The 52,911-nt window shown below is 38.1% G+C and carries 88 protein-coding genes (1 of these 88 only partly in view); 36 read left to right on the forward strand and 52 right to left on the reverse strand.

Annotated features, from left to right (window positions below; all coding sequences use genetic code 11):
- The first annotated feature begins 637 nt into the window (after window positions 1-637).
- From JFU56_RS12375 to JFU56_RS12510, 28 genes are all read left to right on the forward strand, one after another.
- Complete coding sequence (locus JFU56_RS12375; protein WP_198437604.1) at window positions 638-1,081, forward strand: hypothetical protein; 444 nt, start codon at window positions 638-640, stop codon at window positions 1,079-1,081.
- A complete protein-coding gene (locus tag JFU56_RS12380; RefSeq protein WP_198437605.1) occupies window positions 1,078-2,046 on the forward strand; it encodes a hypothetical protein in 969 nt (322 codons plus the stop codon). Before JFU56_RS12375 ends, JFU56_RS12380 begins: the two co-directional genes overlap by 4 nt.
- Before the next feature lie 216 nt (window positions 2,047-2,262).
- Window positions 2,263-3,168, forward strand: coding sequence for a hypothetical protein (locus JFU56_RS12385; RefSeq protein WP_198437606.1), 906 nt, complete (start codon window positions 2,263-2,265; stop codon window positions 3,166-3,168).
- A complete protein-coding gene (locus JFU56_RS12390) occupies window positions 3,125-3,706 on the forward strand; it encodes a transglycosylase SLT domain-containing protein (protein WP_198437607.1) in 582 nt (193 codons plus the stop codon). The genes JFU56_RS12385 and JFU56_RS12390 overlap by 44 nt, the downstream gene beginning before the upstream one ends.
- Before the next feature lie 4 nt (window positions 3,707-3,710).
- Window positions 3,711-4,436 carry a PFL_4695 family integrating conjugative element protein gene (locus JFU56_RS12395; RefSeq protein WP_198437608.1) on the forward strand — a complete coding sequence of 242 codons (726 nt, stop codon included), beginning with the start codon at window positions 3,711-3,713 and terminating at the stop codon, window positions 4,434-4,436.
- Between the two features lie 60 nt (window positions 4,437-4,496).
- Window positions 4,497-6,725, forward strand: coding sequence for a type IV conjugative transfer system coupling protein TraD (gene traD, locus JFU56_RS12400; RefSeq protein WP_242065954.1), 2,229 nt, complete (start codon window positions 4,497-4,499; stop codon window positions 6,723-6,725).
- Window positions 6,726-6,784: 59 nt separating this feature from the next.
- Window positions 6,785-7,309 carry a hypothetical protein gene (locus JFU56_RS12405; protein ID WP_198437610.1) on the forward strand — a complete coding sequence of 175 codons (525 nt, stop codon included), beginning with the start codon at window positions 6,785-6,787 and terminating at the stop codon, window positions 7,307-7,309.
- A 1-nt stretch (window position 7,310) separates the two neighbouring features.
- Complete coding sequence (locus tag JFU56_RS12410; protein WP_198437611.1) at window positions 7,311-8,024, forward strand: TIGR03747 family integrating conjugative element membrane protein; 714 nt, start codon at window positions 7,311-7,313, stop codon at window positions 8,022-8,024.
- 208 nt (window positions 8,025-8,232) lie between these two features.
- Window positions 8,233-8,550, forward strand: coding sequence for a hypothetical protein (locus JFU56_RS12415; RefSeq protein ID WP_198437612.1), 318 nt, complete (start codon window positions 8,233-8,235; stop codon window positions 8,548-8,550).
- A gap of 594 nt (window positions 8,551-9,144) precedes the next feature.
- Entirely contained in the window at window positions 9,145-9,645 is a 501-nt protein-coding gene (locus JFU56_RS12420) for a hypothetical protein (protein ID WP_198437613.1), read from the forward strand.
- Window positions 9,646-9,909: 264 nt separating this feature from the next.
- Entirely contained in the window at window positions 9,910-10,704 is a 795-nt protein-coding gene (locus JFU56_RS12425) for a hypothetical protein (protein WP_198437614.1), read from the forward strand.
- Window positions 10,705-11,343: 639 nt separating this feature from the next.
- Window positions 11,344-11,850, forward strand: coding sequence for a hypothetical protein (locus JFU56_RS12430; protein WP_198437615.1), 507 nt, complete (start codon window positions 11,344-11,346; stop codon window positions 11,848-11,850).
- Window positions 11,851-11,971: 121 nt separating this feature from the next.
- A complete protein-coding gene (locus JFU56_RS12435; RefSeq protein WP_198437616.1) occupies window positions 11,972-12,373 on the forward strand; it encodes a hypothetical protein in 402 nt (133 codons plus the stop codon).
- A 169-nt stretch (window positions 12,374-12,542) separates the two neighbouring features.
- Window positions 12,543-12,854, forward strand: a complete 312-nt coding sequence (locus tag JFU56_RS12440) for a hypothetical protein (protein ID WP_198437617.1) — start codon at window positions 12,543-12,545, stop codon at window positions 12,852-12,854.
- 127 nt (window positions 12,855-12,981) lie between these two features.
- A complete protein-coding gene (locus JFU56_RS12445) occupies window positions 12,982-13,818 on the forward strand; it encodes a hypothetical protein (protein ID WP_198437618.1) in 837 nt (278 codons plus the stop codon).
- Between the two features lie 133 nt (window positions 13,819-13,951).
- Window positions 13,952-14,266, forward strand: coding sequence for a hypothetical protein (locus JFU56_RS12450; protein WP_198437619.1), 315 nt, complete (start codon window positions 13,952-13,954; stop codon window positions 14,264-14,266).
- A gap of 590 nt (window positions 14,267-14,856) precedes the next feature.
- The gene (locus JFU56_RS12455) at window positions 14,857-15,681 is read left to right on the forward strand and encodes a hypothetical protein (RefSeq protein WP_198437620.1); all 825 of its coding nucleotides are present in this window, start codon (window positions 14,857-14,859) and stop codon (window positions 15,679-15,681) included.
- A gap of 130 nt (window positions 15,682-15,811) precedes the next feature.
- The gene (locus JFU56_RS12460) at window positions 15,812-16,330 is read left to right on the forward strand and encodes a hypothetical protein (RefSeq protein WP_198437621.1); all 519 of its coding nucleotides are present in this window, start codon (window positions 15,812-15,814) and stop codon (window positions 16,328-16,330) included.
- A gap of 430 nt (window positions 16,331-16,760) precedes the next feature.
- On the forward strand, window positions 16,761-17,273 hold the full coding sequence (locus JFU56_RS12465) for a hypothetical protein (RefSeq protein WP_198437622.1): 513 nt from the start codon (window positions 16,761-16,763) through the stop codon (window positions 17,271-17,273).
- A gap of 54 nt (window positions 17,274-17,327) precedes the next feature.
- Entirely contained in the window at window positions 17,328-17,495 is a 168-nt protein-coding gene (locus tag JFU56_RS12470) for a hypothetical protein (RefSeq protein ID WP_198437623.1), read from the forward strand.
- A 553-nt stretch (window positions 17,496-18,048) separates the two neighbouring features.
- Entirely contained in the window at window positions 18,049-18,678 is a 630-nt protein-coding gene (locus tag JFU56_RS12475; protein WP_198437624.1) for a hypothetical protein, read from the forward strand.
- A gap of 107 nt (window positions 18,679-18,785) precedes the next feature.
- A complete protein-coding gene (locus JFU56_RS12480) occupies window positions 18,786-19,061 on the forward strand; it encodes a hypothetical protein (protein ID WP_198437625.1) in 276 nt (91 codons plus the stop codon).
- Window positions 19,062-19,160: 99 nt separating this feature from the next.
- Complete coding sequence (locus JFU56_RS12485) at window positions 19,161-19,397, forward strand: hypothetical protein (protein WP_198437626.1); 237 nt, start codon at window positions 19,161-19,163, stop codon at window positions 19,395-19,397.
- A gap of 14 nt (window positions 19,398-19,411) precedes the next feature.
- The gene (locus JFU56_RS12490; RefSeq protein ID WP_198437627.1) at window positions 19,412-19,885 is read left to right on the forward strand and encodes a hypothetical protein; all 474 of its coding nucleotides are present in this window, start codon (window positions 19,412-19,414) and stop codon (window positions 19,883-19,885) included.
- Between the two features lie 205 nt (window positions 19,886-20,090).
- Window positions 20,091-20,321 carry a hypothetical protein gene (locus JFU56_RS12495; protein ID WP_198437628.1) on the forward strand — a complete coding sequence of 77 codons (231 nt, stop codon included), beginning with the start codon at window positions 20,091-20,093 and terminating at the stop codon, window positions 20,319-20,321.
- Between the two features lie 36 nt (window positions 20,322-20,357).
- The gene (locus tag JFU56_RS12500; RefSeq protein ID WP_198437629.1) at window positions 20,358-20,570 is read left to right on the forward strand and encodes a hypothetical protein; all 213 of its coding nucleotides are present in this window, start codon (window positions 20,358-20,360) and stop codon (window positions 20,568-20,570) included.
- Window positions 20,571-20,668: 98 nt separating this feature from the next.
- Window positions 20,669-21,037, forward strand: coding sequence for a hypothetical protein (locus JFU56_RS12505; protein WP_198437630.1), 369 nt, complete (start codon window positions 20,669-20,671; stop codon window positions 21,035-21,037).
- Between the two features lie 132 nt (window positions 21,038-21,169).
- Window positions 21,170-21,451: a hypothetical protein gene (locus tag JFU56_RS12510; RefSeq protein ID WP_198437631.1), complete on the forward strand. Its 282-nt coding sequence runs from the start codon at window positions 21,170-21,172 to the stop codon at window positions 21,449-21,451.
- Between the two features lie 104 nt (window positions 21,452-21,555).
- On the opposite strand, the gene JFU56_RS12515 is transcribed toward JFU56_RS12510, so the two are convergent.
- Window positions 21,556-22,821 (reverse strand): hypothetical protein, encoded by a 1,266-nt coding sequence (locus tag JFU56_RS12515; RefSeq protein WP_198437632.1) that lies wholly within the window; start codon window positions 22,819-22,821, stop codon window positions 21,556-21,558.
- Entirely contained in the window at window positions 22,812-23,510 is a 699-nt protein-coding gene (locus JFU56_RS12520) for a S24 family peptidase (protein ID WP_198437633.1), read from the reverse strand. The genes JFU56_RS12515 and JFU56_RS12520 overlap by 10 nt, the downstream gene beginning before the upstream one ends.
- Window positions 23,511-24,365: 855 nt before the next feature.
- Between JFU56_RS12520 and JFU56_RS12525 the strand changes: the two genes are divergently transcribed.
- From JFU56_RS12525 to JFU56_RS12545, 5 genes are all read left to right on the forward strand, one after another.
- Window positions 24,366-25,352, forward strand: a complete 987-nt coding sequence (locus tag JFU56_RS12525) for a hypothetical protein (protein WP_198437634.1) — start codon at window positions 24,366-24,368, stop codon at window positions 25,350-25,352.
- Window positions 25,353-25,521: 169 nt separating this feature from the next.
- Window positions 25,522-25,923 carry a DUF2787 family protein gene (locus tag JFU56_RS12530; RefSeq protein WP_198437635.1) on the forward strand — a complete coding sequence of 134 codons (402 nt, stop codon included), beginning with the start codon at window positions 25,522-25,524 and terminating at the stop codon, window positions 25,921-25,923.
- Window positions 25,924-26,398: 475 nt separating this feature from the next.
- Entirely contained in the window at window positions 26,399-27,625 is a 1,227-nt protein-coding gene (locus JFU56_RS12535) for a DNA cytosine methyltransferase (protein ID WP_198437636.1), read from the forward strand.
- Window positions 27,626-27,742: 117 nt separating this feature from the next.
- Window positions 27,743-28,030: a hypothetical protein gene (locus JFU56_RS12540; protein ID WP_198437637.1), complete on the forward strand. Its 288-nt coding sequence runs from the start codon at window positions 27,743-27,745 to the stop codon at window positions 28,028-28,030.
- Window positions 28,031-28,584: 554 nt separating this feature from the next.
- Window positions 28,585-29,049 carry a hypothetical protein gene (locus tag JFU56_RS12545; protein WP_198437638.1) on the forward strand — a complete coding sequence of 155 codons (465 nt, stop codon included), beginning with the start codon at window positions 28,585-28,587 and terminating at the stop codon, window positions 29,047-29,049.
- A 151-nt stretch (window positions 29,050-29,200) separates the two neighbouring features.
- On the opposite strand, the gene JFU56_RS12550 is transcribed toward JFU56_RS12545, so the two are convergent.
- The 7 genes from JFU56_RS12550 to JFU56_RS12580 form a co-directional block, all read right to left on the reverse strand.
- Window positions 29,201-29,668, reverse strand: a complete 468-nt coding sequence (locus JFU56_RS12550; protein ID WP_198437639.1) for a hypothetical protein — start codon at window positions 29,666-29,668, stop codon at window positions 29,201-29,203.
- A 134-nt stretch (window positions 29,669-29,802) separates the two neighbouring features.
- Window positions 29,803-30,072, reverse strand: a complete 270-nt coding sequence (locus JFU56_RS12555; RefSeq protein ID WP_198437640.1) for a hypothetical protein — start codon at window positions 30,070-30,072, stop codon at window positions 29,803-29,805.
- Window positions 30,062-30,352 (reverse strand): hypothetical protein, encoded by a 291-nt coding sequence (locus JFU56_RS12560; protein WP_198437641.1) that lies wholly within the window; start codon window positions 30,350-30,352, stop codon window positions 30,062-30,064. Before JFU56_RS12560 ends, JFU56_RS12555 begins: the two co-directional genes overlap by 11 nt.
- Window positions 30,353-30,469: 117 nt before the next feature.
- Window positions 30,470-30,769 carry a hypothetical protein gene (locus JFU56_RS12565; protein WP_198437642.1) on the reverse strand — a complete coding sequence of 100 codons (300 nt, stop codon included), beginning with the start codon at window positions 30,767-30,769 and terminating at the stop codon, window positions 30,470-30,472.
- Window positions 30,770-31,167: 398 nt separating this feature from the next.
- Window positions 31,168-31,488: a hypothetical protein gene (locus JFU56_RS12570; protein ID WP_198437643.1), complete on the reverse strand. Its 321-nt coding sequence runs from the start codon at window positions 31,486-31,488 to the stop codon at window positions 31,168-31,170.
- Window positions 31,489-31,603: 115 nt separating this feature from the next.
- Window positions 31,604-31,885 (reverse strand): hypothetical protein, encoded by a 282-nt coding sequence (locus tag JFU56_RS12575; protein ID WP_198437644.1) that lies wholly within the window; start codon window positions 31,883-31,885, stop codon window positions 31,604-31,606.
- Between the two features lie 56 nt (window positions 31,886-31,941).
- Window positions 31,942-32,220, reverse strand: coding sequence for a hypothetical protein (locus JFU56_RS12580; protein WP_198437645.1), 279 nt, complete (start codon window positions 32,218-32,220; stop codon window positions 31,942-31,944).
- Window positions 32,221-32,624: 404 nt separating this feature from the next.
- Here JFU56_RS12580 and JFU56_RS12585 point away from each other — a divergent pair, with 404 nt between their 5' ends.
- Window positions 32,625-32,996 (forward strand): hypothetical protein, encoded by a 372-nt coding sequence (locus JFU56_RS12585; protein ID WP_198437646.1) that lies wholly within the window; start codon window positions 32,625-32,627, stop codon window positions 32,994-32,996.
- Window positions 32,993-33,367, forward strand: a complete 375-nt coding sequence (locus tag JFU56_RS12590; protein WP_198437647.1) for a hypothetical protein — start codon at window positions 32,993-32,995, stop codon at window positions 33,365-33,367. The genes JFU56_RS12585 and JFU56_RS12590 overlap by 4 nt, the downstream gene beginning before the upstream one ends.
- A 168-nt stretch (window positions 33,368-33,535) precedes the next feature.
- Here JFU56_RS12590 and JFU56_RS12595 read toward each other — a convergent pair whose 3' ends face one another.
- From JFU56_RS12595 to JFU56_RS12655, 13 genes are all read right to left on the reverse strand, one after another.
- Window positions 33,536-33,925 carry a hypothetical protein gene (locus tag JFU56_RS12595; RefSeq protein WP_198437648.1) on the reverse strand — a complete coding sequence of 130 codons (390 nt, stop codon included), beginning with the start codon at window positions 33,923-33,925 and terminating at the stop codon, window positions 33,536-33,538.
- 57 nt (window positions 33,926-33,982) lie between these two features.
- Entirely contained in the window at window positions 33,983-34,792 is an 810-nt protein-coding gene (locus JFU56_RS12600) for a hypothetical protein (protein ID WP_198437649.1), read from the reverse strand.
- A gap of 156 nt (window positions 34,793-34,948) precedes the next feature.
- Window positions 34,949-35,917 carry a hypothetical protein gene (locus JFU56_RS12605; RefSeq protein WP_198437650.1) on the reverse strand — a complete coding sequence of 323 codons (969 nt, stop codon included), beginning with the start codon at window positions 35,915-35,917 and terminating at the stop codon, window positions 34,949-34,951.
- A 531-nt stretch (window positions 35,918-36,448) separates the two neighbouring features.
- The gene (locus tag JFU56_RS12610; protein ID WP_198437651.1) at window positions 36,449-36,832 is read right to left on the reverse strand and encodes a hypothetical protein; all 384 of its coding nucleotides are present in this window, start codon (window positions 36,830-36,832) and stop codon (window positions 36,449-36,451) included.
- A 42-nt stretch (window positions 36,833-36,874) separates the two neighbouring features.
- Window positions 36,875-37,063, reverse strand: a complete 189-nt coding sequence (locus JFU56_RS12615) for a hypothetical protein (protein WP_198437652.1) — start codon at window positions 37,061-37,063, stop codon at window positions 36,875-36,877.
- A 72-nt stretch (window positions 37,064-37,135) separates the two neighbouring features.
- A complete protein-coding gene (locus JFU56_RS12620; protein WP_198437653.1) occupies window positions 37,136-37,414 on the reverse strand; it encodes a hypothetical protein in 279 nt (92 codons plus the stop codon).
- Window positions 37,383-37,787: a hypothetical protein gene (locus JFU56_RS12625; RefSeq protein WP_198437654.1), complete on the reverse strand. Its 405-nt coding sequence runs from the start codon at window positions 37,785-37,787 to the stop codon at window positions 37,383-37,385. The genes JFU56_RS12620 and JFU56_RS12625 overlap by 32 nt, the downstream gene beginning before the upstream one ends.
- A 70-nt stretch (window positions 37,788-37,857) precedes the next feature.
- A complete protein-coding gene (locus tag JFU56_RS12630) occupies window positions 37,858-38,334 on the reverse strand; it encodes a hypothetical protein (protein ID WP_198437655.1) in 477 nt (158 codons plus the stop codon).
- 64 nt (window positions 38,335-38,398) lie between these two features.
- Window positions 38,399-39,118, reverse strand: coding sequence for a hypothetical protein (locus tag JFU56_RS12635; RefSeq protein ID WP_198437656.1), 720 nt, complete (start codon window positions 39,116-39,118; stop codon window positions 38,399-38,401).
- A 28-nt stretch (window positions 39,119-39,146) separates the two neighbouring features.
- Entirely contained in the window at window positions 39,147-39,452 is a 306-nt protein-coding gene (locus JFU56_RS12640) for a hypothetical protein (RefSeq protein ID WP_198437657.1), read from the reverse strand.
- A gap of 242 nt (window positions 39,453-39,694) precedes the next feature.
- Entirely contained in the window at window positions 39,695-40,045 is a 351-nt protein-coding gene (locus tag JFU56_RS12645; protein WP_198437658.1) for a hypothetical protein, read from the reverse strand.
- A gap of 28 nt (window positions 40,046-40,073) precedes the next feature.
- Window positions 40,074-40,346, reverse strand: a complete 273-nt coding sequence (locus JFU56_RS12650) for a hypothetical protein (RefSeq protein WP_198437659.1) — start codon at window positions 40,344-40,346, stop codon at window positions 40,074-40,076.
- A gap of 99 nt (window positions 40,347-40,445) precedes the next feature.
- Complete coding sequence (locus JFU56_RS12655; protein ID WP_198437660.1) at window positions 40,446-40,694, reverse strand: hypothetical protein; 249 nt, start codon at window positions 40,692-40,694, stop codon at window positions 40,446-40,448.
- A gap of 301 nt (window positions 40,695-40,995) precedes the next feature.
- Between JFU56_RS12655 and JFU56_RS12660 the strand changes: the two genes are divergently transcribed.
- Window positions 40,996-41,238: a hypothetical protein gene (locus tag JFU56_RS12660; RefSeq protein WP_198437661.1), complete on the forward strand. Its 243-nt coding sequence runs from the start codon at window positions 40,996-40,998 to the stop codon at window positions 41,236-41,238.
- Here the strand turns inward: JFU56_RS12660 and JFU56_RS12665 are convergent.
- The 30 genes from JFU56_RS12665 to JFU56_RS12810 form a co-directional block, all read right to left on the reverse strand.
- A complete protein-coding gene (locus JFU56_RS12665; RefSeq protein WP_198437662.1) occupies window positions 41,218-41,601 on the reverse strand; it encodes a hypothetical protein in 384 nt (127 codons plus the stop codon). The two genes, JFU56_RS12660 and JFU56_RS12665, sit on opposite strands and share 21 nt — an antisense overlap.
- 78 nt (window positions 41,602-41,679) lie before the next feature.
- Window positions 41,680-41,940, reverse strand: coding sequence for a hypothetical protein (locus JFU56_RS12670; protein ID WP_198437663.1), 261 nt, complete (start codon window positions 41,938-41,940; stop codon window positions 41,680-41,682).
- 25 nt (window positions 41,941-41,965) lie between these two features.
- A complete protein-coding gene (locus JFU56_RS12675; protein WP_198437664.1) occupies window positions 41,966-42,298 on the reverse strand; it encodes a hypothetical protein in 333 nt (110 codons plus the stop codon).
- A 642-nt stretch (window positions 42,299-42,940) separates the two neighbouring features.
- Window positions 42,941-43,369, reverse strand: coding sequence for a hypothetical protein (locus tag JFU56_RS12680; protein WP_198437665.1), 429 nt, complete (start codon window positions 43,367-43,369; stop codon window positions 42,941-42,943).
- A gap of 38 nt (window positions 43,370-43,407) precedes the next feature.
- Entirely contained in the window at window positions 43,408-43,761 is a 354-nt protein-coding gene (locus tag JFU56_RS12685) for a hypothetical protein (RefSeq protein WP_198437666.1), read from the reverse strand.
- Window positions 43,762-43,821: 60 nt separating this feature from the next.
- A complete protein-coding gene (locus JFU56_RS12690; protein ID WP_198437667.1) occupies window positions 43,822-44,133 on the reverse strand; it encodes a hypothetical protein in 312 nt (103 codons plus the stop codon).
- Between the two features lie 122 nt (window positions 44,134-44,255).
- Window positions 44,256-44,519 carry a hypothetical protein gene (locus tag JFU56_RS12695; protein ID WP_198437668.1) on the reverse strand — a complete coding sequence of 88 codons (264 nt, stop codon included), beginning with the start codon at window positions 44,517-44,519 and terminating at the stop codon, window positions 44,256-44,258.
- 20 nt (window positions 44,520-44,539) lie between these two features.
- The gene (locus JFU56_RS12700) at window positions 44,540-44,905 is read right to left on the reverse strand and encodes a hypothetical protein (RefSeq protein WP_198437669.1); all 366 of its coding nucleotides are present in this window, start codon (window positions 44,903-44,905) and stop codon (window positions 44,540-44,542) included.
- A gap of 14 nt (window positions 44,906-44,919) precedes the next feature.
- The gene (locus tag JFU56_RS12705) at window positions 44,920-45,105 is read right to left on the reverse strand and encodes a hypothetical protein (RefSeq protein WP_198437670.1); all 186 of its coding nucleotides are present in this window, start codon (window positions 45,103-45,105) and stop codon (window positions 44,920-44,922) included.
- A 33-nt stretch (window positions 45,106-45,138) separates the two neighbouring features.
- Entirely contained in the window at window positions 45,139-45,402 is a 264-nt protein-coding gene (locus JFU56_RS12710; protein ID WP_198437671.1) for a hypothetical protein, read from the reverse strand.
- 75 nt (window positions 45,403-45,477) lie between these two features.
- Window positions 45,478-45,864, reverse strand: coding sequence for a hypothetical protein (locus JFU56_RS12715; RefSeq protein WP_198437672.1), 387 nt, complete (start codon window positions 45,862-45,864; stop codon window positions 45,478-45,480).
- A 53-nt stretch (window positions 45,865-45,917) separates the two neighbouring features.
- Window positions 45,918-46,115: a hypothetical protein gene (locus JFU56_RS12720; RefSeq protein ID WP_198437673.1), complete on the reverse strand. Its 198-nt coding sequence runs from the start codon at window positions 46,113-46,115 to the stop codon at window positions 45,918-45,920.
- Window positions 46,116-46,138: 23 nt separating this feature from the next.
- Window positions 46,139-46,489 (reverse strand): hypothetical protein, encoded by a 351-nt coding sequence (locus tag JFU56_RS12725; RefSeq protein WP_198437674.1) that lies wholly within the window; start codon window positions 46,487-46,489, stop codon window positions 46,139-46,141.
- A gap of 35 nt (window positions 46,490-46,524) precedes the next feature.
- Complete coding sequence (locus JFU56_RS12730; protein ID WP_198437675.1) at window positions 46,525-46,845, reverse strand: hypothetical protein; 321 nt, start codon at window positions 46,843-46,845, stop codon at window positions 46,525-46,527.
- Between the two features lie 22 nt (window positions 46,846-46,867).
- A complete protein-coding gene (locus tag JFU56_RS12735; RefSeq protein WP_198437676.1) occupies window positions 46,868-47,215 on the reverse strand; it encodes a hypothetical protein in 348 nt (115 codons plus the stop codon).
- Window positions 47,216-47,231: 16 nt separating this feature from the next.
- The gene (locus JFU56_RS12740) at window positions 47,232-47,612 is read right to left on the reverse strand and encodes a hypothetical protein (RefSeq protein ID WP_198437677.1); all 381 of its coding nucleotides are present in this window, start codon (window positions 47,610-47,612) and stop codon (window positions 47,232-47,234) included.
- Window positions 47,613-47,671: 59 nt separating this feature from the next.
- Complete coding sequence (locus tag JFU56_RS12745) at window positions 47,672-47,878, reverse strand: hypothetical protein (RefSeq protein WP_198437678.1); 207 nt, start codon at window positions 47,876-47,878, stop codon at window positions 47,672-47,674.
- A 34-nt stretch (window positions 47,879-47,912) separates the two neighbouring features.
- Window positions 47,913-48,344 (reverse strand): hypothetical protein, encoded by a 432-nt coding sequence (locus JFU56_RS12750; protein ID WP_198437679.1) that lies wholly within the window; start codon window positions 48,342-48,344, stop codon window positions 47,913-47,915.
- A 28-nt stretch (window positions 48,345-48,372) separates the two neighbouring features.
- Window positions 48,373-48,708, reverse strand: coding sequence for a hypothetical protein (locus JFU56_RS12755; protein WP_198437680.1), 336 nt, complete (start codon window positions 48,706-48,708; stop codon window positions 48,373-48,375).
- A gap of 43 nt (window positions 48,709-48,751) precedes the next feature.
- Window positions 48,752-48,994, reverse strand: coding sequence for an OST5 family protein (locus JFU56_RS12760; RefSeq protein ID WP_198437681.1), 243 nt, complete (start codon window positions 48,992-48,994; stop codon window positions 48,752-48,754).
- Window positions 48,995-49,039: 45 nt separating this feature from the next.
- Window positions 49,040-49,327, reverse strand: coding sequence for a hypothetical protein (locus tag JFU56_RS12765; RefSeq protein WP_198437682.1), 288 nt, complete (start codon window positions 49,325-49,327; stop codon window positions 49,040-49,042).
- A 28-nt stretch (window positions 49,328-49,355) separates the two neighbouring features.
- The gene (locus JFU56_RS12770) at window positions 49,356-49,580 is read right to left on the reverse strand and encodes a hypothetical protein (RefSeq protein ID WP_198437683.1); all 225 of its coding nucleotides are present in this window, start codon (window positions 49,578-49,580) and stop codon (window positions 49,356-49,358) included.
- 53 nt (window positions 49,581-49,633) lie between these two features.
- Window positions 49,634-49,864 carry a hypothetical protein gene (locus JFU56_RS12775; RefSeq protein ID WP_198437684.1) on the reverse strand — a complete coding sequence of 77 codons (231 nt, stop codon included), beginning with the start codon at window positions 49,862-49,864 and terminating at the stop codon, window positions 49,634-49,636.
- Window positions 49,865-49,889: 25 nt separating this feature from the next.
- Complete coding sequence (locus JFU56_RS12780; protein WP_198437685.1) at window positions 49,890-50,300, reverse strand: hypothetical protein; 411 nt, start codon at window positions 50,298-50,300, stop codon at window positions 49,890-49,892.
- A gap of 84 nt (window positions 50,301-50,384) precedes the next feature.
- Window positions 50,385-50,627 carry an OST5 family protein gene (locus JFU56_RS12785; RefSeq protein WP_198437681.1) on the reverse strand — a complete coding sequence of 81 codons (243 nt, stop codon included), beginning with the start codon at window positions 50,625-50,627 and terminating at the stop codon, window positions 50,385-50,387.
- A 46-nt stretch (window positions 50,628-50,673) separates the two neighbouring features.
- On the reverse strand, window positions 50,674-50,826 hold the full coding sequence (locus tag JFU56_RS12790) for a hypothetical protein (protein WP_198437686.1): 153 nt from the start codon (window positions 50,824-50,826) through the stop codon (window positions 50,674-50,676).
- A gap of 123 nt (window positions 50,827-50,949) precedes the next feature.
- Entirely contained in the window at window positions 50,950-51,132 is a 183-nt protein-coding gene (locus tag JFU56_RS12795) for a hypothetical protein (protein WP_198437687.1), read from the reverse strand.
- Window positions 51,133-51,163: 31 nt separating this feature from the next.
- The gene (locus JFU56_RS12800) at window positions 51,164-51,793 is read right to left on the reverse strand and encodes a hypothetical protein (protein ID WP_198437688.1); all 630 of its coding nucleotides are present in this window, start codon (window positions 51,791-51,793) and stop codon (window positions 51,164-51,166) included.
- 16 nt (window positions 51,794-51,809) lie between these two features.
- Window positions 51,810-52,373, reverse strand: a complete 564-nt coding sequence (locus JFU56_RS12805) for a helix-turn-helix domain-containing protein (RefSeq protein ID WP_198437689.1) — start codon at window positions 52,371-52,373, stop codon at window positions 51,810-51,812.
- Window positions 52,373-52,911, reverse strand: the 3' portion of a protein-coding gene (locus JFU56_RS12810; protein ID WP_198437690.1) for a hypothetical protein. The gene runs 103 nt beyond the window's last position; the window shows 539 of its 642 coding nt (coding positions 104-642); the start codon falls outside the window, past its right edge — the gene reads right to left on this strand; it ends in the stop codon at window positions 52,373-52,375. Before JFU56_RS12810 ends, JFU56_RS12805 begins: the two co-directional genes overlap by 1 nt.

Genomic DNA, 52,911 nt, shown 5'->3' on the forward strand with positions numbered 1-52,911 from the left:
AGTAAAATGTCCGGAACCAAAATGGCAGGTGCTTTAAAATATGTGCTCTGGCATTCGGAGTAAAATGTCCGGAACCAAAAAGGCAGGTGCTTTAAAATTTGTGCTCTGGCATTCGGAGTAAACCTTGGATCGGCTGTGGATCTGTAATGATCTGGAATGGATCGTTGTACGATCGTGATATAATTTAGTAACTATCTCGACTGCAGTGTTTTTCTTTAAAGGTAATTGTTAAGTTATTAATTATTTATCATTATTTCGTTTAATTATATAAATATGACTACACACTAAAAATACTAGGATCTTTATATGACCATATTAAAGATTCACGCTATCGCACACTGTTAAAAAAATTATGATATATTAATTTAGTCATCGATTAAGATGATTCAAACTGGTCCTTATAGTGGTGACCGAAACCACTTGGCTTTTGTGGGTATATTATCCGCGCTGCGCGTCGCAGAGAAACGGCGACTAATAAACATCTCGACTTTCAAAAAATACAAGACATCAATATTACAAACCCTCTACTACGCTGGCCTAGAAATAGGCCGGTAAATCTCGAAATTCAGCATATCCACAAATCACCCTCAGACTATTGTAAGATCCCTTCAATCAACATAACGTAGGGTCGTCAACAATGCGCAAACAAAAGCTAGCAATACCACTGCTTTCTCTGTTCTTACTATCTACTCACTTGTCAGCGGCTTCTAACTCAGAGGTTTTGACTCTATCCCGTTATACCGCGATAGAAGTCAATAGTGAGTTAACTCAACAAAACCCTTTGAAAATGGTTGTCGCAGTTAAATTCCCACCAATGGTGAAGACAACTGGTGCAGCAATCCATTATGTACTAGATGGTTCAGGTTATAAGTTAATTAGTATAAAAAATACTAGCCGCCACACACGCACTATGTATGAGACGGGGCTAGCGGAAGTCCATCGACAATTTGAATATGTGACTCTTGAAAATATCTTAAAGACGTTAGCTGGAGACGCTTTCATCCTCCTTAACGACCCTGTCTCACGACGTCTATCTCTTGAATCGATAATCCCCGCCAATTTAGAAGGAGCAACGCAATGAACGAACCTAGTTTGACCGAAAAATTGGAAGCATCAAAAATTGATATGCCAAAAAATCATAATTTGAACGATGAACTGGGGAGTCAAGATTTCGATAATACAACAGTAGAGACAGTATCACCTCCAAATGATTCAGGGATAGACGAGGTACCAGCTTCAGTATTCGAAATGAATGATCAAGATGATTTTCATAATCAAATAAATAACAAGGATATTAACGAGCCCAAAGTTAAACCAAAGAAATCCGCAAATCCTAATATTAAAAAACACGTAATCAAAGCGGCGAAAATGATCGGGCTGGTAGGTACGATTGTTGCCCTAAGCTATGGTGGTTGGAGCTATTGGGAAAATAGACAAAAACTAACCGTTCAAGAAGATACTCTTAGTAGTGGTCAAATTAATCTTGAAATGAAGTTTAACGAACTAGAGGTTAAATTCTTTGACAGCCAGGCTCTAGCTGATGCCGAATTAGCTAAGCTAAAAACAAAATTAGTACAAAATGATAGAAGACTAAACCAAGAATTTGCTGAAATTACCGACCGTGTTGACGGCTTAGTAAAAGAAATCGAAGATGTTAAGGCAAGCGGAGAATCAAACGATAATGCAATATATGGTCTCACAGTAGAAGCAGGCAAGATCAAAAAGCTTTTGGCAGGGATCGAGGATAACATAACAAAATCAAACCAGAGAGCATCAACTACGGCAAAAGTCACAAGTAAACGAACAAAGCCGAAGCGAACTAAACCCCGCGGCCCTGTGACAATAAACAACATTAACGGGTACAAACTGTATTCAGTGGACACCGTTTCAGGACGAAACAAAATCGTACTGATCAAAGGTAATGCTATTCGTATCATTCGAAAGGGTGAGGAGTTCGAAGGATTCAGCGTAAAAAGTTCAAGCCGAGACACGCAAATTGTATCGCTACTTAAAAACTCAAGAACTTACAAATTAACAGCAGGGTAGCCATATGAAAATTTTTCTTAAAATTACATCGGTCTTAATCTTCACTTCACTGCTTGGTGCATGTTCAAACCACCAGCCGCAACCCCAAAGTCAAAACATTGTGAAGACTAATCAACTAGAAACCTGTGACCTAACGTTGTTGGGAAGTGGTAAAACATATTGGGCGTCAATGGACGGGACTAACAAAGTAATTTTGTCATCGAGTGGGGCTGTTCAATGCAAATTCCTAAATTAGCCCCACGCTCACTAATTTTATTATCTCTGGCTGCAAGTGTCGCTGTAGGGGGGGCTCATGCTGCGCCTGTACCAAGCATTGAGCCATCCACCAGCTCAAAACAATCAAGCAACCAAGGTCGAAGTGAATACATCTCAAGCGAGTTGCAGCGAACGATAGAATCGGCAGGCAGTGCAAAGGAAGTTTATCGTAGTATTGAAACCTTAACCGCACTAGATAAAATCCAAGCCAAGAACTGGGGTGTGACCGAATCTGACTGGGTTAAATACAAAACAATCATGGCAACAACTCCTCGCGGTAATTGGTCACCTAACTTAGACCCTATCGTCACACTAGGCACTGAAGCAAAAACTGAAGAAGAGCGAACTAGATTTGCGAAGTTACTTTATGACACGGAGATTGAGCGACAAGATAAAGAAATTGATTTTAATTACGCAGTCGTAAAGTACCACTGCCGTGTAGCACCACAGAGTAATCTGTGCAAAACGAGCGAACAGTTACGTCGAGAGACACTGATCGAAGCAGAAAAACAAATTGCGCAAGCTGAGATTAACGAAAGAACACCGCGGAAACTAGATAACTGGTCACCAATTCGTTATAGCCTTTTTGTTGATGTAAGTACTCCGTGTGATGCAAGCTGTAAGCAGTATCTTTCCGATACCACAAGTACACTGCCATACCTGGACATAACCATATCCAACGCGGGTAAGAGTGGAATGCAAGAATTTATTGAACGCTACAAGATTAGTCAGCATGATCTTAATGTAGAGAACGTTACTGTAACGCGTGGGTTTAGACCAGAATACTTAACCGAGGCGCTCCCTGTTGTCTATAAGGTGATTGATGGAGCTATTTGGGGTCGTGTTGAAAGACGTGAAGTACAGTAGGGGGGAAGTATTGAGTTCGTTATTTGCTTTGCTGTTTTTTATACAGACCGCGAATATAGCTCACGCTGCAACTTATCCACCTGAGCCACCAGCATACAAGCAGTTATCGGATAAGTATGGTTTGCCGAAGAAGCTGCTTTACGCAATAGCGATTAACGAGTCTCAGGTAAAAACCAATAAGCGTAATGTAACTCCGTGGCCTTGGGTAATACGGTGGAACAAGGAGGACAAGGGACGTTACTACAGAACGAAAGTAGAAGCAGTTGCATTCGCAGAAAAACTATTAAGTGATGGTTTTAAGAATTTTGACGTTGGTATAGCGCAAGTTAATTACAAATGGCATGGGCATGAGTTTAAGTCCCTATCCCAAATGATGAGCCCCCGAAGTAATTTAGATTACGCAGCGAGGCTTATCAAAGGGTTTTATGATGGTGGTGATGATTGGTGGGTTAGCGCAGGTCGCTATCATGCGCCATATAACAAGCCGTTAGCCAAAGGCTACTCTAAACGCGTATATAAGATTTACAAGGATTTGTGACGGCATGAATAAATTAACATTGATCGCAATAGGATTGAGCATTCTTCCAATTATCTCAGTAGCAAAAGTGAATGAATCAACTGCGTACACGAAAAGTATTAACACCAAGAGTGGCATAGGTAAAACTCAAAGTGTCACTCATGAATTTGTTAAAAGAAGTGGACTATCTGAAGAGCAGTTACTTGAAATGCAAGCTAACGTGCTGCGTGAGGTTGATACGGTTGTGTTGAAAGACGCTGATAACCTGACTCCAATATCATATTTCTTTAACACTAGCGATCCTAAAGAGAAGTTTGGTAACTCACTCCGCGAGCAAATCATCTCCCAATGGGAAGATGGTATCAAGAAGATGGAGAATGAGAAGCCTGAGTCGAAAGAAGCGTATGCACGGATGATGAGAGATCAAATGTTTCCTGTAGTGCCAGAAAAATTAAGGTCGATGTACCTTATGGTACCGGTGATAAAAGACTTACCGCAGATCCAACGTCCACTTTTTATCATCGGTGACAACCAGGCATCGTTAGATTGGTTGGTAAACAACAAGGAAGAGTTGGTTAGATACGGTGCTGAAGGGGTTTTAACTAAGGTTGATACATACGAGTCTTTCCAGCGTATACAGGAGATGGCTTTACCACTTCGTCTGCAACCGGTTAACGCTGATTTTCTTTTTCATGAGTTTGGTGTAAATGGCTATCCGCTATTGCTCACCAGGGAAGGTTTTTTCCAGTAGGAATGATGCTAGATGAACAATTTATTAATTATTATCAGTAAAGGAATTGGGGTGTAGGTGATGGCAGCTGAATATGGCATTGAAAATCTGTTAAGGCCACCTGTGGAGCTGTACTCAGCTACAACTGCGCTTATAGGTGCAGGAGCAATTGCAGGAGCTCCTAGCGTGTTCATGATAGCCCCGACCACCAGCTATTTGCTTGCGGCGGGATTAACCTGCTTAAGTTTAAAGCGAGCGAGTCAAGGGTATGAGCCATGGCGGTACCAAAAGCAGATACGCCGAATGCGTGATTTCAATATGTACTCAAGGGATATACCCGTATCTAACAAAACGACTTGGCTTGGTAAGGGGTTTGAGTGGAAAGCAATCCATACGCAACGATTGACAGATTTAAAGCTAGCTAAGAATGCCCATTATTTAGATATGGGGACTGCCTACAACGTGGCTCGTAAACTTGAAGATCACTTTGAACACAATGAGATCATTACAAAGATACTCAAACCACTAAATTCTCAATCAAGATTTAACCCTGCACGACCTATGCCGCCCACTGGTGGTGATAAGGCCATACACGCTGTGTCACCGGAAGAGTATGATATCAAGCAACCTCTTGATAATCGGTCAGGCCATACACTGATCGCAGGTACTACACGAGCAGGTAAAAGTAAGATGTTCGAAGTGCTTATTACTCAGGCTATTCATCGTAAAATTCATACTCAGCCTGGTAAGCCTAAAGACTTTGAGGGGCCAGTTGTTTGTCTTGACCCTAAAGGTGATGCGAGCCTAATGACAAGAATGTACATCGAGGCCAAGCGAGCTGGTCGTAAGTTTTATATATTCCACCTAGGCTTCCCTTCAATCAGCTGTAGATACAATGCTATTGCAGGTAGCTTTGCACGTTTTACAGAAGTTGCGAGTCGAAGTACCGATCAGTTATCGTCAAGTGGTAGCGGTGCAGCATTTAAAGATTTCGCATGGCGTTTTGTAAATATCATCTCTAATGCAGAGATCGCAATGGGAATAAAACCTACCTTTGAATCCATTCAAGAGTACATTCTTAATATCGAGCCTTTGTTCTGTATGTATGCAGAAAGCTATCTGGATAATACAGAGGACCCATCATGGCTTGACGAAATTGAAGATCTAGAGAAAAGGACAAAAAAACTACCTCGTAATTTTGATGGGCGAAACATACGTACTTATGCGCTTCATGTTTATTTGACGGAGAAAAAGGTTTTTGACCCTGTAGTACGTGGTTTGATGTCCGCTGTGGCATATGAAAAAGGCTATTTTGATAAAATCACGGCAAGCTTTCTGCCATTACTTGAAAAACTCACTACCGGTGAAATCAGTGATCTACTCTCACCAAAAGAAGACCCTAATGATAAACGTCCGATCCTTGATTGGATGAAAGTTGCTAGGCAAAACGCTGTTGTTTATTGTGGTTTCGATGCGATGTCTGACCAAGTTGTTTCCGATACAGTAGGTGGGAACATGATTTCAGATTTGGTTAGTACCAGTGGTTACATTTACAAGAACGGTATGGCTGAGGGTTTTGGTGCGTTAAGTGAAGAAGATAAAAAACCAATTTTTCAATTATTTATAGATGAGGGAGCAGAATTAGCCTCAGAGCGAATAATCCCGATGTTAAATAAAGCAGGCGGCGCTGGTATCTCACTAACTATGGCAATGCAAGCTAGGGCTGACATGCCAATGAAGACCGGCTCTACGGATATGGCGAATGTTATTTACTCTAACTTTAATACGCTAATCATGTTACGAGTGAAGACGCGTGAGACTGCAGAGTTATTAACAGACCAATTGGGAGAAGTTTACATACACAGTCTTATGCGGATGTCAGGTGCGAATGATTCCTCCGATGTAGATAACAAGATCCACTTTACGTCAGGTAGTCAGGATAGGCAGTCTTCTGAAAAGGTTCCGTTACTAACACCGGACAACATTATTAACCAACCTAAAGGGCAAGCCTTCGCACTAGTTGATGGAGCGACATTGTACCATATCCGTATTCCGTTACTTAAAGATGAACCTCATGAGTTACCACCATCGTTAGCGAAATTGCGAAGTCTAATGGCTGACCGTTACAAAACGGGTGAAGGCTGGTGGAAAACGTCAGAGTTCACACAAGATACACTTCTTGATGAACGTATGCCTGAGAGTTCGAATGATGACTTTGATAGTAGTATCGTCTCGCATAATCCAGATGAAAATTTGGATAGGGATGGTGAGTATGAATCATTGATTGAAAATATAAGTAACGGGGAGTGATTAAGAATATGGATAACAAAATTGACATTATTGACACCGTAAATTCAAAGGAAATAACTATGAGCAGCGAAAGTAACTTGATTAACAACAGCAGTTTGAATGTAAGTGGTACGGAAATCGAGGCCGCGGTTGTAGTGGGTAGCGGTAGTAATTCAAATGTAGGGGTAGATCATCCGTTTAAAGGATTCTCAAGTCAACTTATCGGTACCATTGCAGATGCAGAAATTGCAATGGGGAGCACGCCGACATCAAAGTCTATCGCAAATCATGTTGCTAACATTGAGCCATTATTTTGTGCTTATGCAGAGTTCTGCTTGAATAAGGAGTTTGGTAAAGAATGGCAAGCTGACTTTGAAGCCACTAAAGACGACATTGGAACAATACCGCGGAGCTTTAGTGATAGAACTGAGCACACAATCGCGCTTTATACGTTCTTAAGTTCCCGTGCCCAGGCAGACCTAATGCTCAAAGACTTACTGAATATAATGGCGTATGACCAGAGTTATTTAAACCAAATTACTTCAGTGCTTACAGCTAAGTCATATGATTCATTAATTGAAAGTTTAAATTTAGTGGGCGAGTGATATGGCGAACGATGCAGTTACAGACAAACGGCTAACTATCATTGATTTCATCACGCAGTCAATACTTGTGCTTATGTTTAGTCTGATGATGAGCATCATCATTGAATGGTGTGGCATGGCTTACTATTGGGACCACAGTAGTAGTCACGCCCTGCAAACACTTGAAGGGGATTTGGGTTACATCAATGATGACTTTACAGAGGAAAATATACTTGGGTATAGGCCAATAGATATTATTGATTATTTTTACTCGACATTTCATCAACCGAATGAGGATGGCAGTCCGTCGTTAGTAACTCGCTTTGTCCAAACGGTCACTCAATCTGACTACGATGGCGGCCTACTTGGGTCACTTACAAACTCAACGGGAGTGGGTGTAAAAGAATATATATTGGCTGCATTGTATGTGATGTTGTCGTTTGTGTTGAGACTGGCTATTTTGACGTTAAGTATTCCACTTGTACTTGTGGTGGTCACAGTTGGTCTTGTCGATGGATTGGTGTTTCGAGATTTAAGACGATGGCAGAACGGCCAGGAGAGTGCGTTTAAATACCACTATGGCAAGAAAATGCTTTTGCCGAGTTTATTTTTTAGTTGGTTTTTATATCTCAGCATCCCCTTTTCGATCAATCCGTCATTTGTTATTGTGCCGATGGCAATAATTAGCGCTTACATTGCAAGGGAGACTGCCCACTGGTTTAAGAAGTACTTGTAGGACGTACACCCCTACACTTTTTATGCCCACCAGCTGCCGCCTAGGGGTGTTAAAACGCCTTTGCGTGGCACGGCGTAGGTAGTTATGTTTATAAAAATGTTAGTAGGTGGAGTAAATGAGGCAAGCGGGGCTTACAGGTCAAGCTATATTAATACAGTTTTGAACTGTGAGATAGTTTGGATGCCAAATGTAATTAGGAACGGGATATATGAAGACGTTAACTGAAGTGCTAAGCCCGATGCTTGAAGCTGATATCCAATTGGCGTCAAGTAATGTAAGACGGGCAATGCGCTCGCACTCCATGAGTTGCAACCCTAAAATGTTGTCGCGATCGGAAAGTAAACTGAGAAAGCTTAAGCAATCTAAGTGGGGGGCGGAGGCATTATTTTCTGAGTTTGATGCAGTTGATCATACACGTACAGAGATGTTAGCTAAATTTGAAATGTATTCTAGTGACTTTGAACGCGCTAACAAGTATCTATGTGGCTTGAGCCCGTACATACTAAGTACGCGCTTTCCTGATTAGTTTCAACACGAGGTATTATAAAATCAAAGGCAGGGTCTTAATAACGAATTGAAATCAACAATCGCCCCATTGGGATTGTTGACCATACAATCATCACAATGAGAACCGTGACGTCGTCACACTATTCTTTTCACGCCATTACTTGATACCAAATTCTCGCTACTATTAGGGGTGTGATGTGGTTAAGCACTCCCACCCAATAATTATAAAGTAATGCATGATTGGTTGTGAGGGGGTGGCGCCGCATTTTGTTAGTAGCAATGATTGAGAGTGGTTCTTTAGCCAAGTGAATAGCCATTGCGAATGACAGGTAGATAAAGTATAGTTTGATTGTCAAAGGGGCGTTCGTGACATTAAATAACCCCTCACTTCTAAGTTACCTATAATACCCAAATGCGCTAACCACCAGCAACACCAATCAAATCCTATTATCAATCACAGCTATGCGTTGTGCTTTACCGTGCCTATTGGCATGTTGAACACTGCTTATAGCTGTACTTGATGACTTTCATCAATATCGTGTGGAGATAGGTTTAAATCCATAACGTCAATTATGACGACCTTACATATCAAACTTCCTAAAGGATACTTACAATGAACTTTACAGACCAACAAAAGAACAAAATGCTATTAGCATCACCAGCGGCCTTTCTTACTAATGAGTTACCAGAAGACTTTGTAAGTTTAACCGAAGATAAGCAAGCAGCTTTTTTATCTGAAAACGCCTGGGTGCCACCTGAAGACGAAGACACTTCGAATGTGTTTCAAATAATTGAAGATCATGCGATGTCAGTCCAGCGGTTGACCACTGATATTACCGATGGTAGCAATATGGATAGCAACGACCGTTTCTTTATAGTTAGACTTATTATTACTAATGGCGAAAATGAAGAGCGTTCTATAACTCTGCATAATTGCGACAGTAAAGAAGATGCCGTTAAGCTTGCTATGGCAGATAATACTCGTGATAAACTTGAATTTCCCAAGGAAGATAAGGGGTATGCATTGGACTGTACTGGTGATATAGCATTATCGTTATATTCTGTTAAGGAAGTACCTCATTTGGATGCCGCAATTTTACGTAAATACATCTAACTAGTTAGTCTTAAAGCTGACATACCTTAATCTTGCTGGTGGCTTTATGCCTTCAGCAAGATTAAACCCACCACCAGCAATGGTAATTAAACTAATCATCAATCACAGCTATGAATTGTGCCTTACTGTATCTAATTGGCTTTTTAATCACTGCTTATATCTGTACTTGATGACTACCATCAATATTGAGTGGAACTTAGGTTTAAATCCACAACGTCAATTACGGCGACCTTCTTGCAAACCATCCAAAAGGATCTCTACTAAATGAACAAACACTACTTACTAACTGAAGTATTACTTTGGGCACCTTCCATTGCAGGTAAAGACGATAACGTTGAATTAAAGGTTGTAGGGCTGTTAAAGGGCCGAATTGAATCTATCTATCAATCTTGTCAAAGTTCGGATGTAGATGTCACGATTGTTAGTGCTGCTAGTGCTACATACAAAACGGCACTTATATTAGCCCCTGATGTTAGCTGTAAGCGATTCAGTGATAATCAACAGGTTAGTTACAGCCTGTATCAACCAAAGGTTATACTTAAATCGAAAGTAATTGAAGCGATCGATGTTGAGTTGAATATTGAACGGTACGTATATGAACTAGCGGCTAGTCTTAATGATAAACGAAAGCCTGTTGACCTGATACTTTTTGATGCAGCCCCGACCATTGAAACAGCACTAAATGTTAATTTGAATATTGCATTTCCATTTGGTAATAACACTAATAGTGACTTAACTCTTCTCGAACATATTGGTATTAGCATGACGACCCAAGATTGTGAGATGATCCCACGAGTTATTGAACAACGCCGAGGGATCTCTTCTAACTATGGTGATAAGTTAATAACCTTGGTTCGGCTTAAAAATGGATCTTTGTATTGGCTTTTAACCCATGACGATCTCAATCGACATTACCTGTGCTCAGCTTTAACAACTCACTTAGAACAAAAGTTTCTCAGTTTTGCGCAACAAGAAGTAAGGGAAGCTGAAAACCTACTAAAATGCGCTGTGCTACAGCAAAAGGGGAAGGTTGCAGCCGAGTGGCTGGAAATGGCCTAGCTCGTTGTAGTTCATGTTACTTAAGGACGTTTTTGTAAACTGCCATACGTGCTTACTATATGTACTAGGCTTTCATCTAAACCAATTAATATAATTGCTTATCCACCAGCGTAAGAGCTGGTGGATAACATATATCAGTTTAGTTTGTTATCTTAATTAAACTGAAAGCGTATACCCCTGATTTCTGGTGTAAGCAAAGTAGACTTAGTGTTTCGGTTAACGTAAACCCTCAGGTTAATAGTAGTTTTGCTTTTATTGATATTCATTTTGAAAGAAGATATAGTTTCATCGTCAAAGGGACAAGTTACGACGTTAAAAACCCCTCACTTCCAAGATTAAATCATTAATGCGGCCACCAGCATTAACACCCTAAATATTATTATCAATAACAGCTATGCGTTGTGTGTTGTCGTGCCTACTAGCATTTCGAGTCACTGCTTATACCTGTTATTTGATGCTTGCATCAATATCGAGTGGACCCAGGTTTAAATCCACTAAGTCATTTGTGACGACCTTACTACCAACTATCTTAATTGAAAGCTTTTACGCAACAGTAAAGTGAAATAGATACATAGTTATCTGAAACAACAATGTCGAATTATCGATTGTACTTACAACCATCCCGCTAGGAAATTCAATATGCTAATAAGCGAACTGAAAACACCAATGACAGTAGAAATGCTTTTAGAAGTAACATCGAGTCAATTGAGTCTGTATGGCCAAAAACTACTTGTCACCAAACCTGAGTTAGATTTTGTTAAGCTCGGTGTGGAATTATTTGTGGGTGACAAAACATTATTATGTTGTATGTCGAACCAAGAAATGGCTGATGATGAACTAACACTTAATCATTTACATGAGTTATTGCAGTCATTACCAGCGAATGAGTTGATAACTGCTACAAATAATATGAACGAATCTTTTCGTGTCGGTTTTGAAGGGGACGAAAAGTTTGTAGAAGTGATTAGTTACGCGGATATAAAAAAATCAAAACAAACAAAGAGGGAGGTAATGGTTACCGACATCTTACTTGCATTCAAAGCTAATGGCACGAAGGTATATGGTGACACTTTTTTTGCTTTGGCTTTTAAAAGTGAATCTGAACTTATAGAGATATGTCATGAGTTGCATATTGGTGTGAGCTAACGAACGTAAGTTATCTGTACAGTGGTTATCACTCAACTAAAATATTTACGCGCTGGTGGCTAATCTTGTCAGCAAAGTAAACCTTCCAATAAAACTGCGTTACTTACTTCTACGGAACGCTATGAAACAAGAAACTATTGATGCGATCACCTATGCAAAGGATGTAGTCACTACCATGTTAATAACAAATCACTCATGTGGTTGGTTGGATGGCGGTTGTTACACTTTAGCTAAGGCTATCACAGAGGGTTTCCCAGATACGCTTTTGTATCATGTATCAAGGGATGTCGAATATCGCGATCACGCTGTGGTATACATACCTTCACTAGATATGTATTACGATGCCGATGGCGTACAAACCGAAACTGAATTAATGAATAAGATGCGAGATGTTGAAATGACAAATGTAACCGTTTGCGTTCCCTTTCTCGATATTGAAGCCTTTGTTAAATCAGAGGGCGTTTACATATTTGAGGATGTTAAGCGACAGCTTGTGCTCGAAATGCATGGCCACAACTTATAACACCTTTCAAATTATTCATGATTCATCTAAACCACCCCAATTACACTTCTTAATACAAGTGACCGAGTCTAGTTAACTAGAAGCACAAACCAGGCAATTAGCCCAATCCGTTAATAACGTCTCTACAGGCGCCATTTAGCATATCCAATCAGATATTAAGGAAGACAACATGTCTACATTATCTAACGTACTAACCCCGATGCTTCAAATTGAAATTTTAGCAGCGAAAAGTAAAGTTGACAAAGCAATGCGTTCTCATTCGGTGAAGCGAAATCATAGTTTGCTATCACGAGCCGAAAGCAATCTCAGAAAGCTAAAGCGGTTGAAATGGAATGCAGTAGATCTCTTTACTGAATTCGATTCTGTTAAACATACGCGTACCGAGATGCTGGATAAATTTGCAATCTATGCGAGTGACTTTCATAGTGCAAATGAGTTTCTATGTAATTTAGAGCCACATGTCGTGAGCACGCGCTATTAGATTGGTACGAGTTTAACTCGGTACCATCTAATGAAAACAATGATCACAATGGATAATTCTATACCTATCTAATCAAAGGGCACCCAATATGGAGTGCCCACAACAACCATCCAATTAGGAATGACCAATGAACAATCAAACAAATACTTCAACAAAATACAAATGCGACAACTGCAGTATTGCTCGTGACACCGGTGATTTTGCCGATGTCTCCGATGCTGATATTCGTTTTAGTGTTGGTAGTCCATTTACTGATAAAGAATGCCCTGACTGTGGAGCGCTTGCGTACCCAGTGACTGTTATTGAAACAGCTGAGCATTTTAAAAGTGAAGCGACTGCAATGCTTGAACAACTTGCCGAACTTGCTAGTAATGCATTAATTGAAGCTGGTAATACAGCTGAAGAAAGTCAATTAGTAGCATTCCACATAGCTACTAAGCAGTTAGAGAAGGTAATTAATGGTGTTGAGGATAGCGATTTAATCAACAACGAACCTAAAGTGAATAACGATACCTTTCTAAACGCAATTTTAACCAATGCACATGAAGATTGTGGCGGTTTCCAACCAAACTTTGTCACTGTTTTAGATAAAAGTAACTGGCATGAGTTTAAAGAAAATGGCGACCATCCAGACCTCGAATTTGAATTGCGCACCAGTGAAGTCACTGACACTGATTGCATCAGCATTAATGTCCACTTAGTTTTTTACTGGGGGGGTCAGATGTTTCTTAATTTTGGTTCTAACGAAGGTGATGAATTCATTCCTGGTCACGTATTAAATATTCACGATTTGATTACACCGTCACTTACTGGTGAAGAACTAAAATCACTATTTGTCAGTGCTTATAGCGATAATGTTGATGCGATTCAAACTGCAGATAATAATTACGCTGATACACACAGTAGCGATATAACCAGTGCTCTTGAAGAGCTGGCTGGTATTCTTGGCCAAACTCCGGAGTGATTTTCACTTTGGCATAGCTAACCAACACGATAGATAGTGATTAATCAAATCTACGCCTGGGGAACTGGGCGCATCATTAATGGGAATGAACTTCCCAAAACAAACAACAACCATCCAATTAGGATCATCAATTATGAGCAAGACCGTTAAAACGAAAAAAGGAGCGTTAAAGCTTCGATTAGGAACGTTAGATCAAAACTACACTATCACGAGTGAAGAATTTGTTGATGTTGACGATCTAGCAGATGCCAAACGTAAATGGATGGCGTTTACAGATGAGCAAGAATTCGGCCGATATACTCTCGGTGGTGACGTTTTCGATAGTAACGATGAGGTGATAGGTATATTTTCACCGAACGGACGTCTGTGTGAACCATCAGATAAAGGTGATGAATATTATAAACGTTTATCTTCAGGCGTAGAAATAGTAGATTTTAAATTTACATAAATAAACATTAGTACTTATCCACCAGCTTTCGAGCTGGTGGGTATCTGCTTAATTACCTCGGCATCATCCTTTCCAGTTATCGTTACAATATAGTTATCCTTGTTAGTCCTTTTTTACATTTCTTATAGTGTGACGACGTCACGCATTCTTTATACTCGGCATATTCTGGCGCCACAATCACTTCGAAATTGCCGATATACAATGAATACGGTAATCACAAAATACCCACAATCAGTATCATAGGCAAAACCTGAAATATTACGATAAGCTATCGCCGACGAGGCAGGGCATTTGTTGAAATTAATACTAGTTAAAGTTATAGTTTCTATGTCAAAGGGGTTCTAGACATTAAATAAGCCCCTCGCTTCCAAATCAATGAATACCTTAAGTGCATCCTATCAGCACTTATCTCCTCAAAACACTTATTCAGAAAATAGTTATGCGCTGTGCTTTATCGTACCTATCTATATGTCTATGCACTGCTTATACCTGTTATTTGATGCTCGCATCAATATCAAGTGGAGCCCAGGTTTAAATCCACTACGTCAGTTATGACGACCTCACTTTCAATTATCCTAATGGAACACCACATGAACAATCACAAAAATGTTGAATATAAATGTCCTAATTGCAAATACACAAATTATGGCATTGCATTTAGACCCGTGTCGAATATTCACGAACGGCTTGACGCTGGTGATGTGTATACCGATAAAGAATGTCCGCGTTGCCGATGTTTGTCATATCCAATTACGGCAATTGAAACGGCTGATAACTTTAAACAGCAAGCAACAGATCTTCTTAAAACACTAACAGCACTTGCCAATGAAAGTCTGGTAAGCGATGTTCCGACAGCAGGTGAATGTCAATTGACCGGTTTACGTGTAGCAATGCAAGAAGTAGGGACCTTAATATCAGGTGTTGTGGATAGCGATATCACAACAGTCATTCCTAAGTTGAATATCAACACCTCGTTAGGTGCAGTGTTTGCATATCACGATATATTAGGGATTGGCAGGTTCTCTTCTGAGTTTGAAAGCGCTGTTGAGAACACCGGTTGGGAAATATTTAGTGAGTCAGGCATTTATTCTGAAGTTAAATGTAACCTACAACGTGATATTGATTCAATAAATCTGGTGAAGTCTATGTCTATAAACTTGGTCTTTGATTGGGATACACCAAAACTGTGCTTAGAGTTTCACGCCAAATTGGATGATGAAGTTATTGGTTTTCACACTAGCATTATCAATCATGTGTCAGCAAAAAACGAAGGTTCACTTATATTTAATGATGATCTGAAAACACTGATGGTCGACGCGTATAGTGAAGATATCAGTAAGATCGGGGTTGAATCAAAAGCGTTAAATGAGGATGTTGTTAGCGCTATTGAACGAATAGCCACTATCTTGACTTGAACCAGTAACTAGTCTTAAAGACAAACTGCAAGCTAGTAGCGCTGCTTAACCTTTAAGACTGCCCATTTTTTAAATGTATTAACCATGGCAATCATGCCACTTCAAACCGCCTCATAGGCAAGGAATTTCAATGAACATTAAATTTGAAACCAAAGCAATTGCACAACAGTGCGTAGACAATGTAAAAAGCATCATGGCAGCAATTGAAACTAGCTATCAAGTACCTTATTCAAAGGAACTGTCGGCTAGTTGTGTGTCTTTTGGGAATGAGCCAATTATGTGGTCATCAATCGAATATTCTGAGTATAGCGAAACGGCCAAGCTCAGACTGGATGTGAAAAGTAAATTTGCAGAACAGATAATTGGTCTCACGTTGAACCAACTTGATTCTGATATAAAAGGAATTCGCGTAGAGAAGGGTGACCATGTTGCCAATACTCACATGAATTTATATAAAAAGGTGCTTAATGAATATTTCGGTACCAATGATGAACTACAGTTCGATTTTGATAACCTCTGTTCCAGCAAGAAGATGTTCATCAAATTTAATATTGTAGATATCAACCCAGAGCTGATAAGCGCGATTAGTTTAACGCTTAAAAATACAACCTTTAAACCTCGAGGCAAAAAGAAGTCATACACATTATGAGTACGAGTTCTTTAACGCTTTAACGCTAGGAGGTTAGGCACTTCATTAATTGGATGCTTAATCTCTCTGGTGTACGAACACTCAATCACTAGGAAACTAGTGGTTGAGTATTCATGTTTGAAAAGCGATCACGTTATTGCTATTCATTTTGGTAAAAGCTATAGTTTCAACGTCAAAGGGATAGGTAACGACGTAAAAAAGCCCTCACTTCCACGTTTTACACCATTTAGTGCAACCACCAGCATTAACACTCAACAGTATTATTATCAATAACAGCTATGCGTTGTGAGTTGTCATACCTATTGGCATGTCGAGTCACTGCTTATAGCTGTTATTTGATGCTCGCATCAATATCGAGTGGAGCCCAGGTTTAAATCCACTACGTCAATTATGACGACCTTACTTTCAATCATCCAAACAGGATCACAACATGTCTAAAATAAAATTGTGCACATCACAAATAGTAAATTTAATAACGTTACTTAAAAACGCAAGTAACTTCGAAGATGGCAATTCCTTAATTGCTATCGACACTGAAGTTAACGTTGAATCACTGTCAAAAGTAGATCAGTTGAAACGAGTCATCAACAATATGTGTTTCGACGGAAGAATAAACAAAGACGCGTTTATAATGATGTTGAACGAACACACCAACTGGTGTTCAACTTATTGCATCATCCCATTTGGCCACTGCGATGAGCCCATTGAGTTCTTTGAGTTAGAACATGACGCTATTGGGTGGTCTTCCGACTACAACGATAGTATCGCAAAGACGTACTACGGCGATGATAAGGATAGCTACGCTGTTGACCCAGACGCTGTAAAGTGGGTAGTCTATTCGGTTTCTGAAGCATTCACTGAGGAACGTTTCAGTGTCCATAAATACGGTTCTACTCCATATCTCTATGAGAAACGTCTAAATGACGCAATCAACAAAGAGTAGGAACATCTAAACCTCTTAGTTGCTGATAGTGATTTTTGGGGCAGTGAGGTCGACGTGACTTTGTCGAATGAGATTGTCGTTGATATAAGCATGCTGGTGGGTTTTAGTATTGCTGAAGACGATGAATGGTGTAGATCTATTGAAAAAGCTACACCAGAAGAGATTTGCAAGTACAACTTATCTCGTTTGGAGAAACTAAAAAAAGAAACCATTCCATTTTAGGGGTGACACAAAGAAATTGAAGCCGATTTGGTAACAACTACTTACTAAAATAACCCAATCACCTTGTGTGCATCAATCGATGTACACAAGGTATTACTCAGTTCCAAATAGGAGTCGCCCTCAAAATAATCAATAGGATAAGCCATGAAAAACACAAATAAGTACCAATGTGATAACTGTAATTATACTGATTATGGTATCGCCTTTAGATAAGTATTATGGACAACTCCGACTAATATCGACGAACAAACTTACCAGTTCTTGATATCAGTGCAGGTTAACGCTATAGTTTCAACGTCAAAGGGATAGGTAACGACGTAAAAAAGCCCTCACTTCCACGTTTTACACCATTTAGTGCAACCACCAGCATTAACACTCAACAGTATTATTATCAATAACAGCTATGCGTTGTGCGTTGTCATACCTATTGGTATGTCGAGTCACTGCTTATACCTGTTATTTGATGCTTGCATCAATATCGAGCGGAGCCCAGGTTTAAATCCGCAACGTCACTTATGACGACCTTACTTCCAATACTCCTAATGGGAACACTATGACAAATTCAACACCAGCAAAAATAGCTACAACATCACCTACTGCAACTAATGCAACTAAGAACACTCTTGCAAAGACGGACAACTTTATTGTTAAAGATGGTTTTGGTGACTCGGGTCGACTACATGTAACCGTTAAAGGAATGGGGGTTGTTACGATAAACAGAACTCATGAAGGTTTAATTGTCGATGTAAATAGATACGGCGATGATGACACTATAGGTTCACTGTGTTTCGATAGTTCCGATTTTAGTGAACGCTATATCGAAGAGCTAGAGAGCATGATCAAATCGTTTGATAAAAACATCGATGTTTCAGTTTCTTTCCTTGATCTTGCTTGGGAGAAAGGTCTCGAACTAACAAGTGCTGTACAGAAATACTTCTCGGATTGTTGCTTTGATGTCTTAACGCTTAAAGGCCTCAAAGGTAATCGAAGTGATTATCAGGGAGACGTAGCAAACCTTAAACGCCCTTACATTGCAATCACTCCGGAAGCCAATAGCGATTTAACTAATGGTAAATACGACTACTACCAGACTAACACTGGCAAAGTGGTTACGTTTGGCGATGGACTTGTTCTCATCCCTTTAAAAGACATGTTTGCAATTGAAATCCTGGCAAACCAATAACAGCTAATCAACAACACTCCCAGTGGGAGCAACCTACCACCAACCCGTGCTTTCGCACATAAGCCCATTCCTAATGGGCTTTACATTCAAAAAATTAAGGTATTTAAATGAAAACTACCGAACTAGACATTTATGGTATTGTGATCACCGACTTAGGCGGTGAAAACGGCTCAACCGGTGCTGCTATCTCTTCTGACATGAAGGATACTACTTGTGTTGAAGGCGATGATGACTATGAAGATACTGTTGCGTTTAATATAGCAGTAGATGGTGTTGAATCATTAATCCTTGCGCATTACTGCGCAGGAATTGATGTAACAGCACCTGCGTATAAAGAGGGCGTTGATGCTTCTTACCAAGCACTTGGCCAAAACCTTTGCTAATAACGTTCAATTACAGAACTAACTACAACCAACCCGTGCATTCGCACTTAAGCCCGTTATCAATAAGGGCTTTACATCCAAAACTTTGAGGTATTTATAATGGATACAGTTGAACTTGGCATTTTAGGGATCGTAATTTTTGATTCTACAAATGCAACAATTCACTCCGATATGAAAATGAACTCTGGTAACGGCAGCGCTGAAGTATTTAACGCAGCTGCTGGTGGACTTGAACAGTTAATACTGGCACATTACTGCGCTGGTATCGACGTAACGCTCCCTGTATACATAGAGGGCATCGAAACAGCTTACTCAACCTTGGGTAACACCCTTTAACATAGGAGACTTAGATGTCTACTTTAGAAATAAAAATAGATGGTTTCCCATCAGGGGCAACACGAACCAATGAAGAAAACCAAGAACTTGCCCGTAAGGTAAGCGAAGCTATTTCATCTGCATTAGGTGTTGAACTTTCAGTGCATGATGCTGATAGCTATGAAGATGGTAATGGCCACAAGATCAATGTTGATCTCAGCCTTACCGCACTTAATTATGAGGTTAAAGTTAAATTTGGTACCGGAGATTTTGAACGCGAGTTTAGTTTTTCAGGTTGGGATATTAACTCTGCAGATGCTTTTGATGTGATTGCAAACTCAGGTTGTTACAACGATACAGGCGGTGGTTGGCGAGATACCTACAGGCGTTTATTTTCGCCCATGGCCGCTGAATATTTGCGTGATCCTAAATATATGGAGCAAAGAGCGGAATACCCGCACTTTAGCTTTGAACCTGTGTTTAAAGACAAACAACCCGAAAAACGTTAGAAGAAATAATACCAACCTCAATGAGTATATTCACTCTCATATCCCAAAAAGACGATGTAAGTTAGGTTAACTGATAACATCATCATAACCACTTGAGCGCATAGCTTAAGTGGTTAACCAACTGTACTTCTGCTGGTGGCCTAAACAGGGTGGCCAAGCTAATGAAACCATCCAACAACTATCCAATTAGGATTCAGGTATCAACATGATAAAGAAAATATCAATTGTACTGTTCAAGAATAAAACATTAGAAAGCGCTAAAACTGTTGACGTAGATAACGTGGACGTTATTAGCCGCCGACTAAGTCAAATTCAGTATGACGGCTTTGATGAATGCCTTATTGTCTACGACGCAATTGCAACCTGGTCTGTTACATTTCCTCTAACTCAGATTGAAATAGAACGACTCGCGAAAAAGCTATTCCGCAATCTATAGATCCCTGACACATCTCAACGTTAAGGAATTAGAATTATGTGGAAAAAGTTAGATAAATCGCGTTATGAACATCAAGGGAACGGTGCCTTTATAGCAAACTTTAGGTTTATGGGTGATAGCTCATACTATGTCTACGTGAACTTTAAAACATACGCGTCTCTTGGTGCAGATTTCAAAAGCTTCGAAAAGCTAAGGGATGCCAAAACATTCGGTGATTCCATTGAAACGAGTGGCCTAGTTGCTGCTTGAACATTAAATAAGAACAACCGGTACCAGAGAATTATGGTGCTGCAATCAAATTGGCAATTAAGCCTATACAAACCGCCCAATAGGGCAAAGGAAGTCATATGCAATTTGTATCAATCAATCTAAGTGGTCGCACTACAACGGATCTAAAAGTTGCTTTAACTGAAGTTATCGCACGGATTGAGCAAGGTTTTCAAGCTGAATTCCATGTCTACGAATCAGGAAGTTTCAATTACGAGATGTCTGGTGAAAAGGGTCAGTTTTTGGCAACTAATGAGGAGGGTGATGTTATATATCTAACTCGTGCTGAATTAACTAGTATGGCCGACCTTTACAGTGAAAAGTCAGGTAACGACATCGTTATGGGTCCTCATGTTCTCCATGATGACGCCGCATCATACGAAGATGAATTGCGCAATAAGATTTACCACTTCGCAATTAAGCAAGGCTTTAAGTTAGAAGAAGTCTAATCATTCTGGTTTTACATTTAAAACCAATAGGTGAAGAACAATAAGCGATACCAGAATTCGGGTTCCGCTTTTCAATTGGCAATTATGCCCATTCAAACCGCCCAGTAGGGCAATGTAAAGGAACAAGTCAATATGACTATTGTAAAATTAACAGACTTTTCAGATGAAGTAATCTTAGGAGAAATTGGTTGTGGTCGATATTCCAAAGTGGAAGTGATGAAAGCAATCACAGTAATAAAAAAAACCAAAGTTAAGTTCAACCACAAAACAGGCGTTTCAACTGACATTGATGGGTTTGTTTCGCGCTACAATAATTATGTGCCAGAACCGATAGAAGACACCTTATGGAATGAGTTCAAGCCATTGATAATGAATTATTGCGGTATCATGAAAAGTCGTGGGTTAGCCGCATAGAAAATAGAGAGTGTTATAAATTTAGTAACCCTCTATGAATGTTAGTATTGAAATCACCACCAGCTATTTTGTAGCTGGTGGTTTTTTTTGCCTTATGTTCTATTTCAGCAAAATACATCAGGGACATCACGCCACCTGCTGTGCGGATGTTTAAGTTGCAGTGGTCTAACATTCTCACACTTTGGAACCGCACCTTTGGCGCCTAAAAACATTGTATTCTTGCCAAACCGTGCGTTGATCAAATCAAACACCTGCATTTTACGCTCATCTTCCGGTGGTGCGAACAGGTCTGACTGTTTTACATCAATACTCTTTAAATCTGTAGCGGATACATTAATGCGATAAATCGGTACCCAGTTACCGGAATGCGGTAACAAATCATTTATTGTATCGTTAAGCATGACCAAAACTGCAGATGTATCACTCGTGGGGTACGCAAGCTTAATCTTAATCGATTTTGAGTATGGCTGGTGATCATATGATGAGGTACTGCATGAGAAGATGATGCACTTAATTATTGAGTGTTGAGCCCTCACTTTTTGGCAAACGATGTGGATATGATGGGCGAGAGCCTGATGAACATCTGTCTTATTATGTAATCGTTCCTTATAACTCTTAGAGCTGCCGATGACAATTTTCGAGTTAGGGTGACCTGGATTTTTCCAATTAAGTACTTTTCTGCCATTCAATTCAGAAATTACATCAACGATATTTTTTCCAAATAACTTCTTCATTTGCGTGGGATCAGCATGCTTGAGGTCTATTGCTTTAGTCATGCCTTGGGCCACCAGCGTTTTATTCATGCTTCTTCCAATTCCCCAAATGGAACCAATTGGCATTTTTTTTAGAATTTCATCCATTTCATCCATAGAATCAATGACACATAATCCGTTATAGCCAGTTAAAGATTTCGATGCCCACGAGCAAGCCTTTGCCAAAGTACAATTTAAACTTGCAGCTGCGCTCACTGCTGTGCGAGTTAACTTGTACACCTGAGACCGCATTTCGCGTAAGTAGTCAATAGGAACCACATTCGATGGTACCAGCGCAAACACTTCATCAATCGAATAACTTGAGCAATCATCAAAATAATCCATGATTATTGATTGGAACTGATTCGAGTGATGTCCAAATAGGTTGAAATTGGCTTCGACTACCAACACATCATGTCGAGAAATTATCTCTTTTTGTTTAAATACAGGTTCAAACTTCTTCATACCACACTGATCTGTTGCCAATCTATTAGCGGCGATAACAATCCCGTTTTCACCGCTTGTTACAACTAACGGCCTACCTCGAAGTTCAGGGTGGAGTATTCCAGCTGAGGTTGCATAAAAACGAGTTCCATCGATTATTGACACTAACCCCATGCGATCACCGGTCGCTTAAATTCAATAGAAGCCGTTGCAACCCCTTCAGCTGACAATGGTCTAATGAGAGGGGATTGCACGCCATCAGCATCATCAAGAGTATTATTAGACAAGTTCAATACCCGACACATAAACTTATTTTCTGAATAGATGACAGCTATGGACCCCTGTTCATAATTTACATCACGACGAACTACCAATAGATCTTCATTCTTTATGCCAAGCCCAGACATTTTGGATCCTCTTGCTCTAGAAATAAAGGCGGCTGCAGGTAATGGGATCAATGCACTGTGCAAACCAAATTGTAAATCATCAGGTATAGCCGGTGTGATGTGATGGTGCTTGATAATTGCCGTCACCGTTCCCAATGTAAGTACCGGCTCAGTGGTATAACAAAGACTCGAAACACGGCGAATGGTCTGTTCTCCGTGTAGTTCAATCAGTACCGAGTCAATTAACTCAGGTTTAAGTGATGAATCAATGACGTACCACTTGACCAATTCAATAGGAGATCGGTCATCTATTTCAGTGTTTTGATAAATGAAAGTAGAGGCGGGGTGGCTAATTATTTCGCCCAAGTCCAATGCGCTTTCAAGGAAAGTAGCCGCGGGATTTTCGAAACCGGTAAACTCATTAGTCAAAACAACCTCTATACTGTATATACATACAGCGGAGCATAGCAGTAGCATTAAGGCATAGCAATAAACTGCAAGTTGATAGCTCGTTACTTACTCAATAGTGATGATGACATGAGAACAACCGGTACCATTTAAAAGAAAGTAATTTCATACATTTGTTCATTTGGGTTGTTTAGTTAGTCGTTGCCGGTAAAGTCTAAAGTCATTTACAGAAGTACTAGATAAATTATGGCTCACAAGAACGACTGTGTTATGGTTTTAGGCACTTAGACGTTGGTATATTTTACACTTCGGTATATATCCATGTTTTTTAGTTGGTTACAACTAGAGAATGTTCCTTAATCGCGGGGGTTTTCGGACCTACAATTCCAACCGTATTCTGTTGAACAGTAAGTTCCCTGTCGGGGGTTAGCGGTTACAGACGAGTGGTTATCTGACAAGCGGAAAGTGTGTTCCCCAATCGAGGGGGTTTTCGGCTGAAATTAAATTAGTGAACCGTAAAGTTCTAATGTTTCCCCACTGGGGGTAATCGGTATTCAGCCTTATCTGTAGGCACTCTAGTATGTTCCCCTATCGCGGGGGTTTAATTATATTTCGTGTAAATTTAAGGCTACTTGCACAAAATAAATAGATGCCGTATATTTATATTGTCAAAGAGGCGCTTGTGACACTAAATAAGTCTCTCACTTCTAAATTCTACACTTAAAGTAATATCCACCAGCATTAATTACCTCATACATGTTCAATCAACAGCTATGCGTTGTGCCTTATCATGCCCAATGATTTAAGAAGCACTGCTTATAGCTGTTATTTGATGATTATCATCAATTAATGAGTGGAACCTAGGTTTTAATCCACTGAGTCAATCTGACTACCTAACTACCAACCATCCAAATAGGATCATCCATGGAACACAAAAATCACAGTGGGATATACCACAAAACATTTTTAGCAACGGGTGTAGTAACAGACCAAAAAATTGGGGGCGATAGCATCCCGTATTATTGGATTGATGCCCCACACTGGCAACCAGATAGCAAAGTTATAACCGAAAAATTTGGTTGGTTAAAATACAGTGCTCATCAAAAGTCTACATCTTATGTAATTGGACATAACATTTACCTCATAAATGAAGACACTAATCGTCACAGCTGCGATTTACCGTCAGGTGTGAAGACATTTCCACATGACAATTACACGTATTGGCGTAACTGTGCAAGGTCATCATTACTTAGATTAGGTGATCACCGATTTCACAATGAACTTGTTCATCACTGGATAAGCTTATTAGATACCGATGAACCTGTACCGACTCATTGGACTAAAGAAATTGAAAAACGTCAAAAGGGTATGGTGGATGAAACTAGAAAGTTTCGATTGGCCATGCACTACTCGCGAGTTCAATATGGGTTGATCACAATGAAGGATCTGCCAATTCAAACGCAGAAATGGTTATTCAGAATTAAAACACTGAAACATCAGGTTAAAGTGCACCCTCACAACAGGCTGCTAATAGAACAGTGTGTTACGGGATATTTTGAAGACGCTATAAAGTTAGTGCACCTATTAATGGATCGTACTGTACTTAAAGATTTGCAAAGTTCGATGAAGTTGGAGGTATACAATGACTTCATTCATTATTATCTAACTGAAGTAGTAACAAACTCAATGGATTTGTCCGTCGATTATGAAGCCTCTTCAATATTCAGTAGAGCGTTTCTAGACGACGAATACACTTATTTCAAACCACAACATAACCTATGCCCACTTAAGCGATTAACACCGCTTTGCAAGCCTGGTCTGTTCCCGAATGTAACTAAACATTTTAGAAAAACAAGTATATATTCCACGTCGCCGCAAGACGACAGAGTCACTGTGCGACTTATTGATTAACGAACAATATTAGTGAAACACAGTTCATTGCAATAAATGTCCGCAAGGTCGTGAGCTGCATCAAAATAACAATCCGCGCATTTAGCGCCACTTCAACCTCAACTAACTTACCCTTTGGGACCACTTCCCAACGGGAGCGGTTTCATTCCAATGCTCACTAGGAGCCACAATGAATTTATTACTTCCAAACCTGGTAATGCCAATCCAATTTGTTTCAATGTTGGATCAATTAATCAAAGAAAAAGAAGACGGCAAATACGTAATTACGTTTAGCAATGAAAAATATTCAAAAAAGGATGGTGGCGTTCAGCCCCATTTAATCGCAGTTGAAAAAGAAAATGGCCACTACAGACTATTAAGTCTGTCAGCGTTCGGGTTCTATGGTGATGAGTACATGCAAGTGACTCACTTTGATTTTGTGAAGAAGTGTGGATTTACTGATAGAGCTTTTTCATTCAATTTTGATGAAGACCCCTTTATCAGTGAGGCCTTGGAATCAAACACTGTTGGACTTGCACAAAAGTATGAATCTAATTGCTTTGATTTACCGGTAGTAAGACAATTGAATTAGACACTGCAGTCAGAACAAATAATCCGTTATCCTGATAATGGGTATGTTTACTAACTAGAGTCATCCACCAGCATTATTTGCTGGTGGATTATTCACAACAAGAAAATCCTCCAGTAATGTCCTTTCCGATTTATGCCCTCTGTAACTTGTCTTGCCTCGATGTCCACACACTAAATGTTACTGTTACGTTTCAATATAATATAATAAACCTATTGCAAGTGGTCGTATTACGACCTAGTATAGATTGTACATACCATTAATGCTCATTGAGCGCGGTTAATCAAACAGGATAGATATGTTAACTATATTAAAAAGATATGCTGTTAAGCATTTAAACAAAGGCGTGGCCAGAGTCTACATTACGAACAAAGCGGGACTCGAGTCTGCAGGTTTGTCTCAAGATGTCACGTATAGTACCCAATACGATCACCACCGAATTACAGCTACCCCGTGTAAAAATGGTAACAACACAATAATGACCACTAGCAGGGGGCTTCTACTAGAGCTGAAGAACACATCAACTGAAAACTCCCTTAAAGACGTGGACTTTGTAACAGTTACGTTTAGTAAGGATGGCGTTGTCATCACTCTTAGCCATAGCGATAAACAAAAGCTTGAACGTGAACAGTCACTCAAGCAGGCATTATGTGGCGAGCGACCGCTACGTAAAGCATCGATCTTATCCGGTACCGGTGCTTTATCTTACCAGTTGAAAACAGGTTTAGAGTCTGCAGGTGTAAATGTACAAATGTCATTTGCAATTGATGCATGCGATAAGGCCATGTCAGTGAACATTGAAGCGAATCCTATTTGGGACGGCGCCACAGATGATGCGCTTGTAGTTGTCGATCAGTTAGAGAACCTTGATATTAATATGCTGCGTCCCGCTGACATAATTGAGATCGGTTACACCTGCATTGGGATGAGCACTCTGTGCGTAAGTCAAAATAGAGACACCAATCATCCTGTCGTAGGGTTACTATATATCAAGCTATTGGCCGCATTATACAAAATGAACCCGTCAGTTGTAATTTTCGAAAACGCACCGTTCTTCATTAATTCAGACACACTTAAGATCATTAAATCAGAGATGAAAGGTTATCGCTTCGAAGAAGCCGTATTCAATGCCTATGATTTCGGCGAAATCGAACCACGTAAACGCTCTTGTGTGATTGCGATCAGCGATGGTCTACCAGAACTTCAATTAAACAATTTAACGCCACCAGCGATAACGAGAAGGCCAAAGCTAGGTGATTATCTTGAAGATATACCACTGGACTCTCCAACATGGCGCCGAATGGATCATATCAAGAAGAAAGAGCGTCAGGATTCATTAAATTTTAAGAATGCTGTCTTCGTGCCAACAGATACAAAGATCGGCACCCTAATTGCTTCATACGGCGCACCGAAAGTAGGGTCGCCTTTTATTCAGCATCCAACCAACGTGGATTTACAAAGGCAGTTAACACCGGTTGAGTTCGGCCGAATCAGACAATTGCCACAGGCAGTTAATGATCTGGTAATGAAAATTGCAGATGGTAGGCATCCACTTGTGAGTAAGCGCGGTTCCCATAGTGCTGCTTACCGGTTAATGGGAAATGGCGTTTCCAAATGGGTTTGGCTAGCGATAGGTAATTTCCTAGGTAATTACTTATTGAGAGATGTGAAGCCACGGTGTGAAAAGATTGTTGTTGCCGCGTAAGCCTCATGCTTGATATGGCCTTGGTAAGGTACAGATTATTAGGGACCATGATGATGCCTGTATGTTAGAATCGAAAAACTAAAAGCAGTTTAAACTGAACGCGGAGAATACTGGTCAATGACACCTAAAGAGTACAGCACATTAATATTAAAATGGACTGATTTGGCAAACAAGGCCGGTATTACATTGAGTAATAACAAGCCGGTGCCGACTGTTTTCTGGAAAACATTTTTAGGGATCACGCGCAGTGTGCACTTAGAATTAATGAAAGGTACCAGTAGACGTAAAGAGTTCTCGCCAAGCTTGGCCCGAACCATCCGATTTGCGAAGAAATTGGATCATAACGTGTTCATGGATGAAGTTAAAATCGCAATTTCTCTTTATGAGAGCAATAAAAGGAAGTAATACAGCCCCCTGATTAACCGTTAGGGCTGAATTGTCGTCAATAAGAGAAAGTAATACAAACAAATTTATAACTCATCCTCAATATTCAGCTTTGCCCATCAATATTTATAATCGAACACAGACAATACAAAAGCATAATATTAGTAATAGACAAAACCGGTAAGTTGCCAGGTCTATGGCAAGTGCAGCTAAGGATCATGCGAGCTGGACAGCGAAAACGATAGATTTGTTGTTATCATTTATGGAAACAGTTATAGTTCTACAGTCAAAGGTTCACTCATATAAGACGTTAAATAGAGCCTCACTTTCAAACCCTACAGTTCAACCAAAACCACCAGCATATTACTTGCATATCAATTACAGCTATAAGCTGTGCTTTCTGGCACCAGTCTAGAACCTTAACAGCATATTGCTATGATTGATGGCATCCATCAGCATTACGTGGCCGACAGGTTTAAATCCACGCACCGTTAGGTGACCTATAAATAACAACTACATCTCATTAAGAGATTACTCAATCCGCCTACTAGGCATAAGACCAAAGGAATCAGATAATGATTAATTTATATATTAGAATAACCGTGCTACTAGCAGACTACTTGGATTCTCAAAAGACATTTTCCGATCATGACAAAATGATTAACGAACCTGTATATCTCGATGAAGAAGAAGTTAAGCTCATTCAATTAGAGTACTGCTGTACTACGCTTGATTTTAAAACAGAGCAGGTCCTCAGACACCAGCGGATCCCTTATGATAAACATTGTGATAATGGTAATCATAACTGGGCGGAACACACTCGTTACCTTGAAAATGGTGAAATACTTGAACTCGGTTATGCGACAGACACTGACACCGCTGATATTAATATTCCACTAAGTCATGTACAGCTAGCTCACCGTGACAATAAAGTTGAAGAACTGATTGCTGAATGGATCAGCAAGATGGAGCCTATGCCGTGGAAAAAGCAGGTTGGTATAATGGATGGAATGCAGGGTCATAATTTAGTGACATCATAATTTAATAAACAAAATATAAAAACAAAGCCACACATATTAACGTATGTGTGGCTTTTTTATTGGACGAATAGAAAGGGGAACAAACATTCAGGTATTGGGTCTGTCTCTAGTAGGCTAGCTAAATCAAAATACCGTGTTAGTGATAATTCAGTTAAGCTTTACGCATATACACTGACATTGTAATGATGGTTATAATTAGAGCCACCAAGCCAGCCGTTTGGGTTTCAACGCCAAAAGAAGTAAACACTTCAAGTGACACACCAAAGACCGTTATACCAACAAGCAATGCAACAGCTAAACTAGCCAAACCGAAAGTTATCATGACGACAACCAACACCAACCATTTAATACCATCATTATCCTGGCCACCATTGTACTGACCATTTTTATGTTGCTCTAGTTTCACTACCAGGTTGATAAAAATTGCAAATAACACTAGTGCTAGAATAATAATTGCGGCCGTAGTTGGAGATACTGGACTGTTCCAGAATAAGACTGATGCAGGCATACCTGCAAAACTCAAAAGATACGGCATTAATAAATATGTTAAGCCACCAGCAGTGACTAAACCTAGGATACACATTAAATTTTCAGTACTTAACCGTTTAAATATATTCATAAAAATTTTCCTTGTTGTGTAAACAAAATGACTTTCTGTCTACTTAATCTCACTGGTAAGTAGCGCTAATGAATTCACCTCCATTAGTACATTTTTCATGAGTGAGTGGTATACCTATGTTGTTCTACGCTAATTCAAACAGGTAAAAGAATAGTTGTTTGCGTATGCTTTAGTAATAAATATGTCAGCCCAGCAACAGAACACAATAAAGCAATAGATATAGCGACAGATAAAGCTTGAGTTATTTTTAAGGCTTTTTCTAGATAAGTGTTGTAACGGACTAATTCTTCCAAATCATTCTGCTTTACAACACAAACAGACTCACCATGTTCCTGCTTGTACGTAACAGGAAACGGGATGCTTTCATTAATAGTTAGTTTTGATTTAATCAAATTAGTTTGCATAGTTTTTAAATTCCATTATCAACTTAGTCATTTGGTTTAAAACTGTTTTAGCAAAATCTGGAGCCTTTTCCTTCGCTAAATTTACTCCCTCAATATCACCTAATACAAAGCCTAAATAATGTAAATCATACAGGCTGGGTTCTTCATCTGACTTTTGGATTATCATCATCTCTTGACGAGCGAACATCGATGTTTGAATAATATGGAGATCTTCACCGCGCCAACGTTGCTGTACAACCTCTAATCTTAATCGTCCCTTAGGGCCTATTGTAATATTCATCTAAACTGTTCCGCGCTGGTGATTATTCCGATAAATAAGTCTGGATTTGCAGTTCTGCAAACTTTACTCCAATAAATACAAGTTCTTTCATTCCAATCATCGTATACTCATGTTTGTTTAAATAAAATCAAAGGTCATCAAAAGGATACTAGTTATATAACCTATAGATAAAATAGATAAAGCGACTAAAGTATAAATGCCAATTGAGATGATACTGCATTGCTTGACTTGAACATCTCTCACTTTTGTTCTGAAGGGTATGAAAGCTACGGCGATGGACAATACTAAACCTGAAATATACGCCAGTACCACAGAGTGCGAGGCAATCCAGGGGGAGTAGGCAGAAATAGCAGCAATGACGTCTTGATCACTAAGAGCTGTCACAACCCAATAAATAACAATGCACAGCATGATCACTACATAACCTAAAAGCCTCAATATATATAGTCCCTAAAAATCGTAATTGGATTAGCAAATTAAGTATACCGTCCCGAGTACGGAAATCAACCATTGTATTTGTCTTGAAATTATTTCATGAACATATAAATAAGTAACTATGACCCACATAACTAGCACCATTGAATATCGATCTAAAATATAAATGACGATTAAATATATAACCCAGTAATACGGGATCTATTAGATAGGATAAAATGGGAACTAACGATGATCATCATAGTTCTCATTGGCATTCATTAGTAAACACAACGCGGGGTAGGTTAAGCGGGAACAGCAATTATAAAGACTATAAAGCCCATTTAATTACCATCCATTTGAATTTCACAACTGAATCCGTCCGGTATTTTAGATTCGTTCTACTGAGCAAGTAATTCGATTAACTCTTTCTTCGAGTTAGAATGATCAGTATTCATTGAAGGGCCAGTATACATACCCTGCATTTGGCTGATGTATTGGAGTATCGGCGTAAACTCATTACGGGTAATCACGCCATCATCAGCAAGTGCATCACTTAATTTCTCGCGTAGATTTGGTAATTCATTTTTCTCTATGTATGAAACGAGGGCGGTATAAGTAAAATCATGGATTTCTGATTCACGTAAATAAAGTTTATACGCCTGGAGGCTGAGATAAGAGATACTAAGTATGCTAGCTAAGAGTAATAACTGTTTTTTCATCTTCACTTTCCGTGTTTAAAGTAATAATTAAAACTTCGAATAATATAGAATGTATGAATTTTAAGGAGTAGCAGTAAAATAAAAAACAATCCCGCAATTACCGTTAACAAACCCTTTATAAATCCATACACCGTAGATTTTTTTGATGTGGAATTTCTTTCTTATCTTTGTCCAGTATACACATTATTTTAGTATAAGTTTCTCGCACATCATCTGAAACACCTGCGATATTTAATGGGTACGAATTGTCATGCTGTACAATCATGTCCATTACTGCCATATTCAATAAACTAACCTTGTCTTTCGTGGGTTCGCCATCTTCTAAAGTACCTTCGAGGGCGCTATCCTTGCTCCAAACACCAGCTTGTTCTAACGCTAGTTTAACTCTGATATTCAAATAGATATCAAGACAATGAGCAAGATAGATTGGCTTTGGTGAGCTGCCAATCCATGTTATGGCTTATTAATACCATAATCTTGGGAAAACTGTACTTCCCATGCAGTCACAGAGTGTTCTTTGAGAAATTGGGCCAGAATATCCAACCGCCAAAAACGGGGCTTATTTTCTCGTCCGTGACGAACTCGATACCCAATTTTCACATCACTTAGGCCTAACAGCTGAAACTTAAGAGGTTCCACTTCACTTTCTTGTGCAAAGAATTTTGTAATAGTACGAGTCTCTAAGAGCCTGACAAACTCACCTTTGGTTACATTATAAAATTTGATCCGCATACATACCGTCATTATGTTATTTACATGATGTCATGTTGTCTCTTAAAAACAAAAAAGGCAAGGGTTTACATCGGTTTGGTTGTTAAATGTGAACTGAGCAGTTATAGTTCCTACTTGTCGTCAAAGGTTCCCCGTGACGTTAAAAAGAGCCTCACTTCCAAGTTTTACATCACAATAAAAATCCACCACCAAATACTTTCACTGATTCGAAATCAATAATTGCTATGCGTTGTGCTTTTCTGTACTTAACCCAAAGTTAGATACACTGCTTATAGCTGTTCTTGATGTTTACATCAATCCGCGTGGAATTAGGTTTTAAACCACACACCTTACTGGTGACCTAACTATTAACCCCGAATAGCCTTAAATGGCACTATTCAACCAAATAATCCAAAGGTATAAAAATGAGCACATTAGATGACGCTAGAAAATTAATTCAAAACAAATTGTCGCCACATTTCTTATCTGTTGTCGTGACGGAAAAAGGCAAGGGAGTTATGGGTAATGAACTGGTTGCTCTGGTAAATGAGATCAACAACGAACTACTAAACATTAAAATGGCTATCAACATATTCGGAGCCGACTTTGCAATACCAGTAAGTGACTTGAAGATAGGTAAAGAGCATCGTTCTCTATTTGCAGGTGTACACACTTGGCGGCAACATAGTTCACATTTTTACACTGAAAAAAACTTAGCCAAGCCAGTTAATCTGATATCCAAAACTCTTAATGAGAAACACATCAAAACGTCAATAGACTTAGGAACAACATTATGAATACAAACGATAAGACTAAATTATTGCAGCGACTGCTTTCGAGCTCACCGACAAGTGAGATGGCAGCAGCAGTAGAGCAGGGGAGTTTCTTTGCTGTAGCAACCCCAACTCTTTGTCATCCATCATTAACCATTGGAAGTACCGAAGTAGATAGTATATCTTTACCCGATCTTTATGAGACAAAAAAATTAGCCATTGAGGAGCTTAATGAGTTAACTGCGGGTTCTGAAGCGGACTCCGAATCAGAAGAGATTGAAGAAGATTATTTCGTTGTTTCCGTGAAATGGGATGGCGGACCAATCATCACTCTTTATGAAAATGACCAAGAAATATATGAAGGTGACTGGAAAATAGTTTCAGGCCTTGAGTAGAAAAATAAAAACCGATTTGAATATCGATAACGCCTGACACTTATCTATTTATCCACCAGCAACAGTGCTGGTGGATAAATAGATGTTAGTTCCTTAAAGCCCTCCGTGACGACGTCACACGCCATATCAAACAGCCAAAGATCATATCAAATGTTAACTGTTCGGCACTTAATGTTGAACTAAGTAGTTTGTTCGACTTCCCCAGTACATACTTTCTTTATCAGTTGGCGCCACTAACTGCTTACTCTTCAAGCTTTCAATGTGTCCTAGTTCGGCCATATCCAGGATTAACCCTGCAAGATCTATTTCTTGTAATTCTACATTTGCGATTTGATGTACAGTATCAAACAATATTTGATTATCAGAATTTTCTTGAACGATCTGTCTTAGAAAATTAGTGAGAAATCCTGATGACATATTTTGTGCGTGCTTGCTACCAGCATTGGTTTTAGCAGTCTCAATACATTTGTTAGCAATTAATTTTAAAGATTCAGACATGAACCTACTTTGAACAAATTGAATGCCCAAAGGCACACCACTTGGGTCTTGAGCTGGCATACCTTTTTCCAAACCAAACAACCAGCAATAGTATTATCATAAGCAATTACCGAGAAGTTATTTGGTTGGTAAGACTGGTAGCAAATTAGTTTTATTTTCAATGGCGTCCATAACGTTTGATTTCTCGCTAAAAAAACCGGTCAATCTATCGCTAAGACCACAAATGGCCATCATTGCATCGTGGAAAAACTGAGCGGCGTCCTCGCTATAAGACACCTCTTCACTACCAAGGGTTAGTCTCGTACCGTTAAAACCATTTAATTTCTCACCAAACTCACCGAGATGTGGCTTTTCCTCACAAGATATTTCATCATTATAAGGCTTACTTGTATGAAAATACTCTACACGTTCATGATTTCGGCTTTTGTATGTTGTTTTTCTCAATACTTGAGCTTGGATGGTGATTGTGTAAGGCTCTACAGGACGACCCGATCTGTTATCGGCGCCGTTATCAACCCAGTTAACAATTCGACCACCAGCGTCGCTGTGCTGACCGTTATCCCGCATACCTTGAGCACAGTTAGAATAAAGTTTGCCGTTTTCAATGTGTTTAGCGTAGTGGCATTGAGTTTCATATTTATAACGTATGATCAACTCATGTGATTCTTCCGTTTCAAGTAAACTCTTTATTCCATCATCGATACTTTTAATTGCATCATCCAGCGACTTGCTTTCTACACGCATATATTTTCGTGGTTTAGTAACACGGCAACCTTTGAGTAGATTAGCACGAATGTGCAGTACGTATTCATCAGGGAAAACAACGGCGAACATGCCATTTTGGTCAACAAACAAATCGGATTCAAACTCAATTTTGTCCCCTGCGTTGTTCTTAATTTCGAAGTTGTACGTATTAATTTTTGGCATGATATATTCCGTTCTAATTACGTTTCACATAATTCACTATTTAAGCCTTGAACGAATCACCGATATTCATTTGAAAAAATGATATTTATCTTTCAAGCATTGGTTCATGCACGATGAAATATCGGTGTTCCATCAGCGGTTGCTGATTGTGTTTAGCTACTTAATAATTTGAAGTGCTTCCGTTAATACATATTCATCTGCGTTATACCATGGTAGGGTGTTTATGCTTGATAGACGGATATTTTCTAATGTAGGTATGTCACTAAAAGGTTTATATATAAAACCCGCAGCTACAGCTGATTTCCATTGTGCACCTGGTTGTCTAAACGCCACAGAGTTATTAACTGATTCAGCATTAACTAGACGAGATTCGATCATTTTGCCGATAAACGTCGAGCCATTCCCACGTTCAATTAAGTCCGCATCAATTGTACTATTTTCAATTGTAACAGCTGATAAAAGGCTTTCTTCTAACGTGCCAATGGCACCGCCAATATAAACATTACCGCCGAAATAATCCCTGATTTGGATATATACAGAATCCAATTTAGCTCCATTTAACGAAGAGTTTTCCAATACACCGACAAGTCCACCAATATGCTTTGCTTTGTCTGAAGTCGTAATATGAGAATTATAACTAGTAACCCCCTCTAATTGACTTTGGTTGCTAACATAACCGACAAGCAAACCCAAACCATAACTGACACGGTGAGATGTACTGATTGCGCTTTTACTAATACTCACATCTGAAATTGAAGTGTTATATGCGGCATTACCGGCCAGCAAGCCGATAGCAGTATTCCCGTCATTTTCAGTAATGCTCATTGAGTCAAGATTTAAATGACTAATTTGACCACCTATGACTCTTGAGAATAAGCCCACATACTGATCGTCATACCGAATTTTAAGACCAACTATACTGTAACCATTACCATCGAGTTTACCTTTAAAATCGACTGCTTTGGTTTGTACAAAACCATTACAATCGATATCGTGAGAGAGAACGTAACTTTCTTTTGATCTATTTGGGATATCTAGTAGCTGTTCGCATGTTTCAATAGTTTCTGCTGCAAATGAAACTGGCGAAAGCAATGCTATTAAAGATATCAAGATTTTTGTCTTCATGCTTATGTCCTTGTTGTTATTCCGAATTGGGTGTAAATACAGTAGAAAATGAAATGCTCTGAGCAATATATCTACATACCGAACAGCGTTTATAAACGACGATTCAACACCATAATAGCGTACTTAGTACGGATTGCAACAGTTGGATATTACTTGTATATATTTTATTTAACCTGTTGAATCGAATCTGGAGTGGCTATACTTGGTCTAGTTGTAAATGCAGATACTGAAGGTGTTTTTAAAGCTTGTTTTATAGGTAATTTAGGTCGTTCATAAATAGAATATCCAATAAAGTACGCAAGCGATAATTTATTAAATTGAATAATCAGTGATTAGTTATCACGATACTGATACTCATTTTAAAAGATACATAGATTAATCGTCAAAGGGACAGGTTACGACGTTAAAAGTCCCTCACTCCCAAGTTTTACACCATTTAAACAACCACCAGCATTAACACTCTCAGCATTAATATTCATAACCGATGTGCATTGTCATGCCTATTAGAATGTAAATCACTGGTTATACCTGTTATTTGGAACATGTTTCGGTATTATGACTTAGATCCAAAGAAGAAAGATCCATTACCATTGACCCATCCTCACGATCAAAGAAGATACTTTCTGGTGAAAATATACGACCTATCGCATACAAGAACGTTCCTATTTGAGTAAGGATTTCAAAGTCTAACTCTTTAGGGGCGGGGGGGGCAGTCAATAGCTTTATGCACTCATTAGCAATTACGATTATGTCAGTAGGCAAAGGTTTACTATTGGCGTGTTTGGTAAGGATACCGCCAATATTTACACCTAGCATAAGTAGATCTGACTGAGGTGGGTTTACAAATGCATTTTCTATTTCAATTACAACGATAGTGTCAAATATATTTCTAATACAAATTTTCATTTTTTTCATGCTTTATAATTCCATTGGCGTAACTTACTTACCGTGTTTGAGTTAATTTCTAGTGACTAATTGGTGATCATCCATCTTTAAGTGTGAGTCGAGTTCAGTATCACCATATTTCATTGATGCTTTAAGGTGACTAATAATATCTCTTTCTTCTTTTCTTGATATTATCCCCTGGAAATGTAACTTCATTAGCCTGTTTTTTATTTTAGATAATTTTTGATGTTGAGAATCCATGAATTATTCCGTATTTGAGTGCGCATGCACAATTGCTGTTTGCCTGATATTTACCGTGATCTGACGTGGCTTTTAATTAAAATTAAAAGCATACTTGGGATTAGCATCTTTATATTCGGGAAATGCAATTTCCAGTTCAGCTCCTAATTCTTCACCAATGGCAATGAAAGTCATGATAGATAACGGCGGCTCTGACTTTGTTTTTGCCACATCTTTTTTAATCGACTCAATTGTTTTAGGCTCAGTTAAAAAAATTAAACCTATTCTTTTTTGATATTCGAAATCACCCCGAATCCAATGTAAGTAAAACAATTTTCCGCTAAGATTTATCGAAAACAAAAACAGCATCATAACCACTGCTATTCACTTCAACATCTTGGTACAAGTCACGCAATCCAATTTCTTGAAGATAAAAGATAAGATCCACAAATGGCTTCATGCCATAAGTTTTAATTGTTCTGTATATCTCTGAACTCTCATTTTTAATTGCAACTTCCATTTCACTACCGGCATGATCATCAGAATCAAACTGCTGAATGTAATCAGCAATGTCGCCATCAAAACTTGGCACTTCACTGCTGATAATTTCGGAAGTAAGTGCTTTCAACTCAAGAGCATCAAACTTTGAATTTAAGTGTCGAACCACCGTTGCATTCGATTTAGAAATACGATTTTGTTTAGCTTTCAACTTTGCCCGTTTAGATCTTTTTTCTTTATTCGCCATTACTTAATGTACCTTTGTTTTTTGAATGAAAATCTGATTTTGCAGATCTGCAAAATCAAGGACAGCTATTCTAATGCTTTTTATTTAATGAGTTAATTAACTCAATAGCTTGTGCCTTAAATTCTGCGCTATCAAATTCCCATGTTTCATTAGGCTCTGGCAAAGAGGGGAATATTTCAAAAAGAGCATATTCAAATACTTCCATAGTTCTCACTACATCAAAAAATTCAAAGTTTAGTGATTCAAGCATGATTAACGTACTTGAGTGATCCGATGGTTCATTTTTCAAGTTAATGATTACACTCTCGTAATCTTCACCTCCATAAGCCCCTTCAGTACCACAACTAGAGCGAATACTACCCCCTTCAATAGATACATCTACCCAAATTTCACCATCTTCATAATCGTCTTCGTTTAACGATATAGTTACTATTTGAAACTCACCATCTGTATCATTAGGCAAATAAGAAACACCAATCAGGCTAGGTACTGAACTACTCATGATTTTATTGGTTTTCACAAATTCAATTGCTTCTCTAAACTTCATAAACTTACCTTCTTATAGATTCCGTTATTGAGTTTTGTATTTTCAAACCTACGATTTTTAGGTATTAAAATTGATTACAAATATCACTATTATTTATCAATTCCTTTAACTGAAGTATATCCCGTTTTATGTATGCCTTTTCGATAGAAACCTTTTCTGTATCAATAAACGTCATGAGTTCGATTGTACCAGCCTGCCTTCCACATTTTCCCTCAATTAACGAGTCAATCATAAACACACTTCCAGAGGAGTGCTCTGGAGCATGATCAAGAGCAAGGTAAAGCATGTTTTTTTGCTTATCCCCAGTATTAGGGTGCCTTGCAAGTGTCAACATTAAAGATCTGCCATCAGACGGGTTATCCTGCAAAGTCGTTTCCATACTTAACTTTTGTTCATACGTTAGATTTGGCGCTACACGTTCAATATCATCCCAATTTAAAGTTGCTTTGTTTAACTCCCATATCTCGCGCAGCCTTACGTTTTCAGGACTATTCCACATAGACTCATTTAAGTCATTAAGGTCATTTTTATCAAAATCGATTTCTTGAATATCTTTCACACCGTAAAAACTCCCTACCAATAGCTCTTCACCGCGTTGTTGTTGTAAAGTAATTCCACTAGATGAAATAGGTAAAGCAACTTGTAATGTATTAATCGTTTTAGGTGTGTTGTGTTGCGATCCACTAGCTGTACTCTGAATAGGTGACTGACTATTTACTATAAGTTGAGTAAATACAGAACCGATGATAATACCAGCGCCAAGAGTAATTACGGTCTTCTTCATCCTTATTAACAACCTTGTATCCGTTAAGTTATTCGATGATCTTAAAAGTCGATCTACGCTGTTCTGCAAGCTCATTAGAGTTCATCCGCGCCTTAGCAACGTTACCAACGATTACTCCATCAGAATCAGTGATTATAAAGCGCTTTCTTGCCAAGTAACCTAAGCTATTTCTAAATGAATTATCAGTTAAACCAATAGATGGTAAATAATAATGGGCCGAACAATCTTGATCTGAGATTGTGTCTAAATGCTTAATGTATTCAGAATCATCTAATTTCTGTTTTTTACTTGCAGTAAACTTTCGATAAACCAATTTGGCTAAATCCCAAATCATTATCCCGATCATTGCATAGATAACAGCTTATATAATTTCATCCATTTACAAATTTTCTGAGATCGATAGGTGCATTAGCCAATTAATTGATTTTTGAATTATCTAGGCTTTTCCAATACTCATTCATACTAGCAATGGCCTCTATGAATAAGTTATTTTTAACTAATAAATTAGCGATTAAAATCGGTATAAAACCCATTGCCAAACCGACTCCCAAAAGGCAATAAGATTAATTGAAGATTTTAGAGTTCACTTAAAGGCCAATTTAGATCTATTATGTTATTGGCTTTTTGTATCACTGCGTACAGTTCGATTGCATTTGCTTCAACTGCACATTCGTCATGACTTACAGGTGGATTCTCTATCGAATCTATAAAAGATTTTGAATCACTAATAGGCTTACGACAAATTAACTTATAACGCTGTAGTGTTTTCTCGTTATCCCTGTCGAGAGCAACCCATTCAGATATAAAATGGGCCGTAACACTTTCATTAATTGTTATAACTTGGTTTATTTGTCCTACAACGAACATAGATAAACCAAATGCTGATACACCACCCCATGCAATAGTTTTTCTTAAATACTTATTCATTTTTATTTCCTTATGTATTTTCCGTTTATTAATCAGTTATCAATTTAGCCATTTTGTTTAACACTGTTTTAGCAAACTCGGGGGCTTGGTTTTTCGCTAAATCCACCCCTTTAATATCACCGGTTACAAAGCCTAAATAATGTAATTCATACAAGTCGGGTTCTTCATCTGACTTTTGAATTATCATCATTTCTTGACCAGCGAACATCGATGTTTGCATGATGCTATGATCTTCACCGCGCCACTTTTGCGGTTCAATATCCAATCTTAATCGTCCCGTTGGGCTTGTTTTAATATCCATCTAATTTTTCCAATGTAAGCAGAAATAAGTTTCCGTTGATTGGCCGATGCCAGTTTCCAACTATATTAATGAGCCATTATATTCCCCACCAAAAAGTCACTATTTTTTCACCCAGTCTGGCGTCTCGATGGTTTTCATTTCGGGTATATGATGAATGTCGTTTTTTGTGAAAACATGCATCTTACCTCCTAAACCTGATTCTGAAACAGCAACAATATCACCTACTGGATCTTTAATTAGTACAGGCTTAAGTATTTCTCTTCTACCGACAAAATACATCATTTCAAGTTCAATGGGGAGTCCATCACAGGTTTCAACTGGACCTTGTTGCATCACTATTTTTTCCATATATTTTAAACCGTCCTTTCAGTGTTTGGTTTAGAAAATTGCAGAATTAGCAACTTTCCGTGTTTTAGTGCGCATGTGCACTTTCTGTAAAATTCTGTTGTTTCATTATCTACTTGGTTGTTGGCTTAGATAGGCAGCTTTCATACTTACCTGTGAGTACCATCATTTCATTAAATGTTTCATCGTACTGCTGTGATGATGCGGCCTTTGCTACCTATTCTTGTAATTTTCTTTCTTATTTGATACCGCATGCTGATATATAAAGGCACAAGTAACTGGGGTGAAAGCGACGGAATGTATAATGAACCAAAGAACAGTTCGACCAATGTTGAATTGTTCATGTACGATTACAGCCCCTACAAATGCGGATAGTAATAACCCGATGATAGAGAAAATAAAGAGTATAGATAAAGTACTACCGTTGATAATCCATTTTTTAATTTTGTTCAAAGTCATTACTTGTCCTTATTTACCATTACTCGATGCCAAAGCCATCACCAGCGGCACATCCATTATGATTTTGTTAACCAATGTACGTATTTAGTGGTTTAAATTCACATGTATTAGCTGCATCAACTTGTCGCTCAATCGCAATTATAGGATTATTAAATACTCTTAAATCCATTGGGAAAACAAAACTCACGACTTTGATGAGAAAACTAGCTGCGAACGAAGCTTCCGGACCGCTACAGTGTTTAGATATGACGCTAGCAAACTCAAAGTATTGCTCCATTCTAAATTGTGTTGAACCGTCCAGAATTTTGGTCAAATCACCTTCCATGCGAGCAGGGAATGCACCAGAGTCAACCAATGCACTGTAAGCTTCATGAGTAGACATTTTACCAGTATCGTTATCTGAGCATCCACTCATGACTAGAAGTGTAATTAATACGATAAATTTATTCATCAGGTAAATTCCGATAAGTTGATAGTAAATTTACTACTGCCATTTTCTTACAAATGGCAGGGGTAAATTAACTTGCACTTAATTCATTGACTCAGCTTTTAACTTTGAGAGTTCATTAGCCTTTTTATCTAAATCATTCATGGTTGTAAATACTGGACCACCAGTAGAAATACCAATTGCAAGACCAACCAAAGTATCAACCTTATCAACAGGCAGATCGAGTTCTTTAGCCACTCTTTTGCAAGCTCGCACATCGTTCAAGCCAAATTGCAATACTTCCATTAAACAGCTAGCTAAATCATCATCTAATTGTGAGAATGCTTTTTTTACATTGTTCATATGTTCCCTTAATTTTCCGACAAGATTAATCTTTTAGTAACACGACTGTTTCAACCTTGGCTTTATCCAAAGTTAACAAGTTAAACTCTTTGCGTTCACCATCTTTAAAGATCACTATCATGTTTGTAAATACGCCACTCTCTAGTGGGCTAATCAAAACAGAGTTTGGTTTTTCACTGTTAATATCAACCTTTATTGATGAACTTGCACCAACACCAATTAGGTCTATTGTTTTGTCAAAACAAAGCTCATGAGAAGTGTTTAACGGCATGTAGTTGATCACAGGTGACGGTGCTACACATTCAGCTTTAGCGCCAAATGTTGATAGTGCCAAGAGTAAATAAAATGATTTTTTCATGTAAAATATTCCATTCCATTAAGTAAAAAGAATTTTCCGTTGGGTTTGTATTTTTGCATCAAAACGACAGTTATTTTCATTTATTCTAGCTCTAGGTTGTAGTTGCCATTCTCCTAGTCTTAATAGCTTTAAGAAAAGGTTTGCACTCTTAAAATCAAATCCCATATATTTATTAAGCATAATTTGACTACCAGTTCAAAATTACTAAAGCGTTAAATATCAAAAAAATTACTAATATTAGATTCGTGTAATTTTTTTTACTCATAAACAAAATCCCGTTATTGTACACTTAAATTAATTATACCGTCCTTAGTACGGCTGTCACGTTTTAAATTTCAGTTAGCACAAGTTAATTGTTAAGACTCATCGGAGTTACTTAGTGCCTTACATTAATGATTTATCTAGAAAGAACTTCAGATATCCATCTGCCAAAGTAATAAAGGAATATCAGAAGGGGGTAGGGCTCCTGAGTGGGCTTTGCAGATCTCCGCGAATAGCACTAACTCAAATTAGAAATGTTAACACCGTAATTGGATAATAATTTTAAGTTATTGCGCTGTTTTTAGTTAGGAATAATAATTTTCTGTTGTTTCAGATACGGCCGGTGGGACTTTATTAGCTACCAACTATTTTCCGACATATTTATTGATAACTACATAATTTAAGAGTTCGCTTTACATCTTGAATGAAGGCTTCTAAGTATCCTCCAAACATATCAACAGATTCACACCTTTCTTCCTGATCAAGAATCTCATTTTGCCAATAACAATCTAACCATCGCACCAGTAGCTTAAACGTCCCCAGCGCAGTGCTTAATAACCAGCTATTTTCTAACGATTCATCAGTGACAGGTTTACTTTTAATTACCGAAGGTAAGCGAGCGTAACTCTCAATCTCAACAAAGTACTCTTTAAGTAATATGATTAATGAGTCAATAGATTCAGCTTTGTTGGGATTCAACGCCTCAACAATGACAAGTAGTTCTTTGGTTCTCTGCTGATATTTCCCTGCATGTATCGCTAGTATAAACGTTACATTCATTGGCGATCTAAGACTTTGTTCGTTACTCATTGGCGTATATTCCGGTATGTATTGGCTCCATAAAAAGTCTACTGATTTCTCAAGTTATCAATTTCTGCGTGAATAGATTGATTTTGAAACTCTACCCATTGATTAAATCGCTGTACTTTAGCTTGTTGGCATAACAATGGATTGTCAGATGCCTTTAGATTAGATTTTTTTTGTTCTAGCAACCAACCACAAAAACTTAAATATTCATTAATGCTGTTTGCCAATAAACTTGCGCAATAATAATTAGGATCTTTTTTGGAGTGAGGACAATTGATAACAATATTTTTCCCTTGGATCACTGATAATTCATATATTGTTTTTGATGATTCATTACCTTTGGCTGCTTGCATGCTGCCAAGAATAACCATAAAAGAAAGTATAACCTTTTTCATTTTGAAAGCTCCCTGATTTCTTCATGTGTAAATTGCTAACAAACTAAATTCTGTGATTGTTTATTTTGTTACCCAACAAGGTTCATCTTGATTCTTGTGGCATAACTCTAATTCATATACATCTAGCTTATTTAGTTTTGCTTCATTGGCTGTTACAACAGTTAACAAACCGTAACCAACTACAACAAGACTTGAATTGTCTCTTTCCATTATTAAGCGAGCGGCCTCAGCAGAAGCTAAAAATTCATCGTCAACATGGTTACAGCCGTTTTTCTGTCTTGAAGTCTGTTTCGATTTACCATCAAAAATAAACCACTCCAAACTTCCTGACATACGTCCAACAATCCCTTTAAACATTGCTATCTTATTCATGTTTTACCGCCTTACAAATTTTCCGTTAATTGAGTGCCAAAATGGCAGGTTTTTATTACTAGTGCATATTAGCGATTAGCATGCGAATGCTGAATTTTGCATTGTTTAATAATACTTTAAAATTAAAGCTTGCTAGTAAGAATCCATTCTACATGTTTGTCTCCAACATCCTTAGCAAGTTGCGGGGTTTTAATCAAAGAACGTTTAGTGAGATGTACATACTTAGTCATGTCTTTACCAAGTTTAGTATAACGAGCATTCTGCTTCGATTCATAGAACAGCGCAGCATTGAAACCTAAAGACAAAACTAAACTTACACCAGTAATAACTATAATTACCTTCTTAATCTTGAATTTAGTAATGAACCGTTTAATATCTTTTTTCATACTATTTTCCGTGATAATGGTTATTGAAATCCAACCCATGAAGCTACCGCAAAGCTAAAAGTGGCTATCAGCCAACTTTTAAGCTCTGCTGGGTACACATTTTGGACCATAAATCTAGCTCGCACAGAAAAACCGAATCCCATTACAGCCCAAAACCAAAACCAGTCAGTCATAAAATAAATATCTATGCTAAATGGTAAAAGTAATAAGCTAGATAATAAAAACCATCCAGATAAGCTAAATATGAAATTGATTTTCATAACACTTACAGGTTGTTCTCTAGCTTTAAATGGACTGTCTGCTTTCAGCTTATGCAAGAATGACTTATAAAAACAAGTCACAGAACATAAAAGTAAAAGAATAACTATTAGCATGGTTAAATTCATATTTATATTTTCCGCTAATGTTTATGTAATTCGATTGGTTGAACTGAAACTGTGCCAATGTCGCAATGAAATTCAATTTCCTTGCCTTGATGTTGAGCAACTGCGCAAATAATTCTAGCCATGCAGGACAATGCTTCTTCAGTGCCTAGCTCGATAATTGCCTTAGCCATTTGCTCGCAGAATTTGCCATTATCTTTCATAAATACTTTCCGTTGATTTAATTGCCTAACTTACTAAACAAAAAAATGGGTTAGGCCCACGTAACTCATGGCAATAGTGCAAATACCTAATCCACCCTGTTGACCACGACGAATTAATCCAAAAAATATACAGGTCGCTACGCTGAAAATTTTAAAGAACAGATCAACTGCAATATCACCATTATCATTAAACGCCCCTGGAACACTTTCAGCGCTAAGCGGTATTGGTGCAATCCAAAAGAAAATTACAAGTATTGAAAAAACAATAGGAATCATAAATAAGGCAACGAAGGCCATTTTGAAATCCTCTGGCATTTGTTTAAAGTAACTTCTTGTTTGTGTAATCACATACATATGTTAATTTCCGATATATTACGATTTATTTAATAGCACTGAATTAACGATGCTTTCAGCTTTATCAAAATGGCAACCATCATAGTGATCTTTATGTTCATTTATATAGCTGTTTCTACTCGCTTTAAGGTAGCCCCTACACCAATCTGTTCTTTCTGTTCCCTCTGTATTTTCGGTGTATGGGCAAGAGTCGAAACATCCCATAAAATCATTAAACCCCAAACGTTCAGCATGACTTGAAAAAACAATCGTATTAAACTGAATTAAATCTAAAGAATTTAAGATTTCAGTCTTGTTACCATTTTCACAAGGGTATACAACATCAATGTGTTTCTTAATAACTTCTATTGCATCAACAAAACGCTTATCATTATTATCATCATAATTTTCAATCACATGGTGCATTTTCACAGTCCTTAAATAATAATTATGTAAGTAGAAACAATTTTCCGATAAGTTTAAGCATCTTTTACAGTCGCAGCATTTTTACTAGCAACCAGGAGAATACCAATGACAATAAACAGGTACATAACAACCTGTAAAAAAGAGAATGAACCATCTTCATTCTCAAGGTTATAAAACCCCAGTTCTTTTAACAAAATTATATTAGCGATCAGAGTGAGAATGCACACACCTGCCTTAAATTTATTTATCATTTACTGTCCTAAATTCCGTGATGTTATTTAATGATCTTAAAAGTAGCTCTACGTTGTTCGGCAAGCTCCGTTGAATCCATACGAGCTTTAGCTACTTTACCTACTAATACCTCGTTAGAATCTGTAATTATAAAGCCCTTGCTTGCCAAGTAATCCAAGCTATTCCTAAGTTCATTGTTCGTTAAACCTATTGATGGTACATAATAGTGAGCAGAATAACCTTGAGCTGCAATTTCATCTAAATGCTTGTTGTATGCATAATCGTCTGCTTTCTGTTTTCTGTTTGCAGTCAGCTTTCGGTAAGCCATTTTAGCTAAATCCCAAACCATGATCCCAATCATCGCATAGATAGCAGCTTGCATAATTTCATTCATTTTCGAATTTTCCGTGGTTAACAATCAGGCCGTAATTATTCAGCCGACTGGCGTAATATTTTGGTTAGATGGTCAATTATAATGCCTTGCTCGTCACTTCTTAACTTTTCAGGTGCTTGCCCTTCAATAGCTGAATACAGCCGTTCATCGGGAGTTACATTCACTAGCATTAAGCGAAGTACTTCAGCTACTTGCTCTGAGTTAAGGTTGTATGTTTCAATCTGATCTTGCAATTCAGTCATCATATAATGTGCGGCACCAGCAACATCATCAAGAGCGATATCATCTTTGAGCACCTTACGGCTAACCTGCTCACTAATTTCTAAATGGTTTGGTAATTTATTATTTCTTAACATAATATTTTCCGATAATCTTTTGCTATTCGCTTAGATGTAATTCAAATGGCGGTTTTAACTGATTTACTTTCTCTCCTGTTATCGAGCTTTCCATAACAGATGAAGCAACAATTATTTTCTGTTCAGGTAGATCACCTTCTACTGAATCACAAACTTTTTTAATGGGTTTTAAAATGATTTCAGAAAGAGTTAATGAAGTTGCCTCAACTAAATAACCACACCCATTTTCGGATTTGAATAATGCAGAGCGTGGTTCGTCACCAATCCTAATGAGAATTGCATTTAGAAGGGTTGCACTTGTGGAGGATTCAGTTTCATTTGCCATTGTTGGCATAGCTAAAAACGCCAGTAAAATAATCAATTTTTTCATAAATCTCTAGAATCCGTCAAAGTTGGCCGTTAAAAATATAAAAAATAAACAAACAAATACATGATGAAAAAAATGATACTTTAGATATGATGAATGCTCTTTTGGCCGAATCATAATCAGGTGTAGACGAAAAATGGTATATTTCGGTTTCACTAATCTCTCCATCACCTACCACTTCCCTTTGGGTGTTACTACTAGCTCTAAAGGTTGTTTTGTACCGTGTATTATTTTCAGACAAGGTTTTGAGTGAAAAACTAACCATAAACCACAAGACAATTTCAACTAACTTTATATCTTGTAACATTGTGATATAGGCATTCACGGTGGCATCAATACCTGCAGTTATAATTACTTTGATTGTTCCCATAAAAAGAACAAGGATTACAATACCAAACATTATTTCCCCTTTTTCGATAATTACTACATGTAGTGTTAGTGATAATTTCCGTTAATTAGTTAACTATCAGTTCCACAAGACCTGATTCCAAGACATACCTCGATCATCAATGCCTGACCAAAGTTTAACCCCGATAAATCTTCGTCACTGAACAGGGTTGATAATCTAACATTCGAAGCTACTAAATCCCGATAATGCTTTTCGTTAACTGGTTGCACTACTAAAATTAAAAAGCTTAATGCGGCCAATAAAAATGCTATCTTCATTCTAAATCCCCATCAATGTGAAAACTAATTTCCGTTATTTTCCATGTAGTGGGTCTGCGCCCTCAAAAACTCCCATTGGTGCCTCGGGCCACTCTTCACGGCACGCGTCGAAGTTGCCTTCATTCCAGCATCTAAGAAAATCTAATCCGCAATCAGTTTCCAGTGCAAACTGAATTGCAGCAGTTGAAGCATCATTGTTATTAGAAAGGGCGTAAACCGCAGCCTGGGCATCTTGCTCAGTATTAGCGAAATTAATTGACAGTACATAGTTTTCAGCAGAAATCGGTACACTAAAAGCCATTTGCGCCACAATGCCTGAAAGAGCAGGATCAGCACTCATATCCTTAATTAAGCTGTCGATGTGCTGTTTTACTGCGTTAGAATCAAATTCAATTTTAGGTGTTGAACTATCCATGCGATCTATTGCCTGGTTAAGTGCATGTTCTAATTTCATATTTACAGCCATTATTGTTCCTTAATATTTAAATTTACGTTTAATCGTGATCAAAACCAAGATCATCATCAGATTTAGAGTCGTGATCTTCAAATTCATCAAAAAACCAACCCAACCCTATGCTTTCGTAATGCTCTGACTTTGTGGGCCAAAAACCCTTATCATTAAATTTATCAATTGCCAGTCTAAAAATCTGAAACTCATTCAGACCATTTGTTTCCTTTGAATTCATAAAAATAGGTTTAGGAACAGATCTACCAACCGCAACCCGCACAGGACAATCGGGATCAATAGTGTTATAAGAAACCGAGTGAGTTTGACCTTCAAGAAGTATTGTATTTCTAGCGATCTCTTTTTTTATTAACTGCTGTTCCATACAAATTACTTCTGTGTACTTTCCGTGATAGTTAGTGATTATTTCACTTGCTATGTCTGCTTGGGTGATTACGACTACTTTCAATATACGCTGCAATCCAAGACCAGATAGTTACAACTCCAAATATTAATAGAAGTGATCCAAAAACAGCAACAGCTCTCATAATTGATATTTCAATTGATGTAGATTGTTCATTTCGAAGGGTTATACAGCCCATCATAAGAACCCCGATAATTAAAGATGATAACCCCAATGTAGGTAAGTTAGTCATATGAAACTTTTTCATTACTCGTCCTTTTTTTATTAATCCTTTAGTGAATACTTTCCGAGGTTAAAAGTGATAACGTAATTTGAAGTCAGCAATACGCTGTAACTGAGTATCAAAACCTTTTTCTTGGCTAAATGCATCAGTTAGATCGTTAAGTGTATTTAGGCATTCACTGCTATTAGCAATGCGTGTTATTTCACCGTCCGTTTGCTTCAAGCAATTTGCGTTAATTTGCATCTCAAGCAAAGCGTCAAGAATAGATTTGCTAGCTGATATTGCACTATTGTTGACAGTTTCGTTTGCCATTAAAGGCATTGTTAAAAAAGCTAGAATAAAAATTATTTTTCTCATGACTTTCCCTTATTGTCATAAATTCCGCTTAACTTGTAATGATTAAAACAATACCAATAAAAGCTATAATAATTGATGTGATCAGTGCATTTTTTTTGGGTGTACTTACAATGTCAAATTCTTTCCATTCCCAACGCTTATCATCAAAAAGATCAAACTTAACACCGGCCAGTATTAAAGCGGCCACAACTAAAGTAAATAACCCGAATACATGTTTTATTGTGGACATATTTTCTATAATATTTTGTGCCATTTTTTAAATTCCGATAAGATTAATGTTTGTGGCCGACACTGATAGCCGTAAATTTAATTCAGATATAATAGCCAAGCTTTATCCTCAATCTGATCTTGAATTTCATTTTCCTTATATTGATCAGAATTGCTGTCAGTTATGCCTACCAAATCATTCCAGCCTTTCCACTCACCAGATATGCGGAATATAAACTCAGGATGCTTTGGCAGATCACCATTGAACTCCTGACCTGAAGAACGCCAGTTATTTAACGTTTCTTGAACTTTGTTATCTTCTTTAGACATTTTCGCCATAATTTTATTTTCCGAGTTAATGAGGTGTGCGTAATGAGGTCACTACATACTGATTACCATTTGATGACTCTGTCACTTCTAGCTTGTGGCCTTTTGACGTTTCAAGAACAGCTCTTTCACCTTCGAAATTGCCGAGTTTATAATGAATACGACTTGATAAAGTAACACCAACAATACCCTGTTCCCAATCATCAATATGTTCTATCTCGTTAAGAGGCTTTGGTGTCACAACCAATTCTGGATAAACACATGTTGCAACATTCGGAGATATAGAATTAATAATCATTGCAGATTTCAGAGACTCAGCGGTAATGGGCTCTATTCGTTGCTCAACCTGCATTTGTAGGCACTGCTCTTCTGTGAAATTTTGAGCGTTAACAGAAAAAGCGCTTGCTGTAATTAAACCTAAAATAAGTGTTTTATTCATATTTAACTTTATTCCTTTAAGTTGTTGAATTTAGCACTGTGGCTATTCTTAAAATGTAACTTTCCGTGATAGTTAGTGATTATTTCACTTGCTATGTCTGCTTGGGTGATTACGACTACTTTCAATATACGCTGCAATCCAAGACCAGATAGTTACAACTCCAAATATTAATAGAAGTGATCCAAAAACAGCAACAGCTCTCATAATTGATATTTCAATTGATGTAGATTGTTCATTTCGAAGGGTTATACAGCCCATCATAAGAACCCCGATAATTAAAGATGATAACCCCAATGTAGGTAAGTTAGTCATATGAAACTTTTTCATTACTCGTCCTTTTTTTATTAATCCTTTAGTGAATACTTTCCGATGTTTAGTTGCTTTGATCAATTGCGGACAACAAAGCTTCGATTTCTGTCACTGTTTCAGCAACGTAATACTCTGTTTGCATTTTGTAAATTCTATCGTCATCACCAAGAAAGCCATTAATAACCGCTTTTAATCGAATATGACTGCCTTGCATCATATGGTTATTAAACCCCTCTACAGCTTCAATGCGAAGGGGATCTAACAGAACGGGGCCAATTGGCCTGTTTGTAATATCTTAAATTCTATTTAATCTAATAAGCATAATTTTATTTTCCGATGTTTATTGAGCGTCTTTTTCTTTATGCTTACTTTCAACCTTTTCACCAAGGTGTAAACCTGAAAAAATAACCATACCTAAAAAAAAGAATGAAGCATTCATACTAGAACCAAAAAGAGCATCGACAGCGATCAACGCTGCAAATAAAAGTGCGAACACTCCGTAAACAGTCTGCTTTGTTTTCATTTAACTATATCCATTTTGGTGAGAATTTCCGTTAAGTTTCGGTGAATTTACTTATTTCATTGCGTTTACTCTGATATACATCTACCGACGTACAAACTGGCAATATCAAGGTGGTAGCGGCTTCTCCAAAATAGCCTTTACCAATTTCAGCAAATTGCTCTAACTCGTAATCAGAAAATGATTTATTCGTATCATCATAACTTTGCTCATAAACAACAAAAGGGATAGCGTAGGGTTGGGCGCAGTTTTCATAATTGGAGTTAATGGCCTTAGCTACATCCATAAATTCAACGTCTGGTGACACGCAATCCATCACTATTGGTCTAACCCGAGATGAGCATGTATCTATTTGTCCACCGCCATGAGCATGATATTTACTTGCCAAATCTGAGAAGAATCCTTGTAAAGGCAACTTCGGATCGAAGACTTCACCCGCACCAAGACAGACATTGCTAAGGTATAGTGATGCTGATTCGGACCAATAGTCTAATTCGATACCCAGCGAATATATTTCAATAGCCAACATTGTTAACGATTCTCGCGTATAAGGTCCTCTCGGATCTACGGCGGGGGCGTTGCTATATTGTGGGTCAGCATCATCTTCTATAACTAGATTAAACAGGTAGCTGCCATGACATGTTTGATTGAATGATTTAGTCATCTTTTCTATTATCCGTTCAGTGAATACATGTCCAATTTAAACATTTCTTTAAATGCTTATTTTGAGGGAAGTATTTGGCACGATAAGTGAAGTTTTGGTACGTTGTAGAATACGGAGTCTCTAGGTGACATAGAACTACAACAATGTCTTCTCCAATTAGGCTGGCTTCTACGAAGTTTTCACGACTAATCGTTGCAAGTGGTGTAAGCCCATCATTCGAAACGATTACGTGTAAGTTTGTGTGTTTTTGACCAAGCATTTTTTGTCCTTTGATTAAATCAGTAACTTTTACATGACTCAATCTTAGCACATCAGTGATGTGCTGCAAATGGTTTTCTATCCAGTTTTTCTCAATCGCTCCCCAGGAGTCAATTGAATAACTTTTATTGGTAGTTCCTCCACTATCAACACACTCTATATCCAAGTCTCCTAGAGCCTTGATGACAGCTTGTAATGTTCGTTTAGGCATGCCAGTAACGTTTTCTAGCAAAGAAGGTGTATTAACCCCTCCGTCAATTAGGTAAGCGACTAAAAGCCTGCGGTAATAACTCGTTTTCGTTTTACTATGTTCTTCAATCATTAAAATGCCTGTTTTGCTATATCGCCCATGCTAACGGGATCAGTTGTTAATAGCTTCAATGTGGTTTCGAGTGTTTTATTGCCAAGCAGTGCGTGTATGTGGGCAACATCAAAGCCCTTTCGTCTCAATGTTACTGCAAACGTTCTACGTCCAGAAAGTATTGAAGCGTTCTCAATGCCTGCCTGTTTCATTAAATGCTTGATATGACGATTGAGGGCGTCACAGGAATATGAAATGTTACCTTTTGTGGTTATCTTTTTCGTGATCGAGAAACATTTATTTTGATAAGAAATAAATAAATGTTCATCGGGATCAAGACCAAGGTATTTATCTGGGTCAGGACCCAAACCAATCTTATTTTTTAGCCGCCATTTTAGGTAGTTAGTAGTTAACTCTCGCAAAAGTTTACTCTCAAAATAAAATGTATGATCAGAACCTCTAATTTTGAACTCAGAGTTAAACCTACCTGATTTGTGTAAGATATCTTTTAAATGCATACGGTTTATCTGAATAGTTGTGCAAGCAGAACCAAAGAAAA

Source organism: Moritella sp. F3 (genome assembly GCF_015082335.1).
GTDB lineage: Bacteria > Pseudomonadota > Gammaproteobacteria > Enterobacterales > Moritellaceae > Moritella.

Coding starts and splice junctions, on each gene's coding strand:
- JFU56_RS12675 (WP_198437664.1), bottom strand. CDS start 42,298: ATGAAAAAATCATTTTATTTACTCTTGGCACTATCAACATTTGGCGCT.
- JFU56_RS12645 (WP_198437658.1), bottom strand. CDS start 40,045: ATGAATAAGTATTTAAGAAAAACTATTGCATGGGGTGGTGTATCAGCA.
- JFU56_RS12720 (WP_198437673.1), bottom strand. CDS start 46,115: ATGATAAATAAATTTAAGGCAGGTGTGTGCATTCTCACTCTGATCGCT.
- traD (WP_242065954.1), top strand. CDS start 4,497: ATGGCAGCTGAATATGGCATTGAAAATCTGTTAAGGCCACCTGTGGAG.
- JFU56_RS12585 (WP_198437646.1), top strand. CDS start 32,625: ATGAGCACATTAGATGACGCTAGAAAATTAATTCAAAACAAATTGTCG.
- JFU56_RS12765 (WP_198437682.1), bottom strand. CDS start 49,327: ATGAGAAAAATAATTTTTATTCTAGCTTTTTTAACAATGCCTTTAATG.
- JFU56_RS12415 (WP_198437612.1), top strand. CDS start 8,233: ATGAAGACGTTAACTGAAGTGCTAAGCCCGATGCTTGAAGCTGATATC.
- JFU56_RS12785 (WP_198437681.1), bottom strand. CDS start 50,627: ATGAAAAAGTTTCATATGACTAACTTACCTACATTGGGGTTATCATCT.
- JFU56_RS12550 (WP_198437639.1), bottom strand. CDS start 29,668: ATGAATATATTTAAACGGTTAAGTACTGAAAATTTAATGTGTATCCTA.
- JFU56_RS12580 (WP_198437645.1), bottom strand. CDS start 32,220: ATGCGGATCAAATTTTATAATGTAACCAAAGGTGAGTTTGTCAGGCTC.
- JFU56_RS12450 (WP_198437619.1), top strand. CDS start 13,952: ATGAGCAAGACCGTTAAAACGAAAAAAGGAGCGTTAAAGCTTCGATTA.
- JFU56_RS12570 (WP_198437643.1), bottom strand. CDS start 31,488: ATGAAAAAACAGTTATTACTCTTAGCTAGCATACTTAGTATCTCTTAT.
- JFU56_RS12770 (WP_198437683.1), bottom strand. CDS start 49,580: ATGGCACAAAATATTATAGAAAATATGTCCACAATAAAACATGTATTC.
- JFU56_RS12665 (WP_198437662.1), bottom strand. CDS start 41,601: ATGAATAAATTTATCGTATTAATTACACTTCTAGTCATGAGTGGATGC.
- JFU56_RS12595 (WP_198437648.1), bottom strand. CDS start 33,925: ATGCCAGCTCAAGACCCAAGTGGTGTGCCTTTGGGCATTCAATTTGTT.
- JFU56_RS12790 (WP_198437686.1), bottom strand. CDS start 50,826: ATGATGCAAGGCAGTCATATTCGATTAAAAGCGGTTATTAATGGCTTT.
- JFU56_RS12445 (WP_198437618.1), top strand. CDS start 12,982: ATGAACAATCAAACAAATACTTCAACAAAATACAAATGCGACAACTGC.
- JFU56_RS12540 (WP_198437637.1), top strand. CDS start 27,743: ATGACACCTAAAGAGTACAGCACATTAATATTAAAATGGACTGATTTG.
- JFU56_RS12440 (WP_198437617.1), top strand. CDS start 12,543: ATGTCTACATTATCTAACGTACTAACCCCGATGCTTCAAATTGAAATT.
- JFU56_RS12670 (WP_198437663.1), bottom strand. CDS start 41,940: ATGAACAATGTAAAAAAAGCATTCTCACAATTAGATGATGATTTAGCT.
- JFU56_RS12590 (WP_198437647.1), top strand. CDS start 32,993: ATGAATACAAACGATAAGACTAAATTATTGCAGCGACTGCTTTCGAGC.
- JFU56_RS12685 (WP_198437666.1), bottom strand. CDS start 43,761: ATGAAAAAGGTTATACTTTCTTTTATGGTTATTCTTGGCAGCATGCAA.
- JFU56_RS12465 (WP_198437622.1), top strand. CDS start 16,761: ATGTCTAAAATAAAATTGTGCACATCACAAATAGTAAATTTAATAACG.
- JFU56_RS12805 (WP_198437689.1), bottom strand. CDS start 52,373: ATGATTGAAGAACATAGTAAAACGAAAACGAGTTATTACCGCAGGCTT.
- JFU56_RS12600 (WP_198437649.1), bottom strand. CDS start 34,792: ATGCCAAAAATTAATACGTACAACTTCGAAATTAAGAACAACGCAGGG.
- JFU56_RS12560 (WP_198437641.1), bottom strand. CDS start 30,352: ATGAATATTACAATAGGCCCTAAGGGACGATTAAGATTAGAGGTTGTA.
- JFU56_RS12705 (WP_198437670.1), bottom strand. CDS start 45,105: ATGAAAGATAATGGCAAATTCTGCGAGCAAATGGCTAAGGCAATTATC.
- JFU56_RS12775 (WP_198437684.1), bottom strand. CDS start 49,864: ATGTCTAAAGAAGATAACAAAGTTCAAGAAACGTTAAATAACTGGCGT.
- JFU56_RS12735 (WP_198437676.1), bottom strand. CDS start 47,215: ATGAAAAAATTGATTATTTTACTGGCGTTTTTAGCTATGCCAACAATG.
- JFU56_RS12725 (WP_198437674.1), bottom strand. CDS start 46,489: ATGAATGAAATTATGCAAGCTGCTATCTATGCGATGATTGGGATCATG.
- JFU56_RS12715 (WP_198437672.1), bottom strand. CDS start 45,864: ATGCACCATGTGATTGAAAATTATGATGATAATAATGATAAGCGTTTT.
- JFU56_RS12480 (WP_198437625.1), top strand. CDS start 18,786: ATGAAAACTACCGAACTAGACATTTATGGTATTGTGATCACCGACTTA.
- JFU56_RS12455 (WP_198437620.1), top strand. CDS start 14,857: ATGAACAATCACAAAAATGTTGAATATAAATGTCCTAATTGCAAATAC.
- JFU56_RS12795 (WP_198437687.1), bottom strand. CDS start 51,132: ATGAAAACAAAGCAGACTGTTTACGGAGTGTTCGCACTTTTATTTGCA.
- JFU56_RS12655 (WP_198437660.1), bottom strand. CDS start 40,694: ATGGAAAAAATAGTGATGCAACAAGGTCCAGTTGAAACCTGTGATGGA.
- JFU56_RS12660 (WP_198437661.1), top strand. CDS start 40,996: ATGAACCAAAGAACAGTTCGACCAATGTTGAATTGTTCATGTACGATT.
- JFU56_RS12755 (WP_198437680.1), bottom strand. CDS start 48,708: ATGGAACAGCAGTTAATAAAAAAAGAGATCGCTAGAAATACAATACTT.
- JFU56_RS12525 (WP_198437634.1), top strand. CDS start 24,366: ATGGAACACAAAAATCACAGTGGGATATACCACAAAACATTTTTAGCA.
- JFU56_RS12750 (WP_198437679.1), bottom strand. CDS start 48,344: ATGGCTGTAAATATGAAATTAGAACATGCACTTAACCAGGCAATAGAT.
- JFU56_RS12510 (WP_198437631.1), top strand. CDS start 21,170: ATGACTATTGTAAAATTAACAGACTTTTCAGATGAAGTAATCTTAGGA.
- JFU56_RS12625 (WP_198437654.1), bottom strand. CDS start 37,787: ATGGCGAATAAAGAAAAAAGATCTAAACGGGCAAAGTTGAAAGCTAAA.
- JFU56_RS12630 (WP_198437655.1), bottom strand. CDS start 38,334: ATGAAGTTTAGAGAAGCAATTGAATTTGTGAAAACCAATAAAATCATG.
- JFU56_RS12500 (WP_198437629.1), top strand. CDS start 20,358: ATGTGGAAAAAGTTAGATAAATCGCGTTATGAACATCAAGGGAACGGT.
- JFU56_RS12490 (WP_198437627.1), top strand. CDS start 19,412: ATGTCTACTTTAGAAATAAAAATAGATGGTTTCCCATCAGGGGCAACA.
- JFU56_RS12710 (WP_198437671.1), bottom strand. CDS start 45,402: ATGGCCTTCGTTGCCTTATTTATGATTCCTATTGTTTTTTCAATACTT.
- JFU56_RS12375 (WP_198437604.1), top strand. CDS start 638: ATGCGCAAACAAAAGCTAGCAATACCACTGCTTTCTCTGTTCTTACTA.
- JFU56_RS12800 (WP_198437688.1), bottom strand. CDS start 51,793: ATGACTAAATCATTCAATCAAACATGTCATGGCAGCTACCTGTTTAAT.
- JFU56_RS12615 (WP_198437652.1), bottom strand. CDS start 37,063: ATGGATTCTCAACATCAAAAATTATCTAAAATAAAAAACAGGCTAATG.
- JFU56_RS12405 (WP_198437610.1), top strand. CDS start 6,785: ATGAGCAGCGAAAGTAACTTGATTAACAACAGCAGTTTGAATGTAAGT.
- JFU56_RS12620 (WP_198437653.1), bottom strand. CDS start 37,414: ATGATGCTGTTTTTGTTTTCGATAAATCTTAGCGGAAAATTGTTTTAC.
- JFU56_RS12745 (WP_198437678.1), bottom strand. CDS start 47,878: ATGAAGATAGCATTTTTATTGGCCGCATTAAGCTTTTTAATTTTAGTA.
- JFU56_RS12485 (WP_198437626.1), top strand. CDS start 19,161: ATGGATACAGTTGAACTTGGCATTTTAGGGATCGTAATTTTTGATTCT.
- JFU56_RS12520 (WP_198437633.1), bottom strand. CDS start 23,510: ATGCTACTGCTATGCTCCGCTGTATGTATATACAGTATAGAGGTTGTT.
- JFU56_RS12635 (WP_198437656.1), bottom strand. CDS start 39,118: ATGAAGAAGACCGTAATTACTCTTGGCGCTGGTATTATCATCGGTTCT.
- JFU56_RS12535 (WP_198437636.1), top strand. CDS start 26,399: ATGACCACTAGCAGGGGGCTTCTACTAGAGCTGAAGAACACATCAACT.
- JFU56_RS12430 (WP_198437615.1), top strand. CDS start 11,344: ATGCTAATAAGCGAACTGAAAACACCAATGACAGTAGAAATGCTTTTA.
- JFU56_RS12605 (WP_198437650.1), bottom strand. CDS start 35,917: ATGAAGACAAAAATCTTGATATCTTTAATAGCATTGCTTTCGCCAGTT.
- JFU56_RS12420 (WP_198437613.1), top strand. CDS start 9,145: ATGAACTTTACAGACCAACAAAAGAACAAAATGCTATTAGCATCACCA.
- JFU56_RS12730 (WP_198437675.1), bottom strand. CDS start 46,845: ATGTTAAGAAATAATAAATTACCAAACCATTTAGAAATTAGTGAGCAG.
- JFU56_RS12460 (WP_198437621.1), top strand. CDS start 15,812: ATGAACATTAAATTTGAAACCAAAGCAATTGCACAACAGTGCGTAGAC.
- JFU56_RS12545 (WP_198437638.1), top strand. CDS start 28,585: ATGATTAATTTATATATTAGAATAACCGTGCTACTAGCAGACTACTTG.
- JFU56_RS12435 (WP_198437616.1), top strand. CDS start 11,972: ATGAAACAAGAAACTATTGATGCGATCACCTATGCAAAGGATGTAGTC.
- JFU56_RS12395 (WP_198437608.1), top strand. CDS start 3,711: ATGAATAAATTAACATTGATCGCAATAGGATTGAGCATTCTTCCAATT.
- JFU56_RS12495 (WP_198437628.1), top strand. CDS start 20,091: ATGATAAAGAAAATATCAATTGTACTGTTCAAGAATAAAACATTAGAA.
- JFU56_RS12610 (WP_198437651.1), bottom strand. CDS start 36,832: ATGAAAAAAATGAAAATTTGTATTAGAAATATATTTGACACTATCGTT.
- JFU56_RS12505 (WP_198437630.1), top strand. CDS start 20,669: ATGCAATTTGTATCAATCAATCTAAGTGGTCGCACTACAACGGATCTA.
- JFU56_RS12530 (WP_198437635.1), top strand. CDS start 25,522: ATGAATTTATTACTTCCAAACCTGGTAATGCCAATCCAATTTGTTTCA.
- JFU56_RS12680 (WP_198437665.1), bottom strand. CDS start 43,369: ATGAGTAACGAACAAAGTCTTAGATCGCCAATGAATGTAACGTTTATA.
- JFU56_RS12555 (WP_198437640.1), bottom strand. CDS start 30,072: ATGCAAACTAATTTGATTAAATCAAAACTAACTATTAATGAAAGCATC.
- JFU56_RS12515 (WP_198437632.1), bottom strand. CDS start 22,821: ATGGGGTTAGTGTCAATAATCGATGGAACTCGTTTTTATGCAACCTCA.
- JFU56_RS12780 (WP_198437685.1), bottom strand. CDS start 50,300: ATGAATAAAACACTTATTTTAGGTTTAATTACAGCAAGCGCTTTTTCT.
- JFU56_RS12740 (WP_198437677.1), bottom strand. CDS start 47,612: ATGTTTGGTATTGTAATCCTTGTTCTTTTTATGGGAACAATCAAAGTA.
- JFU56_RS12760 (WP_198437681.1), bottom strand. CDS start 48,994: ATGAAAAAGTTTCATATGACTAACTTACCTACATTGGGGTTATCATCT.
- JFU56_RS12410 (WP_198437611.1), top strand. CDS start 7,311: ATGGCGAACGATGCAGTTACAGACAAACGGCTAACTATCATTGATTTC.
- JFU56_RS12695 (WP_198437668.1), bottom strand. CDS start 44,519: ATGAAAAAAGATATTAAACGGTTCATTACTAAATTCAAGATTAAGAAG.
- JFU56_RS12640 (WP_198437657.1), bottom strand. CDS start 39,452: ATGATTTGGGATTTAGCCAAATTGGTTTATCGAAAGTTTACTGCAAGT.
- JFU56_RS12425 (WP_198437614.1), top strand. CDS start 9,910: ATGAACAAACACTACTTACTAACTGAAGTATTACTTTGGGCACCTTCC.
- JFU56_RS12690 (WP_198437667.1), bottom strand. CDS start 44,133: ATGAATAAGATAGCAATGTTTAAAGGGATTGTTGGACGTATGTCAGGA.
- JFU56_RS12700 (WP_198437669.1), bottom strand. CDS start 44,905: ATGAATTTAACCATGCTAATAGTTATTCTTTTACTTTTATGTTCTGTG.
- JFU56_RS12390 (WP_198437607.1), top strand. CDS start 3,125: ATGGAGCTATTTGGGGTCGTGTTGAAAGACGTGAAGTACAGTAGGGGG.
- JFU56_RS12385 (WP_198437606.1), top strand. CDS start 2,263: ATGCAAATTCCTAAATTAGCCCCACGCTCACTAATTTTATTATCTCTG.
- JFU56_RS12380 (WP_198437605.1), top strand. CDS start 1,078: ATGAACGAACCTAGTTTGACCGAAAAATTGGAAGCATCAAAAATTGAT.
- JFU56_RS12475 (WP_198437624.1), top strand. CDS start 18,049: ATGACAAATTCAACACCAGCAAAAATAGCTACAACATCACCTACTGCA.
- JFU56_RS12650 (WP_198437659.1), bottom strand. CDS start 40,346: ATGGATATTAAAACAAGCCCAACGGGACGATTAAGATTGGATATTGAA.